Genomic DNA, 56,566 nt, shown 5'->3' with positions numbered 1-56,566 from the left:
GCGACGACGGCGCCCTGGTCAACGACGGCAAGCTGTACGTCTTCACCACCCGCGCCGACACCGTGATGGGCGTGACCTTCTGCGCGGTGGCGCCGGAACACGCGCTGGCCACGCTGGCGGCGAAGAACAATCCCGCGCTGCAGGCCTTCATCGCCGAATGCAAGCAAGGCAGCGTGATCGAAGCAGACATGGCCACGATGGAAAAGAAGGGCATGCCGACTGGCCTGTTCGTCACCCATCCGCTGACCGGCGACAAGGTCGAGGTCTGGGTCGGCAACTACGTGCTGATCACCTACGGCGACGGCGCCGTGATGGGCGTGCCGGCGCACGATGAACGCGACTTCGCGTTTGCCAAGAAATACAATCTGCCGATCAAGCAGGTCATCGCCGTGGAAGGCAAGAGCTACTCCACCGACGCCTGGGAAGAATGGTACGGCGACAAGCAAAGCGGCCGCACCATCGCCTCCGGCAAGTACGACGGTCTGGGTTACCAGGCCGCGGTCGACGCCGTGGCCGCCGACCTGGCCGCCAAGGGCGTGGGCGAAAAGAAAGTCACCTTCCGCCTGCGCGACTGGGGCATCTCGCGCCAGCGTTACTGGGGCACGCCTATCCCCATCATCCACTGCCCGGATTGCGGCGACGTGCCGGTGCCCGAGAAGGACCTGCCGGTGGTGCTGCCGGAAGACTGCGTGCCGGACGGCAGCGGCAACCCGCTGAACAAGCACGAGCAATTCCTGAAGGTCGACTGCCCCAGCTGCGGCAAGCCGGCCCGCCGCGAGACCGACACCATGGACACCTTCGTGGACTCGTCGTGGTACTACATGCGCTATACCTCGCCGCAGAGCAACGACGCCATGGTCGATTCCCGCAACGATTACTGGATGCCGATGGACCAGTACATCGGCGGCATCGAACACGCCGTGCTGCACCTGCTGTACGCGCGCTTCTGGACCAAAGTGATGCGCGACTTCGGCCTGGTCAAGTTCGACGAGCCGTTCACCAACCTGCTCACGCAAGGCATGGTGTTGAACGAAACCTACTACCGCGAAGATCCGTCCGGCAAGAAGACCTGGATCAATCCGGAAGACGTCGAGCTGTCCTTTGATGACAAGGGCCGCCCGGTCTCGGCGATCCTGAAGGCCGACGGCCAGCCGGTGGAAATCGGCGGCACCGAGAAGATGTCCAAGTCCAAGAACAATGGCATCGACCCGCAAGCTCAGATCGACCAGTACGGCGCCGACACCGCGCGCCTGTTCACCATGTTCGCCTCGCCGCCGGAACAGACCCTGGAGTGGTCGGGCGCCGGCGTGGAAGGCGCCAACCGCTTCCTGCGCCGCGTATGGGCCTTCGGTTTCAACAATGCGTCGCGCATCGCCGCCGCCGGCAAGCTGGACGCCGCCGCGCTGGACGACAAGCAGAAGGAACTGCGCCGCGAGGTCTACAAGGTGCTGCAGCAGGCCGACCATGACTTCAAGCGCATCCAGTACAACACCGTGGTCTCGGCCTGCATGAAGATGCTCAACACGCTGGAAGGCGCCAAGCTGGCCGAAGGCGCGAACGCCGACGCAGTGATCGCCGAAGGCTTCTCGATCTTCCTGCGCGTGCTGAACCCGGTGGCGCCGCACATCACCCACGTGCTGTGGCAACAGCTGGGCTACGCCAAGGCCGAGGGCGACATCCTCGACGCCGCATGGCCGCAGGTGGACGCTGCCGCGCTGGAGCAAAGCGAGATCAAGCTGATGGTGCAGGTCAACGGCAAGCTGCGCGGCGACGTGACCGTGCCCAATGAAGCCGACAAGGCCGCCATCGAAGCCGCCGCCCTGGCCAACGAGGACGTGAAGAAATTCCTCACCGGCGAACCGAAGAAAGTGATCGTGGTGCCCGGCAAGCTGGTCAACATCGTGGTCTGACGCACAACACTAACGACGGATATCCATGCACTCCTTCCGACAAAGCAAACGCGCGCTGCAATGGCTGGCGATGCTGGCCGCCTGCCTGATGCTGGCGGCCTGCGGCTTCCACCTGCGCGGCGCGGCCGACCTGCCGTTCAACACCATCTACCTGGGCTTCGGCGCCAATTCGGCGGTGGGCACCGAGCTCAAGCGCAACCTGCAGGCCAGCAATGCCAGGGTCGTCGACAAGCAGGACGAAGCCGAGGCCGTGCTCAAGGTGTTGAACGACACCCGCACGAGCCAGGTGCTGACCCTGAACACCAACGGCCGCGTGCGTGAATACGCGCTGTTCCAGCACTTCACCTTCTCGGTGACCGACGGCAAGGGCAAAGTCATCATCCCGCCCACGGCCATCACGCTGCGCCGCGTGATCACGTACGACGAGAACCAGGCGCTGGCGAAGGAAGCGGAACAGGAACTGCTGTACCGCGACATGCGATCCGACCTGGTGCAGCAGATCCTGCGCCGCCTGTCGGCCTCGAAGTCGGCGATCGCGACCGAAAAGGCCGCGGCCGATGGCGACGAGTAATCGCACGACTTTCTCCTGACCGTTTCGTAACGACGCCATGCAACTGCGGCACGACGCCCTCGACAACCACCTCGTCAAGAACCTGGCGCCGCTCTATGTGATCGCCAGCGACGAGCATCTGCTGGCATTGGAAGCGGCCGACAAGATCCGCCGCGCCGCGCGCGCCAACGGCTATACCGAGCGCGAGGTGCTGGTGGTGGAACGCAGCTTCAAGTGGGGCGAGCTGCTGGCGGCCAACCAGTCGCAATCGCTGTTCGGCGACAAGAAACTGATCGAGTTGCGCATCCCCACCGGCAAGCCCGGCAAGGATGGCGGCGCGGCGCTGCAGGACTACGCCGCCAGCCTCAGTCCCGACAACCTGACCATCATCACCCTGCCCAAGCTGGACTGGGCCACGCAGAAGGCGGCCTGGGTCGGCGCGCTGCAGCAGGCGGCGGTCTACATCGACATCCCGCTGGTGGAGCGCGCCCAGTTGCCGGGCTGGATCGGCAACCGCCTGGCGGCCCAGCAACAGAGCGCGGATCGCCCCTGCCTGGACTTCATCGCCGACCGCGTGGAAGGCAATTTGCTGGCGGCGCACCAGGAGATCCAGAAGCTGGCGCTGCTCTATCCGTCCGGCAAGCTGTCCTTCGAGCAGGTGCAGGATGCGGTGCTGAACGTGGCCCGTTACGACGTCTTCAAGCTCAACGAAGCCATGCTCTCGGGCGACGTGGCGCGCCTGACGCGCATGATGGATGGCTTGAAGGGCGAAGGCGAGGCACTGCCGCTGGTGCTGTGGGCGGTCACCGAAGAGATCCGTACGTTGTTGAAGCTCAAGTCCGGCATGGCGCAAGGCAAGGCGGTCGGCGCGCTGCTCAAGGAATACCGCATCTGGGGCCCGCGCGAAAAGCTGATGGAGCCGGCGCTGCGCCGCATCAGCCTGTCGGCGCTGCAAAGCGCGCTGCAGGAAGCCGCGCTGATCGACCGCATGGTCAAGGGCTTGCGCGCCAAGGCCTTCGCCGGCGATCCGTGGGATGCGCTGTCGCAGCTGGGCCTGAAGCTGGCGCGCGGCCACTGAGGCCGTCCGCGGCCTGAACTGGAATCAAGTAATTCGTCCGCCGGCTGGGTCCGGCGAGACACTCAACAAATGGCCGCACGTCCGTGCCGCCGAGGGAAACGACATCATGGAAAACATCGAGCTCTACATGACCGGCATCGGCAAGCAGGCGCGCGCAGCGTCGCGTGCCATGGCCCGCGCCGACACCGCCGCCAAGAACCAGGCGCTGCAACTGATCGCCGCCGCCATCCGGCGCGATGCCGACATCCTGCGCGCGGCCAACGCCGTCGACCTGGAAGCGGCCCGCGCCAACGGCCTGGCTGACGCCATGCTGGATCGCCTGACGCTGTCCGACAAGGCCATCGCCACCATGGCCGAGGGCCTGGAGCAAATTGCCTCCCTACCCGATCCGATCGGCGAGATCAGCAACATGAAATACCGCCCCACCGGCATCCAGGTCGGCCAGATGCGCGTGCCGCTGGGCGTGATCGGCATCATCTACGAAGCCCGCCCGAACGTGACGGTGGACGCCGCCGGCCTGTGCATCAAGAGCGGCAATGCCACCATCCTGCGCGGCGGCTCGGAAGCCATCCATTGCAACCGGGCGCTGGCCAAGCTGGTCAAGGAAGGCCTGGCCGGCGCCGGCCTGCCGGAGCAGGCGGTGCAGGTGGTCGAGACCACCGACCGCGCCGCGGTGGGCGCGCTGATCACCATGCAGGAGTACGTCGACGTGATCGTGCCGCGCGGCGGCAAGGGCCTGATCGAACGCCTGATCAAGGAAGCCACGGTGCCGATGATCAAGCACCTGGACGGCATCTGCCACGTCTACATCGATGACAAGGCCGACGCCCGCAAGGCACTGGATGTCGCCTTCAACGCCAAGTGCCATCGCTACGGCACCTGCAACACCATGGAAACCCTGCTGGTGGCGCGCGGCGTGGCCGCCGCCATCCTGCCGCCGCTCTCCGAGCTGTACCGCGTCAAGGAGGTGGAGCTGCGCTGCGATCCGGAAGCCGCCGAGATCCTTGCCGGCTATCCCCTGCTCAAGGCCGCCGTGCCGGAAGACTGGGACACCGAATACCTGGCCCCGATCCTGTCGATCAAAGTGGTGGCCGATGTGGATGAGGCGATCGAGCACATTAACACGCACTCCTCGCAGCACACCGAGAGCATCATCACCGAAGACTACACGCGCGCCATGCGCTTTCTGCGCGAGGTGGACTCGGCCTCGGTGATGGTCAACGCGTCGACGCGCTTTGCCGATGGTTTCGAATACGGCCTGGGCGCGGAGATCGGCATCTCCAACGACAAGCTGCACGCGCGCGGCCCGGTCGGGCTGGAAGGCCTGACCTCGCTGAAGTACGTGGTGCTGGGGCAGGGGCAGGTACGCCAGTAAGCGTCAATATGCGTCGATCAGCACTGCGCAAGACCGCACCACGGTACGACGCAACAGCAAGCAAGTAATCAGGCGGACACACGCCGCTGCCATCATGCGGTTCGCGCATGCGCCAGCGGACGCGTCCAACCCATCGTCCTCGTCAAGGAACACCATGCTCTGGATCAAAGCCCTGCACATCGTCTTCATCGCCTCCTGGTTCGCCGGCCTGTTCTACCTGCCGCGCATCTACGTCAACCTGGCGCAGGAAACCGAAGTGGTGGCGCGCGAGCGCCTGCTGGGCATGGCGCAGCGCCTGTATCGCTTCACCGGCATCATGGCGCTGTTGGCGCTGGGCTCGGGGATCTGGGTCCTGCATGCGATGTACACGTTCGCCATCTTCCGCGTCCCGGGCAACGGCTGGCTGCACGCCAAGCTGTTCCTGGTGCTGCTGGTGATCGGTTATCACCACGCCTGCGGTTCGCTGCTCAAGAAGTTCGCGCTGGGCAAGAATGCCCGCAGCCACGTCTGGTATCGCTGGTTCAATGAAGTGCCGGTGCTGTTGCTGCTGGCCATCGTGATCCTGGTGGTGGTCAAGCCGTTCTGAGTTTTTACGCGTTTTCGTTACACTCGTTTCAGGTCGCATTCATCCACTCTCATCAGCCAACCGGAGCCGGTCATGAGCAAAGTCTGTGAATACTTCTTCGCGCCGCATTCGCCGTTCGCCTATCTGGGCCACGAGCGTTTCGTCGCGCTCGCCGAGAAATACAAGGTACAGGTGCTGCCCAAGCCCTTCGACCTGTCCAGGATCTTCGGCGTCTCCGGCGGCCTGCCGCTGGCCAAGCGCGCGCCGCAACGCCAGGCCTATCGCTTGAAGGAGCTGGCGCGCTGGAGCGAATTCCTCGGCAAGCCGATGATCCTGCAGCCGACCTATTTCCCGGTCAACAGCGACACCGCGGCGCGCATGATCATCGCCGCCCAGCTGGCGCACGGCACCGCCGCTTCGTTGAAACTGGCCGGCGCAGTCATGCGCGGCGTGTGGGAAGAACAAAAGAACATCGCCGACAACGACACCCTGGCGGCGATCGCCAATGCGTTGGGCCACGACGGCGCGGCGCTGCTGAAGTCGTCGGAAACCGCCAGCATCCAGGCCGAGTTCGACCGCTTCACCGACGAGGCCAATGCCGCCAGCGTGTTCGGCGCGCCCTGGTTCATCTACGACGGCGAAGGCTACTGGGGCCAGGACCGACTCGACTTCGTCGAGCGCGCGTTCGCCAAGGGCTGAGGCCGGCAGCGGTAAAATGACGCCGGGCTGCGCATTCGCCGCCCGGCGTCTTTATTTTTGACAACAAGTTTCACAACGGACAAAAGGTACCCCCATGCAATCGTTCCAGACCAGCTATTCCTATTTCTGCCCCTGCCCGCGCGGCCTGGAAGCGGCGCTCGCCGAAGAGCTCAACGAGATCGCCCAGCACGCCGGCCCGGCCGCCGCGCTGAAGGTGCACAACCAAGTGCCCGGCGGCGTGCACTGCTCCGGCACCCTGCTGGCGGCCTACCAGCTGAACCTGCATTCGCGCATCGCCAGCCGCGTGCTGCTGCGCATGGCGCACGGCGCCTACAAGAACGAGAACGACATCTACGACCTGACCCTGGCGCAGCCCTGGGAAGACTGGTTCAAGGTCAACCACACCATCCGCGTCGACATGACGGCGGTGAAGTCGCCGCTGCGCAGCCTGGAATTCACCACGCTGAAGATCAAGGACGCCATCTGCGACCGCTTCCTCGACCTAGTGAAACTGCGTCCTTCGGTCAACACCCGCACGCCCGACATGCGCATCGCTGGCTTCGTCGACGCGCACAACTACACGGTCTACCTCGACACCTCCGGCGAGGCGCTGTTCAAGCGCGGCTGGCGTGAAGAAACCGGCGACGCACCGCTGCGCGAGAACCTGGCTGCAGGCCTGCTGCGCACCTCTGGCTGGAAGCCGGGCGTGCCGCTGTTCGACCCGATGTGCGGCTCCGGCACCATCCTGGCCGAGGCGGCGCAGATGATCGCCGGCGTGCCGCCGGGCGCGCGCCGTCGCTTCGCCTTCGAGAAGTTCAGCAACTTCAACGCCGATGCCTGGTTCGCCATCAAGGGCGACTTCAAACCCAATCCCCTGCCGACCACGCCGACGCTGTTCGGCAGCGACATCTCGGGCGACATGGTCGAACTCACGCGCGAGAACCTGCGTCGCGCCGGCATCCAGTTCGAGGTGCCGTTGAAGCAGATCGAGGCGCAAGAGGTCAAGGTGCCGACCGACGCCGAGGGCAAGCCGCTGGTCGGCATCATGCTGTCGAACCCGCCGTACGGCGAGCGTATCGGCGTGCGCGGCGACCGCGCGCTGCCGACCGAAGAGCTGTTCACGCAATTCTTCAGCGCCTTCTCCACCACCTTGAAGCAACGCTTCGCCGGCTGGAGCGTGTTCCTGTTCTCGGCAGACCTCGGCCTGCCCAAGCTGATGCGCCTGAAAGAGTCGCGCAAGACGCCGTTCTTCAACGGCGCCCTGGAATGCCGCCTGTTCCGCTTCGACATGGTGGCCGGCTACAACCGCCGCGAGGAAGCCAAGCCGCAAGTGCGCAACGGCGAAGACTGAACGCCTGCGCCGGCAGCGCCGGGAGCGGGATTGTCAACATGCCTTGGACAATCCATCCCGCCCAGGCCGATTTATCCGCGCCGCATCTTTCCCTACAGTGTCGTCATCGCCGCCGCATCCGTGCGGCGGCATTCATCCACACGATACTGATCCGGGGAAACCATGACTACCGTCACCGTCAACACCAAAGCCGACTACGCCGCCTTCCTGCTGCGCGTCACCATGGGCATCTTCTTCCTGGTCCACGCGGGCCTGAAGATCTTCGTTTTCACCCTCCCCGGCACCGTCGGATTCTTCGCTTCGCTGGGCGTGCCCGGCGTCCTCGCCTATCCGGTGATCGTGCTGGAAGTGGTGGGCGGCATCGCGCTGGTGCTGGGCTTTTACGGCCGCTGGCTGGCGCTGCCGCTGGCGCTGGACCTGTTGGGCGCGATCGTGCTGGTGCACGGCCCGGCCGGTTTCTTCTTCACCAACCCGCATGGTGGCTGGGAATACCTGGCGCTGTGGATTGTCGGCCTGGTCGCCCTGTTCCTGCTGGGTGACGGCGCCTTCGCCCTGAAGCGCGAAGACCGCAAGTAAAAGTTGTACACAGCCACGCACGCCGGGCCATGCGCCCGGCATGCGCATTTGAATGATGTTGGTTTGATGAGATCGGGCCGCGCGCCCCTTGCAACGATGTCGGCAAGCGCGGCAGCCAGAGGAGAATTGCCATGACCGAACTGAACGCCCCCAGCCACCTGCCCTCGCTGTTCGTCTCGCACGGCTCGCCGATGCTGGCCGTGGAGCCCGGGCGCACCGGCCCGCTCCTGGCGGGCATCGGCAGCAGGCTGCCCAAGCCGCGCGCCATCGTGGTGGTCTCCCCGCACTGGGAAACCATGACCGCGCGCGTGGGCAACCAGCTCAAGCAAGCGGTGATCCATGACTTCGGCGGATTCCCGCAGGCGCTCTATCAGCTGGACTACCCCGCCCCCGGCGCACCGGCGCTGGCCGAGCACGTGGCGCGCCTGCTGCGCGACGGCGGCGTCGAGGCCGGCACCGACGGCAGCTGGGGCCTGGACCACGGCACCTGGGTGCCGATGCGCTATCTTTATCCACAGGCCGATGTGCCGGTGATCCAACTCTCGCTGCAATCGCATATGCCGCCCGAGTACCATTTCCGCGTCGGCCAATTGCTGGCGCCGCTGGCCCGGGAAGGCATCCTGCTGGTCGGCTCCGGCAGCTTTACGCACAATCTGCGCGAGCTGCGTCGCAACGATCCTGATGCGCCCGATGCGCCGCACACGGTGGAGTTCCTGCACTGGTTCCTCGACCGCATGCACGCCGGCGACCTTGAAGGCCTGTTCGGCTACCGCACCACCGCGCCGCATGCGGTGCGCACCCATCCCAGCGATGAGCACCTGCTGACGCTGTTCTTCGCCATGGGCGCCGCCGACGACTGGACGCAGTTCGTGCACCTCGACAGCGGTTCGACGTATCATAGCCTCCGCATGGACGCCTTCGCCTTCGGCTCGGCCTCCACACTGCTGGCACAACTACCGGCGGCCGCCTGAGCCCTTCGTCCCCGCGCACCGCGGCACGTCGCTCGCGCGGCGCCGTTCCGCGGATTGCGGGGATCGAGGGGTTAGGGAATTTGAACAAACTGCGGGAAATAGAATGCTTCGTGGCGGTGGCCGACCTAGGCAGCTTCGTGAAGGCCGCCGACGCGCTCGGTATTTCCAAGGCGGCGGTATCGCGCACCGTCCTTGAACTGGAGGCGCGCCTGGGTTCGCGCCTGATGCAACGAACCACGCGCCGGCTCTCGCTGACCGAAGCCGGCACGCTCTACCTGGAGCGCTGCAAGCAAATCGTCGCCGCGCTGGAAGAGGCCGACGACCTGCTCTCCGCCGGCGCCGCCAATCCCACCGGCCTCTTGCGCATCAACGCCCCGCACACCTTCGGCGTGCTGCACCTGGCGCCGCTGTGGCCGATGTTCCTGGAACGCTACCCCGGCGTGGCGCTGGACATCACGCTGTCGGACCGTATCGTCGACATCATCGACGAAGGCTTCGACATGGCCATCCGCATCGCCCGCCTGTCCGACTCCACGCTGATCCACCGCAAGCTCACCACCACCAACCTGCAGGTGTGCGCCTCTCCCGCCTACCTGGAAAAGCACGGTACGCCGCAACACCCGCAGGACCTGACCCAGCACCAGACGATCTGCTACAGCTACAACGCCAGCAAGGACGACTGGCAGTTCAGCGGCCCGGAAGGCCCGGTCACCGTGAAGGTGAACTCGCGCATGCACGTCAACAACGGCGACAGCTGCGTGGCGGCGGCGCTGGGCGGCGTGGGCATCACGCGCCAACCCACCTTCATGATCGACCAGTACCTACGCAGCGGCCAGCTGGTGCCGGTGCTGACCGACTACACCTCGCCCGAGCTGGGCATCTACGCCGTCTACCCCAGCCGCGCGCACTTGCCGGCCAAGGTGCGGGCGATGCTGGACTTCCTCTCGGAGGCCTTCCAGCAGGTGCACTGGAACGGTTGACACCTCTCCCGCCCCAAGAAAAAGGCCATGGATTGCATGGCCTTTTTTATTGCGCTTGACGTCGTTGATTCTCATCCTTTGAGCACGCGCCAAGGGCATCCTGGACTGGTCTCACGACAATGTTTTCCCAGGCGTCAGGACAAACGGCGGCTCTGAAGAAACGTGAATAAAGCTGCGCAGATTTTTCATCGTCGCGCCGCAGCGCATTGGCAATCGGCTGATTTACACTTGCGCGCTTCGCATATTGGTATTACCACTGGACTGGTCGTTGGGATTGTCGGCCGGCGGCGACTTTTCAGGCGTGGCAGAAGAAATTTATGCTCGCATTGAAATTTGACGGAGATGTTTGCGCTTAGCCCCAAGATTTTTGGTTTTGTTCGCCATGCGTTTGATGTCGCTCAAGGCAAAAGACTCGTCTTTTACGCAAAGCATCGCCGCAAAGTCTCCTTGACAGTGCTTTCGTGATCGCTCAAAGTGACCACATTACAGACGATATGTTCATATTATGGACATTGAGGCTAAAAGTCAAACCAATGAGGAGAACCCAATGAGCGCCCCCATGCCCACCGATTCGAAGTTGATGCCCTACCAGTATCCCAATCCCAAGGAAGCGCCGTTGGAGATCGTGGTCAACCCCGCGATTCCCGAAGACGAGCGCATCTGGGTGCCGCAGGCCGAGAACGTCTGGTTCCGTCCGCTGTGCCTGAATGTCTCGCAAGGCTACTGGACCAACCTGCTGCGCGTGCGCAAGTCGGGCGTGCTGTCGCGTCACCGCCACCCGGCGCCGGTGCACGGCATGGTGCTCAAGGGCCGCTGGCACTACCTGGAGCACAACTGGATCGCCGAGCAGGGCAGCTACGTGTTCGAACCGCCGGGCGAAACCCACACCCTGTTCGTGCCGGAAGACGTGGAAGAAATGATCACCTACTTCCACATCACCGGCGTGATGTTCTACTGCGACCCCTGGGGCAAGTACGAAGGCTACGAGGACGTCTACACCAAGCTGGAAATGTGCCGCAAGCACTACGAAGCCGTCGGCCTGGGCGCCGACTACGTGAACCAGTTCGTGCGCTGAGCAAGAGGAGCGAGAGCAGCATGAGCTACGCCAACGCGCAATACGATTTCCAGGGCAACGTGGCCATCGTCACCGGCGGCAACGGCGGCATCGGCATGGCCATCAGCGAGCGCCTGGCCAAGGCCGGCGCGCAGGTGGTGTGCTGGGACCTGAAGGCCAACCCGGCTTCCCCCTATCGCCAATATGAAGTGGACATCGCCGACCCGGCCTCCACCGACGCCGCCGCGAAACAGGTGCTGGCTGATCTCGGCCGCATCGACTTCCTGGTCAACAACGCAGGCTACGCCGGCTCCACCGTGCCGCTGGACGACTACGACGTGGCCGAATGGCATCGCATCGTCAACGTCAACCTGCTGGGCGTGTTCCACGCCTGCCGCAGCGTGGTGCCGGCCATGCGCGCCGCAGCCTCGGGCCGCATCGTCAACATCGCCTCGCTGGCCGGCAAGGAAGGCACGCCCAACGCGTCCGCCTACAGCGCGGCCAAGGCCGGCGTGCTGGCGCTGACCAAATCGCTGGGCAAGGAGCTGGCCAACGCCGGCGTGCTGGTCAACGCGCTGGCCCCGGCCGCGGTGAAGACCACGCTCTTGGAGCAGATGGCGCCGGCGCACGTGCAGAACATGATCAACAAGAGCCCGATGGGCCGCCTCGGTACGGTCGACGAAGTCGCCGAGATGGTGGCCTGGCTGTGTTCGGGTTCCTGCACCTTCAACACCGGCGCGGTGTTCGACCTCTCGGGCGGGCGCGCGACCTACTGAGCCCCTGGGCGCAACCAGGAACGCAGCAGCAGTGACAGCAGCAAACCCGGCGCCGCCTGCGGCGCCGGCAAAGAATGATCCGGGCAAGGGGCGATTGCGGCGCATACCACGGGGGTAGCGCGCCGCACCGGACGGGACGCAGTCCCAGATACACGCACAGGCGGCAATCCACAACGCCGGTGACGAGAGCATCGCCTTGAAAAACGAAAGCTTTCCGCATCAAGCGCCGCGATAAAGACGGCGTCGGGCAGGAAGCGACCAAATGGCTTACTCATTCACTTTGGAGACGTACTTCATGGAAGTTCAAAAAGACGCGGGCGCCAAGCCCGAAAAGAGCCCCCGGCTCAAACGCGTACAGGTCGTCGCACTGACGTTCCTGATGCTGGCGGGTATTGTCAATTACCTCGACCGCAGCACCCTGTCCATCGCCAACCATTCCGTCAGCCAGGAGCTGGGCCTGTCGGCCTCGCAGATGGGCCTGCTGCTGTCGGCCTTCTCGCTGGCCTATGCCTTCTCGCAGCTGCCCATCGGCGCCATGCTCGACAAGTTCGGCGCGCGCGTGATGCTGGGCGCCGGCATGTTCATCTGGTCGGTGGCGCAGCTGGCCGGCGGTTTCGTCAACTCGCTGCAGCAGTTCCTGGTGGCCCGCGTGTTCCTGGGCCTGGGCGAGGCGCCGCAGTTCCCGGCCGGCGCCAAGGTGGTGTCGGAATGGTTTGCCATGCGCGAGCGCGGCGGCCCGACCGGCATCTTCGTGGCGTCCTCCACCATCGGCCCGGCCCTGGCGCCGCCGATCCTGACCATCCTGATGCTGTCCTTCGGCTGGCGCATGATGTTCGTCATCATGGGCGTGCTGGGCATCGCAGTGTCGGTGGGCTGGTACATCTTCTACCGCAACCGCAACGAGGTCGAACTGACCCCGTCCGAAGTGCTGTACCTGGCCGATGACAACGACAACGATCCGAACGCCAACGCCAAGCTGACCTGGTCGGAGTGGAAGAGCCTGTTCAAGTACCGCACCACCTGGGGCATGCTGTTCGGCTTCATGGGCGTGATCTACATGGTCTGGCTGTACCTGACCTGGCTGCCGGCCTATCTGGAGCACGAACGTCACCTGTCGATCGCGCGCACCGGCTGGGTGGTGGTGATCCCCTACATCTTCGGCACGCTGGGCATGCTGTCCTCGGGCTACATCGCCGACGGTTTGATGAAGCGCGGCATGCCCGCCATCCGCAGCCGCAAGTGGCCGATCTGCGCGGGCCTGATCGGCGCCGGCGCCTTCACCATCCCGGCCGCCTACACCCCGAGCACCACCATGGCGATCGTCTACATCTCGCTGGCCATGGCGTTCGTGAACATGGCCTCGGGCGGCGCTTGGGCGCTGGTGTCGGTGGCGATCCCGCGTCGCCTGGTGGCATCGCTGGGCAGCATGCAGAACTTCGGCGGCTACCTGGGCGGCTCGCTGGCCCCGGTGATCACCGGCGTGGTGGTGGACCAGACCCACTCCTTCGTCAACGCACTGCTGATCAGCGCCGCCGTGGCCTTCGCCGCTGCACTGGTCTACATGTTCGTGGTCAACAAGCCGATCGACGCACACGCCTGATGACGACTTCGCTTCCTCCGGGAAGCGCAGGAGCCTGACCCGATGGCATCGCCGGGCACACCGGCGATGCCATCCAGCCAGTCCCCCGCAACACAGATAAGGAAAAAGGAAACCCCATGAGCTTCACTCCCGATCTCTTCAAGGGCAAGACCGCGCTGGTCACCGGCGGCACGCAAGGCATCGGCGGCGCCATCGCGCGCCAGCTGGCCGGCATGGGCGCCAAGGTAATTGCGGCCGGCCTGCCGCCCTTTGCCACCGACGAATTCAAGGGCACCGACGTCTCCCTGATCGAGATGAACGTGGCCTCCGAAGACAGCGTGCGCGCCGCCGTCGCCAAGATCGACAAGCTCGACATCGTGGTCAACTGCGCCGGCATCATCAAGCGCGGCGCCGAGCTGGAGACCGAAGTCTTCGAGCAGGTGATCGCGGTCAACCTGACCGGTACCATGCGCGTCTGCGCCGCCACCCGCGAGTTGTTGAAGCAATCCAAGGGCTGCATCGTCAACACCGCGTCCATGCTGAGCTTCTTCGGCGGCGGCCTGGTACCGGGCTACAGCGCCAGCAAGGGCGGCGTGGCCCAGCTGACCAAGTCGCTGGCGATCGCCTATGCCGCCGACGGCATCCGCGTCAACGCGGTCGCCCCGGGCTGGATCGCCACCCCGCTCACGCAGGCGCTGCAGGACGACCCGGCGCGCTCCGGCCCGATCCTGGCGCGCACCCCGCTGAACCGCTGGGGCACGCCGGAGGACATCGGCAATGTGGTGGCCTTCCTCTGCACCCCGGCCGCCTCCTTCATGACCGGCGCCATCGTGCCGGTCGACGGCGGCTATCTGGTCGCCTGAGTCGCTGAACGCGACGCCGTAACGTTTGCATGCCATTTGCCCGCGTCTGCGCCTCCATGCCGGCGCGGGCTTTTTTAAAATGCGCGCAAACCGCTCCGCTATAATCTGCCGCCACCCGCAACGAACCTAACAGCGTCCCCGCCCATGTCCGCACCTGATAAAGCCTCGGAAGACCAGGCCAAGATCGCCGGCACCGCCGCCTTCTCCAAGTTTGTCGCCGTGCTGCAGATCATCGCCGACCAGGACGCGCCGCTGACCATCGCGCAGCTGGCCGCGCTGTCGGGTTACCCGCGTCCCACCGTGTACCGCATCCTGGCCGCGCTGATGGCCGAGGGCATGGTGGTGGAAAATCCGCGCACCCGGCAGTTCGAAGTCGGCCCGCGCCTGATCAACCTGGCCAGCCGCGCCTGGGACCGCAGCGACATCCGCACCACCGCCATCGACAACCTGCGCGCGCTGCGCGACGCCACGCGCGAGACCGTGCACCTGGCCGTGCCCAGCGACGCCGGCATGGTCTACATCGAGAAGCTGGAAAGCCCGCAGGCGGTGCGCATGACCTCGCGCATCGGCACCCGGGTGACGCTGTATTCCAGCTCGGTGGGCAAGGCCTACCTGGCCGGCCTGGAAGAGGAACGCCGCGAGCGCCTGATGGGCGCGATCCGCATGGAGCGTTTCACCGAGCACACCATCACCGACCTGGCCGCGCTGCGCGCCGAGATCGGCGACACGCAACAGCGCGGCTATGCCGAAGACCGTGAAGAAAACGAAGCGCAGATCTTCTGCTACGGCGCCGCCATCATGGGCCCTGACGGCGTGCCGGCGGCCTGCATCAGCATCAGCATCCCGCTGTTTCGCCGCCAGCAGGACGCGCACGCGACCTATATCCGCCCGTTGCTGGAAACCTGCGCCGCCATCTCGCGCAAGCTGGCCGGCCCGGGTTGAACGCCCGCTGTTCCTCACATCTCGCAGACCGGCATCAATGAAGTGTTACCGGATGCTTCGCGCGCCCACAACGGCGCGCCGCGCTGCTTAAATCTTCGCTTCGCCGACGGCATGTCGCCGCCGGCTTTCCGGATCAAGCGAAGATGACACTCACATTCCCCTCTTGGCGCCAGACGCTGTGCGTCGCCATGTTCAGCCTCGGCATCGCGGCAGCCTTGCCGGCCGCCGCCACGCCGCTGGTCGACCTGCTCGCCGGCGACGTGCTGCCGATGACCGGGCAGCTGAAGAAAGACCTGCAGCTCACGCCCAACCAGCAAACCCTGTGGCGCCAGACCGAGCAAAAGACGCGCGCCATCCTGGGCCAGCGCCAACAGCGCCGCGCCCGCCTGCAGGAAGACACCGAACAACTGATGCGTACCCCCGGCGCCGAATTGCGCGATCTGGCGCGCGGCTACGACGATGACGGCGCGGCGGCCGAACAGGAGGCGCGCCAGCTGCGCGAGATCTGGTTCTCCATGGCCGACGCCCTGGACGACCACCAGCGCAAGCTGGTGCAGGACTACATCGCCGACCGCATGCAGCGCGCCACCGACGGCCCCGGCCGGAGCGAAGGCGGACGCAGCGGCGGACGCGGCAGTCCGCCGTCGGGCGGCATGGGCGCAGGCATGGGAGGAATGGGTGGCATGGGGACAAACCGCAGCAGCTCGGGCAGCTTCGGCAGCGACAGCGGTTTCTGAGCGGGCCGCCTGATTGGACGGCCGCCGCGTCAGGGCCGGCGCAGTGCGTGCCGGCCCTGACAATACTCAGGCCTCCGGCGGCAGCTCCACCTTGTACAGCTCCTTGCCGTCGACGTTATGCAGCGTCACGGTCAGCGCCTTGGTCTGCGCGTCGATCTTGCCGATGCCGAAGAACTGGAACAGATCGGCCGGCGAACGGTTTTGCTTCATGTCCGCCGGGATGCTGACGTAACGCACGTCCGGCCCGAAGGTGCGGTCGATCTCGCCCGGGCCGAAGGTGCCGGCATTGAGCGGGCCGCCGACGAATTCCCAGAACGGCTTGAAGTCGGTGAACTGCGCGCGCTCCGGCGTGTAGTAGGTGGCCGAGGCGTAGTGCACGTCAGCCGTCACCCACACCACGTTCTTGATGTCGTGACGCTTGATGAAGCGCAGCAGCTCGGCCACCTCCAGCTCGCGCCCGGACGGCTTGCCGTTGTCATTGTTGGCCCACGCCTCGAAGGTGCCCTTGGGCACGTCGGGGTTGAGGTCGGGCACCACGATGGAGATCGGCATGTCGCTGGCGATCACCTTCCAGGTCGAGCGCGAGCGCAGCAGCGCCTGCTTGATCCAGCGCATCTGCTGCGGGCCGAGGAAGTCGGCGTCGCGTCCGCCTTTCTGGCGGTTGGGCGAGTTGGCGCCGCGATAGCTGCGCTCGTCGAGCATGAACACGTCCAGCAAGGGGCCGTGGTTGAAGGCGCGATAGATGCGGAACGGGTCGGCGCTGTCGATGCGCATCGGGTTGTGCTCGAACATGGCCTGGCGCGCGCGCACCGCCAGCACGTCCAGATGACGCTCGCTGTAGCGCGTCTCTTCCTTGCCGATCACCTGGCCCGGATACCAGTTGTTGCGCACCTCGTGATCGTCCCACTGCAACAGGAACGGCACCTCGGCGCAGAAGCGGCGCTTGTTGGCGTCCAGCATGTTGTAGGCGAAGTTGCCGCGATAGTCGTCCAGCGTCTGCGCCACCTTGGACTTGGCCTCGGTGACGATGTTGCGCCACAGGCTGCCGTCGTCCAGTTTCACCTCGGCCTGGATCGGGCCGTCGGCATAGATCTGGTCGCCCGAGTGGATGAAGAAATCCGGACGGAAGCGGCGCATGCTTTCATAGATGCGGTAACCGCCCCAGCCTTCGTTGATGCCCCAGCCCTGGCCGGCCTCGTCGCCGGAGAAGGCGAAGGTGATGTCCTTGGCCGCCTTCGCCTGCGCGCCGGCCGGCACCATCAGGCTGCCCGTCAGCGGCTCGCTCACGGCCGATTCATGCACCAGATCCTGGAAACGCACGCGGTAATACACGCGCTGCCCGGCCGGCAGGCCGCGCAGGTCGACGCGCGCGGTGTAGTCATTGCGCGCCAGCGCCAGCGGTCCCTGGATGCGGGTGGCGTCGGCGAAATTCTCGTGGGTCGAATACTCCAGCAGCATGCGCGCATTGCGGTCAGTGCGGCTCCACACGATGGCCGAATCGCGCGTGACGTCGCCGCTCATCACGCCGCCCGGCAGCTGCGGACGCAGGCGATCGGACGTGACGATGGCGGCGGACTGGCCCTGCGCCTGCGCCGACGATGCGCCAGCAAGCAGCGCGCCGGCGCCCACGGTGGCGGCGGCGCTGTCGCGCAGGAAGCGGCGGCGGTTGCGGTCGGCTGGATCCTTGTGGTCTGGCATGACAACTCCTGTGGGAGCAATGAGGGGAGTTGCAATTTAGCAAGCGCGTATGACGCTTCGATGAAACCGGCGCCCTTGCGGTGATATTCATTTGTGTGGGCAAGGTTCGGCGCAAACAACCACCGCACCAAAATGCCGCTCGCCGGCCTTGTCGCCGCGTGCCATGCACGGACTTCGTGCATTTTTGATCTTTCCCCCGAGGAAATTCCCGGAAAGAACGTTTTAAAATCAAGGCACTGCGCAAAATTCACCAAAATGGAACGGAAATTGCTTTAATCCGGTCTTTCGATTCTTCAATTGCACAATTTTTGGGAGATTTTCAGGTGGACGATCACAAAAACGGCGCAGACGCGCTGTTCATCCTGCTGGGGGCCATCATGATTCTGGCCATGCACGCCGGCTTTGCCTTCCTGGAGCTGGGCACCGTGCGCAAGAAAAACCAGGTCAATGCCCTGGTCAAGATCCTGGCCGACTTCGCCGTCTCGACCATCGTCTACTTCTTCATCGGCTACTACGTGGCCTACGGCGTCTCCTTCTTTGCCGGCGCCGAAACGCTGGCGCAAAGGAGCGGCTTCGAGCTGGTGAAGTTCTTCTTCCTGCTGACCTTCGCCGCCGCCATTCCCGCCATCATCTCGGGCGGCATCGCCGAGCGCTCCAAATTCAACCCGCAGCTGGTGGCCACCGCCGTGCTGGTCGGTCTCGTCTACCCCTTCTTCGAAGGCATCGCGTGGAACCAGCACTTCGGTGTGCAGGCCTGGCTGGCCGCCACCTTCGGCGCCGAGTTCCATGACTTCGCCGGCTCCATCGTGGTCCACGCCGTGGGCGGCTGGATCGCGCTGCCCGCGGTGCTGCTGCTGGGCGCGCGCCGCGGTCGCTACAGCAAGGAAGGTGCAGTCGCCGCCCACCCGCCGTCGAACATTCCCTTCCTGGCGCTGGGCGCCTGGATCCTGACGGTGGGCTGGTTCGGCTTCAACGTGATGAGCGCGCAGACGCTGGACAAGATGAACGGCCTGGTCGCCATGAACTCGCTCATGGCGATGGCCGGCGGCACGCTGGTGGCATTGCTGATGGGACGCAACGACCCCGGCTTCGCCTACAACGGCCCGCTGGCCGGCCTGGTGGCGGTATGCGCCGGCTCCGACCTGATGCACCCGCTGGGCGCGCTGGCCACCGGTGGCATCGCCGGCGCCATCTTCGTGTGGATGTTCACCCGCACCCAGAACAAGTGGAAGATCGACGACGTGCTGGGCGTATGGCCGCTGCACGGCCTGTGCGGCCTGTGGGGCGGCCTGGCCGCCGGCATCTTCGGCCTGCAGGCGCTGGGCGGCCGCGGCGGCGTGTCGTTCATGTCGCAACTGATCGGCAGCCTGATGGGCATCGCCATCGCCGCACTGGGCGGCTGGATCGTCTACGGCGCGCTGAAGAAAGCCGTCGGCATCCGCCTCGACCCGGAACAGGAATTCGAAGGCGCCGACCTGGCGATCCACAAGATCTCATCGACGGCCGAGCGGGAGACCAGCTGGTGACGATCAGTAGCGCCAGCCTGATTCCTTGATACGGCGCTGAACGCACGATCGCACAGGACAAGCTCCGACGGAAAGGCCGCCACCAAGGGAAGAGCGGCCTTTTCAATGCCGGCAATGAGATTGCTGCAAATGCCCGCCACTGGCAGCAGATATGTCACAAGGAGAAGGCCGACGAACGGCATACGACCGTAGCCCACGATGGGTGTGATCGCGATTCCAAGGAAAATAAAAAAGCCCCTGACTAAGGGGCTTTTTCATGACCGGACGGATCAAACCTCGTATCCGTCAGTTCTTGTGCAAGTCGCTGTTCAAGATATCTTCACCGTCTTCCAATTTCTTGGCGAAGTCGATATTGCGACCGGTACGAATCACTTCGAGGACGCCCGTCACGTCATTGCGGCGGAAAGTCGCTGCATTGATACCCACTAGCTCCGCTGCCTTCACGACCTTCCCGTTCAGCGGGTGACCGTCAATTTGCACCGAGACACGGGACGATGCCATGACGGCCGTCTCCGCAGCCACGATAACGGCATCGCCCACGGGAATGCCCAAGGCGGAGTTCACTTCCAGCAGGCAGTTGCGGCCCAGGGAAATGAACACGTTGTTGCCGCCGGACAGGACGCCCAGGGTGGAGGCGCCACCGCCGATGTCGGTACCTGCGCCGACGAACACGGAGGAGCTGATGCGGCCTTCCACCATGGAAGCGCCTTCGGTGCCGGCGTTGAAATTGATGTAGCTGGCGCCAGGCATCAGCGTGGTACCCTCACCCAGGTAGGCGCCCAGACGCACCTTGTGCTGGTCGGTGATGCGCACGCCCATCTTCAGGGAGTTGATGCGGTGTACATAGAGCGGGAACTTGTCGACCATGTGCGGTGCGAAGTTTCCATCACCAAAGGCCGCGGACAACAGCGACTGCTCAACCTCATCGGCGTCCATCGGCGTGTCGCCAACCCAGGCGACATTGGGCAGCTTGGTGAAGACCTTGGTCAGATTCAGCTGGTTCGGCTTGAAGCAGCGATGGCTCAGGCCATACAGCTTCAGGGTGCTGTCTTCCACGCCTTGGGGATCGATGTCATCAAAGATGAAAGTGATGACAATGCGATTGGCCGGGCCGGACTTGCAAGCCTCCAGCGCTTGTTCAAGCGCGATGACGTTGCCATGATATTTCCCGTCATTCTTGAACGGGGCGAAATAGGCCAGGATCTCCGTCAGTTGCGCTGCGGACACAGAGATATTCTGCACGCCGGCAGGGGTGACGCCCAGCACCTTCATCCAGATAGCCGCGCTTGCCGTGTTCTGGCCCGGGCCGTTCACGACAGGATAGCGCACGGAGGCGAGCGTACCGTTGCCAGTAAAGACGCGGCTGCCTACGGCGAACAGCAGCGGCTCCTTGTAGCCGGCGCTGGCCTTGAAGTCTGAGACCACCTGCTTGAAGGCATCGATATTGGCGGGATAGGGGGATTGTGCTTGGTTCATTGATCTATGCGAAGAGTTGTTTCTCGGATAAGGGGGCGTATCAACCGACATTTTAACGTTGCTTCGGATCCAGCACGACTATGTCGATTTGACCAGGATAGGATGCTTGTCGGCCGGGCCGCCAAACCAGGCAGAAAAACATTCGCCGCGTTGGGTCGAAAAGTGCCGTCGGCAACCGCACCAGGCTTGCGGCGCGGCTAACGCAGCTTGGCAAGTCCGTTCTGGAGACGAATGATGTCGATCAGCTTGCGCAATGCCGGATGCGCATGGCGCCTGCTGCTGTAGTACATATGGAAAGGCTCGCTGGGCGCGGCGAATTCCGGCAAGATGACCTCCAGCAATCCCTCCCTGATTTCCTTCCTGATTCTTGCCTCCAGCAGATAAGCAATCCCGACTCCGGCCGTTGCAGCCGCGATGGTCGCGGCCGTGTTGTTGATTGTCACCAGACCCGGCACCCGGATTTTCTGCTTGCGCCGACCTTTGCCGAACTCCCATTTGTAGCTGGAGTTGTCGCCCAGGAGCAGCTGGAGGCAATTGTGGCGCGCCAGGTCTTCCGGCTGAACGGGGCGGCCATGCCGCTCGAGATAGAGCGGGGAGGCGGCAGCCACCCATTGATGGGCGCGTGTCAGCGGCGCGGTCACCATGCCTTCCGGCACATAGTGACCGTAGCGTATGCCCGCGTCATAGCCTTCGCTGACGATATCGATCGGCTTGTCGTCGACCACGACAGTCAGCTTGACGCTGGGACATTGGCGCACGAACTCGGGCAGAGCGGGCTCCACCAGCAAGTGAGCTGCGTCGGCGAAGACATTGATGCGCAACTCGCCGAGACTGCCGGCCGCGGACGTTTCGATCTTGCCCAACGCGGCGCCTATTTTTTCAAACCCCTCCTCCAATTGCGCGGCCAGCTCGGCGCCTGCCGCCGTTGGCGAGATCGCACGGCTTGAGCGGTACAGCAGCCGGGTCGAAAGCTTCTCTTCCAGGCGCTTCATGGCGTGACTGGCGGCCGATGGGGTCAGACCCAACTGAATCGCAGCCGCCTTGAAGCTGCCGGCGCGCAAAATCGTGACGAATACGCGCAGGTCGGAGAAATCGACGTGGTCCAACATGGACATGAATGAATTCCAATCACTTCATGAATTAACTGCATTCATGTTAAACCATCAGCGCAGTCCCCGGGCGCGGGGTATAAATGCAGTCTGGCCGCCAAGACCGGCGGTAGCGCCGTGCATGGCTTAACGCAAAGGAAGCAGCAAGATGAAATACAGAACTTTCGGCAGTACCGGCGTCGACGTGTCAGAGGTCGGATTCGGCGCCTGGGCCATCGGCGGCGCTTGGGGCGACGTCTCCAGCCAGGATGCCAAGGCGGCGTTGAACGCCGCGCTCGATACGGGAGTGTCATTCATCGACACAGCCGACGTCTACGGCGACGGCCGCTCCGAGCAACTCATCGCGGACGTCCTCAGGCAACGCGGCGGTCCGAGGCCCTTCGTGGCAACCAAGGCCGGCCGCAGGTTGTCGCCGCACATCGCGAGCGGATACACCAGGGAGAACCTGGCTGCGTTCGTCGAACGTTCACTGGTCAACCTGAACGTGGATTGCCTGGACCTGGTGCAATTGCATTGCCCGCCGCCGGAGATCTATTATCAACAGGAAGTCTTCGGCTATATGGACGATCTGGTCGCCGCCGGCAAGATCCGACACTACGGCGTCTCGGTCGAGAAGGTGGAGGAGGCGCTCAAGGCTCTCGAGTACCCGAATGTGAAATCCATCCAGATCATCTTCAACCTATTCAGGCAGCGCCCCGCAAAGCTCTTCCTCGACGAAGCGAAACGCCGCGGCGTCGCGGTCATTGCGCGGGTGCCGCTGGCGTCCGGCCTGCTGACCGGAAAGATGTCGGCCGACACCACCTTCTCGGTCGACGACCACCGCCACTTCAACCGCCATGGAGAAGCCTTCGACGTCGGCGAGACCTTCTCGGGCGTTCCCTATGAAGTGGCGTTAGGCGCGGTGGAAAAGATACGCAAACTGGTTCCGGAGGGTGTGCCGATGGCGCAGTTCGCGCTGCGCTGGATCCTGATGGAGAGCGGCGTGACGACGGTCATTCCCGGGGCGAAGAACGCGCAGCAAGCCGGTGCCAACAGCGCGGCAAGCAGCTTGCCGGCCATCCCGGCGCCGGTGATGCACGAGCTTGCGCAGATTTATCTGCAGGACATCGCGCCTTACGTTCATCAACGCTGGTAATGCAATCGCAAATACAACCAGACCAAAGGGAGACCATGAAAGCATTGAAAATTGCCATCGCCGGCGTTGGAAAAATCGTCTACGACCAGCATCTTCCGGCGATCGTCGCCAACCCGGATTTCGAGCTGGTGGCCACGGCCAGCCGCAACCACACCATCGACGGCATTGCGGCCTTCAGGAACATCGAGGAAATGCTCGCGGCGCGTACAGATATCGACGCCGTCTCCTTGTGCATGCCGCCCCAGTATCGCTACGAGGCAGCTCGCCTGGCGATACGCGCGGGGAAAAGCGTCTTCCTGGAAAAGCCGCCTGGCGCCACGCTGTCCGAGGTCGAGTCGCTGAGGGAGCTGGCGGCCAGCCATGCGGTCACGCTGTTTGCCAGCTGGCATTCGCGGCATGCCCCGGGCGTGCAGGTGTTGAAAAACTATCTGCTTGAGCATCCGCCCCGCCAAGTGAAGGTGATCTGGCGGGAAGACGTGCGTCATTGGCATCCGGATCAGGAGTGGATCTGGCAGCCGGGCGGCCTGGGCGTTTTCGATCCGGGCATCAATGCGCTTTCGATCGTCACCGAGATCCTTCCCGAGCAGATTTTCCTGCAACAGGCTGCCCTGGAATTCCCGGCCAACCGCCAGACTCCGATCGCGGCGCAATTGTCGTTCACCGATAGCGCGGGAACGAAGGTGCATGCAGACTTCGATTGGCGGCAGACCGGGGAGCAGACATGGGACATCCTGATTGACACAGACGATGCCCATCTCCATCTCAAGAAGGGCGGCCACGAGCTCTGGATCAACCAATCCCGGCAGGAACTGCCCGAGGAGGGGGAATACCCGTCGCTCTACCGGCACTTTTCGGGCCTGATCCGACACAGGGCTTGCGACGTCGACGTGGCGCCGCTGCGCCATGTTGCCGATGCCTTCATGCTGGGGCAGCACATCGTCACGGATCCGTTCGTCTGAGGCGCTCAGATCGCGCCGACAGAGATGATCCGCAGAGCGCCTTGATGCGCTGCTGAAACACCATCGCAGCTGACTCAGCGCCAACGAAAAGGCCACCTCCTGGGTGGCCTTTTCAACTTCAGCGCACGGTCGGCGTGACTGTGCGCAGGATGTCCGCAATCCGGTCAGAACGCCCAGCGCAGATTTGCCGATGCGGTCTGGTTGATGAAGCTCTCGCGGAATTCGGCGTCATAGCGACCAGTGATTTCCAGTCCGTTCTTCAATCGATACACCATGCCGAAGCCGCCGCGCGACACCCACGGGGTGGTCGACATTCCATAGGTGGTAAATGCCGCGCCGGCCGCGCCGGCATAGGCTGCGGTGATCGAATCCTGCTTGCTGAGCGCGTCGTAGCCGATGCCCAGGTTCGCAATCAAGGTGGTCTGGTCGTTGAGCTGATGGGAGACTTTTCCGTCGACGCCGAGAATCAGGCTTTGTGCGGTGCGACTGTTGACGTTCAGGTTAAACACGCCGGCGCCGGTTTCGCTGTAGGCTTTGTCCCTGATCCAGGTGTAGTCGACGCGCACAGAGGGCGTGAAGATGCTGGCCTCGGAGAGGGCGTAGCGTCGCTCCAGGCTGCTGCCGACGTGCGCAGTCAGGCTGTTGTAGCTGGAAGCGGCGGCGGTGGAGGTAAAGGGCAGCTGGCGATTGCCCTTGTTCTTGTTCAGGCCCGCATCTGCCTGGAAGTTGACGGCGCTGCGCTCATCCAGCGCATAGCTGCCATAGCCGATCAGCTGGTAGATGTCGACGCTGTTGCTCTGGGGCGCGACGGTCGAGTTGCCGTTGATGTTGCTGGTCGCATAAGCGAAGGCGCCGCCGGCGCGCAACTTGGGCGACACCATGCCATCGACGCCGCCGACCATGCCGTAGGTCTCCGCTTTGTATCCGGCGACGCCGTCACGGTTGCCCTGATTGGCGTGGGAGCCGAATGGCTTGATCCAGACGTACTGGTCGCCCAGGAAGCTATCACCCGAAGCACGGCCGGTCACAGCGCCGATACGCGCCTGAACGATGTTGCCGATGCTGTTCATCGTCCCGCGCACGACCGCAGTCGAGCCGCCGGTCAGCAACGGCAAGGTTTGCGCAGTCGCGTTCGCCGTCGCCTGTTGATTGCCGTTGAACTGCTGGAAATAGTTCAGCAGATTCTGGTTGGCATCGATCACCTGGGCTGCACCCAGGGCGTAGCCGTTGCCGGTGGCCGTGTTGGAATTCGCCACATAGCGCGCGCACATGTTGACGGTGCCCAGGCTGATACAGCCGGGGCCGATAATTCTCAAGGTGGAAAGTTCGCCGGCAGCGCCGCCGATGTTGTAGGCCAACAGGAATGTGTATTGCTGCCCGGCCGTCAATGCGATGTTCGAGAACGAGCCGGAGTACGGCCCGCTGCCGCTCGCCAGGACGGCGCCGACGAAATTGCCCAACGGCGTCGCCGGCGCCGTGTTAGACGGACTGAACAAGCCCCTCAGCAGGAAATTGGTATTCAAGACCGATGCCGTGGTTGCCGTGGCAGAGTAATTGCCCGACGTGCCAACGTAAAACGTGTACAGCACATAGTGGTACGGGCCCGATGTATATCCGGTGAAACTGGTCTGCAGCGCGTTTGCCGGACCATTGATGTTGGGCGTCCTGGTTGCGGTCTGACCGACATCCCATGTCCCTGAGGTGAAGACGGTATCGGCCCGGGACAGCGAAGGCACGGAAGCCAGCAGCAATGACACCGCGCTCGCGCGGGCCAGCAGCATGGCAATGGGCTTTTTCTTCAGGTTAACGGCATAAGTCATCGGTGCATCCCCCCCGGGAAATATCAAGTTTTCAAGCGGCAAGTTTCAACGTCCCGGGCAGTGACCGATACTGTTTCCCGATACCATCCGGTTCTCGGAGGCCCCTTTCAGGAACAATCGCGGCGCGGGAGACTTGTTATTGACTCGCCTTTGCAAACGTAAGGATATGTTAAAAAATAGTTAACCATCCATATTCAAATAACAACAAATTTGATAATTAATCTGAAAAAATTTCTTGCTGCGGGGTGGCGGCTATGATGGATAAATGCAAACAAAAAACACGAACAACAGAAGTTGGCTGAGGGCATGAAGAGAAGACTCCAATCAATCGCCGTTCTTGTGATTGCCGCGATGCTGTCAGGCTGCGCGACTCGCGACCTGGAATTGCGCAGAAGCCGTTCTGCACAGCCGGCGCTGGATGCGGGCTGGACCCGCTCCGTGCTGGATGCAGGAAAATTTTCGCTGATCGCGTTCACGCCGCGCAGCATGATCCCGAGCGCGAGCTTGAGCATCTACATTGAAGGCGACGGCCTGGCTTGGCTGGATGCGTCGACGCCCTCGTTCGATCCGACGCCGCTGAATCCACTGGCGCTGCGCCTGGCCTTGCGCGACCCGAGTACGGCCGTGGCCTATCTGGCCCGTCCCTGCCAGTACACGCGCGAAGAAGAAAGGCGCAACTGCAGCGTGCGCTACTGGACTTCTGATCGCTTTTCCAAGGAGGTGATTGATGCCGCCGACCTGGCCGTCGGGCAATTGAAGGCGCGAGCAGGCGCGACAAACATCCGCCTGATCGGCTACTCCGGCGGCGCAGCGGTTGCCGCGCTTGTCGCCGCCCACCGCAAGGACGTCAGCATGTTGGTCAGTGTCGCCGGCAATCTGGATACCGCCGAGTGGACGCGAAGGCAGCGCATTTCGCCGCTGTCGGGGTCATTGAATCCGGCGGATTTTTCGCCGGCGCTGCAGGCAATTGCGCAGCAACACTATGTCGGAGGTGACGACGACAATATCGATGCCTCCATCGCCAGATCGTATGCCGCAAGATTCCAGGCGCCGCAACCGTCCGTCACCGTCATCCCGCGCTTCACGCACCTTTGTTGCTGGGAGGATATTTGGCCTGAGTTGTCGGGCCAGAATTTTGGACTTCCTGGCTCCGCACCACCCTAGTCCTTGTTGTCCGGGTGTCCAGTCCTGATCGTCGCGCAGCCGCTCGCGGGCTCGCTTGAGCATAATCGGAACACGCCCCGGAGAATGGCCCAGGCCCGCCGGATCAATGCGCCAACTGCCGCCCGGAACGGAGCAGCAACAGCACCATGCCGGCGCAGGCGCACAGCGTCATCACGATCGCCATGCCCGTCAATTGATTACCCGCGATCAGCCCCACCAATGCGCCGGCGCCGGCGCCGGAGAGGAACTGCAGCGAACGTTGCAGCGCCGACGCGCTGCCGGCGATATGGCCCACCGAGTGCAAGGCCTGGTGGGTCGCATTGGGCATCACGATGCCGTTGAAGAAATTGCTGCCGAAGACGCATGCCGTGATCAGCACCGGCGAGCGCGTGCCCAGCAGCGCGCAGGCCAGCAGCAACACGTTGACCGCAAAGCCGCCACACACGCCGCTGCGCAGCAGCTTGTCCTCACCCAGCACCTTGACCAGACGACCGTTGGAGGCGGCGCCGCAGATGGTGCCGGCCGCGGTGACCGCGAAGATCCCGCCGTAGATCGTGTTGGGCAAGCCCAGCATGTCGATGAACACCGCCGAGGAACCGGTGATGTAGGCGAACATGGTGCCGAAGGTGGTCGCCAGGAGGCCGGCGTTGAGCAGGTAGTGCCGGTTACCGAGCAAGCTGGCATAGGCCGATCCGGCGGCCTTGAGCACGTTGCCGGATTGGCTTTGTGTTGCCGCCAGCTCCTTAGTTTCCTCGTAGCCGAACAAGGCCAGGAAGAACAAGGCGCTTCCCAGGAGGCCGAGGGATTCGTAGATCAGCTTCCAGTCTCCCGCCTGCAGCAACGCTGCGCCCATCAGCGGCGCCACCAGCGGCGCCACGCCGGTGACCAGCGCCACATAGGACTGGCGCGACAACGCCTCACGGCCGGTGAACACATCCCGCACGATCGCAGCAGGCAGCGCGGCAGCGGCGCCGGCGGCGATCCCCTGGGCAAAGCGCACCGCCAGCAATTGGTCGATGGTCGACGCAAACGCGCAGGCGAACGCCGCGATCGAGAACAGCCCGACGCCGAACAGGAGAATCGGCTTGCGGCCGTAACGATCGGACAGCGGCCCGAACAGCACAGGGCCAATCGAAAAGCCCAGCAGGAAAACCGTCAGCGTCTGCGTGGCCTGCCCGATGCTGACGCCGAAGCTGGCCTGCAGATTGGGAATGGCCGGCAAGCCGATATCGATGGCCAGCGGCGGCAATGCGGCAAGCACGCCGAGCATGACGACGAACAAGGGCGAAGTGATGGAAATGGCAAGACGTTTCATAAGAGATGTACCACGATGCGATACAGATACTGTACCACAATACGGTACAATCCATGCAAACCCCATCGGAGACAAGCATGGAAGGCATACAGGTCATCTCACGCGCGGCGGCGCTCCTGCGCGAAGTGTCGGCCAATCCGGACGGCCTGAGCCTGGGCCAACTGGCGACGGCAACCGGGCTGGCACGCTCCACGGTGCAGCGCATCGTCAATGCATTGGAGTCGGAACATTTGGTGCAGGCGGGCGCCGGCGGCGTACGGCCCGGCTGGGGATTGCGCCGTCTGGCCGAACTGCCCGGCCCCAACATCGCGCGCGAATTGCGCGCGGAGATGTACGGCTTGTTTGAAGCGACGCACGAGACCATCGACCTCTCGACGCTGGTCAACGGCGAGGTCCTGTTCATGGATCGCTTCCTCTCGGACCAGCCGGTCCGCGCCGTGCCGGCGCTGGGCGCGGACTATCCGGCCTATTCGATGGCGAACGGAAAAGCCCTGCTGTCGCTGTGCACCGATGCCGAGATCCACGCCCTCTACGGCGACCGCGAACTGCGCCGCCTCACCCCCAACACCCTGGGCTCGGCGGAGCTGCTGCAAAAGCAAATTGACGCCATCCGCCGCGGCGGCGTTGCCTGCGACCTCGAAGAACATGCGATGGGAACCTGTGCGGTCGGCCTGCCGGTAGGGCATTTCCGCGGCATGAAGCTGGCGATTTCCGTTGTGCTGCCGGTCGCGCGCTTCGCCGCGAAACGGGCCGCGACCGAAAAGGCGGTGGCCGAGTGCGCCCGGCGCTGTCAGCAGCGCTTGCAGGAGCTGGCGGGTTAAGCTGGATGGGGCGTTGCCTGTTGACGCCGGCAGGCATCACGCGCCCGGGACATGCTGCGCGCGCCGGGCCGGCAAGGGCCGGCCAAATTGACCTGATCAGATCAGGCCGAGCGTCAGGCCCTTCAGGGTGGCCGCCGCGCGCGTGGAGCATCCCAGCTTGCGGAAGATGCTCTCCATGTGCGTGCGCACGGTGGACGGGCTGATCTGCATCACGCGCGCCGCTTCCTTGTTGCTTTCTCCCAGGCTGATACGACGCAGCACCTCGACCTCGCGCTCCGACAGCAGGCCCTTGCGGGCAGGCGCCATGCCTGCCTCGCCCTCGCCGCCCCCGGCGGCGATCACGAACCCGGCTGCGGTGGCGTCCAGGCGACCGGCCCGGCCCTCCTCTTCCAGCACCTGCGCCGCCTCCTGTGGCTGCAGCGCCGCGCGCCAGGGGCGTGGCGCGCACAGCGCGGCGTAGGCGCCGGCCGCGGCCAGCAAGCGCTGCGGCAAGTCCAGCGCGTCGCGCTCAAGGCTGCGGAAATACCCGCTGCCGTCCACACGTTCGTACATGTGCGAAGCCAGCGCGGCCTCCTCCCGCAGCTCCGGCACCAGCGCGCCGGCGCGCGCGGTCCAGTAGGGCGCCAGGCGGATCTTTTCCCAATCGGCGCTGCCGGGCTTGCCGGTGCGCTCCCAGATCGTGTTGGCGACCGAGGCGCGTCCCACGCCATGCACCAGCGCGGCGCGCGCCAGCCGTTTCTGCTGCTCCAGCGGCAATCCGGCCAGCGCTGCGGCGCGCCCGGCCAGTTCGGCCACGCGTCGGGAATAGCCGGCCAGCCACGGCAGCTTCAGTTCCACCAGGTCGGCGACGATGGACAACGCGACCTGATGCGCCGGCAAGGCGCCGTCTTCATCCGGCCCGTCCAGCGTCGCCAGCAGCGCGTCGGCATGTTCTGCCGCCAGGGCCGCCAGCGCCGCCGGATACTTGGCGCCGCCCCAGGACTGGATCATTTGCATGGCCGTCGGCGCGTCGTAGGTGCGCGCCAGGATCTCCAGGTCGCCGGCCAGGCTGGTGTAGTAGACCACCGCCGGGATCGCCGGCGCGCGCAACTGCTGCGGCGCGCCGCCGCCGTCGTAGTGTTCCCACACGTGGCGCAGGCCGGCCTCGACCTCGGCGGGCAAGGCCAGCATGCCGGCGAGGTCGCCCGCCACCTCGCAATGGATGCGCGCCAGCGGCTCGACGTTGGCGAAGGTGAGCGGATGCCCGGCCGGCAAGGCATTCCTCAGCATGGCGTCGCGCCCCGCGACGTCATCGCCTAGCAGGACGGCGAACCCGGCTGCGTTGGCCGTGCAGCCCGACCAGCGCAGCAACGCCACCAGGCGCGCATGCATGGCGACCTCAGCGCCAGCCCCGTCCAGGAGCGCCAATTGACCCGCCAGCCGCGCCGAACGCGCCGACTGGTCGGTTGGCTGGCCCATGCTGAGGTCGCCGGCCATGGCCAGCAAGCGCACGGCGGCGTGAGCGGAGACGGTAGTGGAAAGGATGTTGTCGGATGGCATGCCGGCACTCTAGCGGCAATGGTGGAAGTGGGCAAGACGATGCAAACAACCGGGTCGGTCAATTGACCGATACCGGCGCGGACGGGACTTTTCTAGACTTGCCTCACCGATTCAGCAAGACCCACCAAACCACCACCCCTACCAAGGAGCAAGTCATGAAAGCAATGTTCAACCTGAAGACCGGCCTCACCCTCCTCGCGGCCGCAGCCGCCTTCTCGGGCGCCAATGCCATGGCCGCCGGCCCCGCCGAGCAGCCCTCGGTCGTGATCGTGCACGGCGCCTTCGCCGACGGCTCCGATTGGGCCAAGGTGATCCCGCTGCTGCAGGCCAAGGGCATCAAGGTCACCGCCGTGCAAAACCCGTTGACCTCGCTGGCCGACGACGTTGCCGCCGCCAAGCGCGCCATCGACAACCAGCCCGGCAAGGTGGTGCTGGTGGGCCACTCCTGGGGCGGCACCGTGATCACCGAAGCCGGCAACGATGACAAGGTGGCCAGCCTGGTCTACGTGGCGGCCTTCGCACCGGACGCCGGCCAGGCTACCGGCGACCTGGGCAAGGACCTGCCGCCGCCTCCGGGCATCACCAAGCTGGCCGTGGACAAGGCCGGCTTCGCCAGCCTGCCGGCTGCCGCCGTGGCCGCCGATTTCGCCCAGGATGTGCCGGCCAAGCAAGCCGCCGTGATGGCCGCAACCCAGGGCCCGATCGCCCTCAAGGCGTTTGGCGAGAAGGTCGGCACCGCCGCCTGGAAGACCCGTCCGAGCTGGTACATCGTCAGCAAGAACGACCGCATGATCCAGCCGGATCTGGAACGCGCCTTCGCCAAGCAGATCAACGCCAAGACCACCGAGCTGCCGACCAGCCACGTTCCGCAGCAGTCGCGCCCGGCAGATGTGGCCAAGGTGATCCTGGAGGCGGTGGCCGCCAGCAAGTAAGCCACGCCCTGCGCGTTACATCGCCGTCCCGCATGCGCGGGCGGCGCATTGTCCCGCCTGGCGCCGCCGCACAAGGAAGAAGCCCGGTTCGCATCCGCTGAACCGGGCTTCTCTTTTTGGGCGGCGCTATCTGCGCAACGGCCTTGCGGTCAAAAGGCGCTCTTGACGACGCCACCGTCGACCGGCTGGTCACACGTGACAATGCTAGGTCGCTTCGAACTTGTTCATCGGCCTTGCGTTGCCCGCCCGGAGTACCAGCCCGTACCAGATGATCAGTGCCAATAGCGCAAAGACCGTCAGCATCAGAAATGCCATCCCGTATCCATGACGCTGGGCCATCATGCCGGCAAGCGCCGGGCTCAGCGCCGCGCCCACGGACTGTACGGCGGTGACGGCGCCCAGTCCCACGTTGATATGACCGCTGCCCTGGAGCAGCTGGGCCACCAGCCCCGGCAGAGCAACGCCAAGGATCCCGGCGCCGATGCCATCGAGGATTTGCACCGGCAACAGGCACCACGGCGAATCCCAGTAACCCGCAACCAGCCCGCGCAGCGGCAATGCCGCCAACGCGACGGTCACCAGCATGACGTAGCCGTACCGCGTTGCCAAACGCCCCGCCGCCAGCGCGACGGGAACCATGACGATTTGCGCCACGATGATGGTCAGCGCGGTGTACAGCCCCGGCGATACTGCGCCTTGCGCGGTCGCCGACTGCCCCAGCAACGGCAGCATGGCGGCATTGCCAAGATGGAACAGCATCATCGCAATCGCCAGCGCCAGCAACACGCGTGATCGCAGCAACAGGCGCAGCGGCGATATGCGCACACCGTCGGCTTGCGACGAGGCGGCGCCGCGCGCCGCCTCGTGGTCGATGTGCGCCGGGTCTATGCGCGCCAGGCACGCGAGCGAGGCAAGCGCCATCAGCGCCATCAGGACGAACACCGCCGTGATTCCCCAGTAATAGCTCACCGCGCCGGCCAGCGCCGCGGAAGCAACGTTGCCCGCATGATTCCAGGCTTCATTGCGGCCTAGTTGGGAAGCCAGCCGGCGCTGCCCCACCATGCCCAGCGTGAGGCCGGCGATGGCCGGACCGATGACCGCGCCAACGATGCCGATGCCGACCTGCGAAGCCGCAACCGGCGCGAAGGAGGTCGACAGGATCAGCACCAGCGAGCCGGCCACCACGAGGATCGCGCCCACCGCGACCAGCATGCGCTTGTGCCGGGTGGCGTCGATCAGCGCACCGGCCGGCGTGGTGGCCAGCATTCCGGCGATGCCGCCGATGGTCATCACGTAACCGATATCGTCGGCGCGCCACCCGTGGCCCATCAGGAAGATGCCCAAGAAAGGCCCCAGTCCGTCGCGCACATCGGCGAGAAAAAAATTGAGCCGGGAGAGCCAGGTAATGGATCGCTCTTCGCCGGACATACGGGCCGTCATGTTATCGGCCCCTTGAAGATGAAGAAGGCGCCGGCGCAGATGAACACAAAGCCGACCAGGTGATTGACGGTGAATTGTTCCCCCAGATACAGCACCGAGAACACGGAGAACACCACCAGCGTGATGACCTCCTGCATGGTCTTCAATTCGGCGGCGTTATAGACGCTGTGCCCGATGCGGTTGGCCGGCACGGCGAAGCAGTACTCGGCCAGCGCGATCAGCCAGCTCACGAAGATCACCAGATACAACGGCTTGCCTTCGAACTTGAGGTGTCCGTACCACGCAAATGTCATGAACACATTGGAGATGAGCAGGAATACGATGGGTAGAATTTTTGGCGACACGATTTTTGGTCTTTTCTTGGAAGGGTTGAAGAAGGCGGGCTCGTCAGGCCCGCTGTACGCGATCAGGCCGGATCAGCGCATGCGCCCGTAGAGCGGCTGCAGTTCGGTAGAACCGCCCCCGGCACTGACCGCTTCGATTGCAGTGCCGTAACTGTTACGCGTACCCATGCCGGTGGCGGCAAAAGGCATCCCGGGATCGGGGCGGAAGGGCAAGCTGTCAGGCGCGAAGCGCACGATGCTGCCGTCGTCGAGCAGCACGCCGTTAGCTTCGCCGCGCGGGCCGGTCAGCACCAGCGAGATCTTGCCGCGCACGCTCAGCTGGCTGAGCTGCGCTGCGCGCAGGTGCGGCGGCAGCGGAGCATCGCTGTCCAGCGCCGGAGGAACATCGAGCACGCCCTGGCCGGTGGCTGTGTTGACGATGGCGTCAGCCTTGATCACCTGCGGCGCTTCTGCGACGCCGAATATCCGGACTAGCTGCTGCGGCGCCACCGCCTCGGTCAGGCGGCGCGACAAATGCGGAGGAAATTTCACGACCACGCGCTTATCGAGCAACAACCCGTCGACCTCTCCGTAAGGGTTGATCAGCATGCGCGTCACACGCCCGGTGACCACGGGGACCTGCATGGCTCCGGCGGAATCAGGACTGAAGCGAGCAGCGGGTGGAGGTGGGGGCGGCGGCGCGTCGGGCAGCGGAGAAACGGCGGCGGCATGACCGGCGGTGACGGCGCACGATAGCAAGAACAGGATACGAACGGGACGCGAGAGGCGTCCCCGGCGGTGGAAAGTCATGGCAGCTCCTTGGGGGTTGGCGATGCATCATGACTTCAGCAAACCGCGTGCCTGCCGTGAAATCCTTTCAGATCAAGCACTTGCGAATGCGGGCATCCGGCAGGCTGTCCGCTTTATTGACAGGAGCTGTCCGCTCGCGGACACATTGAGGCGCGACAAGCGGCGACCGGGCTTGTCACGCCGACGACGACAAGCCGAGCTCATCAAGCTTGCGGTAGAGCTGTTGCCGCGAGATTCCCAGGCTGCGTGCAGCCTCAGCGCGATTGCCGTCGGCCACGCGCAACGCCCGCTCTATCATTGCGCGCTCCACCGCGCCAACCGCCTGCGCCAGCGTGCCGCTCCAGTCGATGCCCGGCATTCCCGGCCGACCTGCGTCAGCAGGCAAGCCAACATCGTCGGCATCAATGTAGCGGCCACGGCTCAGGATCGCGGCGCGCTCCATGGTGTTGCGCAATTCGCGCACGTTTCCCGGCCAGGAGTGCGCCAGCAGCAGCCGCGCCGCCGCCGGCGACATGCGCTTGGGCGCCGCCGCATCGAGCAGGCGCAGAAAATGTTCGGCGATGGGAAGGATGTCTCCCAACCGTTCCCGCAACGCGGGCACCCGGATCGGCAGCACCTGCAGCCGGTACCAGAGATCCTCCCTGAATCGACCTTCGCGCATGTCTTCCTGCAGATCGCGATGAGTGGCCGCAACGATACGCACATCCACGCGCACCGGGCGGCTGCCGCCCACCGGCGTGATCTCGCGCTCCTGCAGCGCCCGCAGTATCTTGGCCTGCGTGGTCAATGCCATGTCGCCGATCTCGTCCAGAAAGAGCGTGCCCCCGTCCGCCTCTCTGAAGCATCCCAGACGTTCCCCGACGGCGCCGCTGAATGCGCCTTTGACATGGCCGAAGAGTTCGCTCTCGATGAGCTCGGCAGGGATGGCCGCGCAATTGACGGCAACGAACGGCCGGGGAGCGCGGCGACCGTTGCGATGCAAGGCGCGCGCCACCAGCTCCTTGCCGGTGCCGGTCTCGCCCGTGACGAGCACGGTGGCGTCGCTGTCGGCAGCGCGACCGATCGTCTTGAAGACCTCGCGCATGGCCTCGCTGTCACCGACCAGCTGATGACGATCATGACTGCCCTGCTCCAACGCGTCGTCCGCCTGCCCTTGCGGCGCCTGCCGCAGTCCGCGCGCCAGCATTTCGACCAGCGTGGCGCGCGCCACCGGCTTGGTCAGGTGATCGAAGGCGCCCAGCCGGATGGCCTCGATCGTGTTGTCGCTGCTGGCATAGGCAGTCAGCATCACGCAGGGCGCAGATGACAGGGCCGACGCGCGCCGCAGGAAGACAAGTCCATCTTCGTCCGGCATGTTCAGATCGACAATGACCAAATCCGCGCGGGCGTGGGCCAACAGCGTCAAACCGGCGCCGGTGCTGCCCGCTTCCAGCGCCTCATGACCGAGGTCTTGCAGCATTTCCGCAAGGCTTTGCCGGAACGCCGCGTCATCGTCAACAATCAGGATGCGCGCCATGGCAACTCCATTTCAAAACGGGCGCCGCGCGTCGTGGGCGCCAATACGATGCTGCCGCCGTGGGCATGCACGATTTCGCGAACCAGCGACAAACCCAGGCCGGTTCCTCCGGGGCGATGGCCGATGAAGGGATCGAACAAGCTGTCGCGCAGTTCGACGGGAACGCCCTCGCCGTCATCGGCGACCCACAGTAGCAGCCGCTGGGGCTGCGGCGTGCGCGCCCCCACTTCGATCACACCGCCGCGCGCGCAATGCGCCAGTGCATTGCGCAGCAGATTGTCCAGGGCACGCGCCATCTGGACAGTATCCAGCGCGCCGCACTCGGCGGAGAAACGCTCGCGATCGATGGCCAGCCGCAGCGTTATCCCCAGTTCATCAGCCGCCTCGCTGTGGACATGCAGCTGCTCGCCCAGCCACTGGAACAAATCGACCGCCTGGCGCCGCACGCTGAACGGCTGGGCCAACGCCAGCAGGCTCGACACCAGCGCGTCCAATCGTTCGGTCTGCGCCAGCACTGCCTCCAGCGCGCCGGCCACTCGCGCTTCACGTACGGCGGGCGCCGCCGCCAAGGCATTCTCCGCTTTCAGGCGCATGGTGCCGATGGGATTGCGTATCTCGTGCGCCATGCCGGCGGCGACCCGGCCCAGCGTGGCGAGCCGCTCCGCGTGCGCGAGTTGCGCCGCCAGTTCAGCGTTGTGTCGGCGCCAGCGCGACAGCGTCCAACCGAGCCAGATACCGGAGAGCACCACAAAGGCCAGCAGCAGACTGGTTGAAAGCAGCAACTGGTTGAGCACCGTCGCACTCATGAGCGGCACCCGCTTGAGGGTCCAGGCCGCCGTCGCGTCCGACGCCTGGCTGGCGGGACAGGCGGCGAATACGACCGACTCCCTCAAGCCGGGGCGCACATCGGTGACCGTGCCGGCGGCATCGAGCGCGCGCTGCGCGGTGGCGGCAATGCGTTCCAGCTCCGCACTCGGCGCGTCGCGCTTGACGCCGCTGCCGTCGTAAGTGGGAAAGGCGTATGCCACCACACCGTCCGAGGATCGCCAAAAGCCCCCCTCCACGCCGGATTGGTCCCGCAACGCCAGGTCGATGGCGGCCTGCAATACCGCCGGCCGCAATGGCGCGCCTGCTGGCGCTGTCCCATGCCCGACCTGCGCGCCGGAACGTATGGCTTCGCAACTCAACGCCACCTGCCGGGTCGCTGCCGAAATCTGCGCCGATGCGCCTTGCCGGCTCAACTGAAAAAGCAATGACGCCAGCACCAGCGCAATGAGCGCGATAAAAACCCACAAGATGATGAGGTCGCGCTTGATGGTGTGTGTCGTTCGCAGACATCCTCCTCGCCAAAAGCCGGATCAGTGGAAGTGCGGCAGGTCGCAAGGACATGCCATGATTGAATCAGCACGCATTCTAATGCTTCTCAATACCAATGTTGTAGTCGCATCACGTTTCCGTCTATCAATATGGCTCGCATATTTTTTTCATGAGTTAATAGCGCCTGCAGGGATTTGGGGGAAAGAAAATTAAGCAGTTGAAGAGGCATTTGGCCCTGGTGATGGGCACATCGGCGTTGATGGTACTTGCAATCTGCGGCAGCATGCTCTACCAGAGCTACCGCCAGACCAGCCTTGCCGCGGTGGACAACGCGAAGAATGTCACCCTGGTTGCACAGCGTGCGATCTCTCGCAATTTCGAGATTCTCTCGCTGGCGCTCGATTCGTTGGCCTATCGCTATCAGCATCCCATTTCATCCCATGCTCTCCCGACCGCGGAGCGCTATCTCTATTTGTTCGGCAACGCCGCCACGTTGAAGCATGTCTCCGTCATGGCGGTCCTCGACGCCCACGGCAAGGTGTTGGCGAGTTCGCTCCGGCAGTCGGGGCAGGCCATGGCCAACTACGCGGATCGCGCATACTTCACCGTCCATCGGGATGCGCCCGACGCAGGCCTGTACGTCTCGCGGCCGATATCGGCCCGGCTGGGCCGGGACCTGAAGGTGATCGTCCTCTCCAAACGCCTTAATCGCGCCGATGGCAGCTTTGACGGCGTAGTGGTCATGGCGCTGGATCTGACCTACTTCCGTGATCTCTTCGAGGGGCTGGCGCTGGGGACGGACGGCATCATCTCGCTCTACTCCGAGGACGGCATAGCCTACATGCGCATTCCGTACCAGGAGTCGGTCATCGGCGCAGACCTGAGCGCGAGCGCCAACTATCAACGCGTCAAGACCATCCTGAAAGACAACGAAGGCAGCTTCTTTTCCTATTCGCGCAACGACAGCATCAAGCGCCTGTACACCTTCCGGCGGGTGCCACAATCTCCGCTCTTGGTGTTCGTCGGACATGCCGAGTCGGCCATTTTCAAAGACTGGTATGACTCTTTGTATGCGGTCATGCTGGCGCTCTGCGCTTTCGTCTTCATTTCCGCGACGCTGCTCTCAAGCATTCGACAGGAATTCCGAAAACGCGTTGCGGCGGAAATGCAACTCAAGGAAATGACCCGCACCGACGGCCTTACCGGCCTGCTCAACCGCAGAGCGTTGGACCAGGCCTTGGAAGCGACTTGGGAGCATAGCCAAAGGAATGCATCAATACGGTTCTCGCTGCTGTTCGTCGATGTCGACTACTTCAAGTTCTATAACGACACCTACGGCCACAAATTGGGAGATGAGGTGCTACAGGAAGTCGCCCGGATCATCAGGGAGAATCTGCCGCGCAGCACGGATTGCGCCGCTCGCTACGGCGGAGAAGAGTTCGTCGTCCTGCTGACGGAGACCCCGGAGGAAGGCGCCATGGTGGTGGCGCAGCGTCTGTGCGACGCCGTTCGCGCACGGGGCATCGTCCATGCGACGAGCTCTTTGGGTACGCTGACCGTCAGCATCGGCGTGGCCGATTTCAGCGCTGCGCAACATCGCCGCATAGAAGATGTGCTCCAAGCGGCCGACGAAGCGCTTTACCGGGCCAAGCGCGCCGGACGCAATCGTGCACAGTGCGCAAGCCAAAACACGTCAGAGGATGCGTGACATCGGCCCAAGCTCAGCAATGGGCGGACGGCCTCGGCCCGATAAGTGAGGATGACAGCACCGGGCATACAGGCCTTCAAAAGTCATCAATTAAATCTGACCTCCGCAGTGGACAATGTCCGATATTTTTTTGACACGCCTGGCCTTAGCCTTCACGGGTCGACATGCAGCCTGAAGGGATGGAGATGAAAAAGATGGCATCCAGTATTTGCTATCGGGGATATGAGGTTCGCGTGCGTTGCACGGAAGAAAAGTATCACTGGGCCATTGTCGAAGTGGTGGTGACCAAAGAGGACGTACAGACCCGCGCGACCGAATTCAACCTGCGCCCCCGCTATGTGAGCGGTGAAGCTGCACTGGAAAGCGGCCAAACCGAAGGACGTCGCATGATCGACGAGCAACTCGACAACGGCGGTGATCAAAGGACTCGGTGACCGTCCGACGCAAAGGCTGGATGGAGCAATGTGCGCCCTCATCTCGCACCGCCGCTGACAACTGACACAACCGCCGGCCAATCTCGCGCACGCTTTGCGGCTTGCAGGAACGATTCAACCCTCCGGCCGCCGATGCGCGCTGTCAGGCTAGCACGATGTCGACCAGGTAGCGTTGCAGCTCATCAATAGACAAAGGCTTGGTGAGGTAATGATGAAAACCTGCCGTTGCCGCTTGCGCCTTGTCACCGGCAAGTCCATACCCCGACAAGGCAATCAGGTGCAAGGGCGCTGCTCCGGCTGATTTCTTCAGCGCAATCGCCAGTTCATAACCGCTCATGTCCGGCAAGCCTATATCAATCAGCGCAACCTGCGGCAGATGTTGCGCGGCGATCGCTAGCGCCTGCGCGCCATTGGCCGCGGATCGGATCTGGAGACCCAGCTCCTCAAGAATAGCCTGCGTCATCTCGCGCAAATCGTCTTGATCTTCCACCAGCAATAAGGTGATGCCCTGGAGCGAGTGGCCAACGCCAGGCGCGGCCGCTGCCGGCGCGGCGGCGCCGTTGTCCAGCAACGGTAACCACACATCGAAGGTGCTGCCTTTCGCAGGTCCCGCAGAATACGCGGCGACGCTGCCGCCATGCAGTGCGACGAGCTTCTGGATCAGGCTCAATCCTATGCCCAGGCCGCCTTTGGTTCGCGCCAGGGTATTGTCGCCCTGGACAAATACGTCGAACACATAAGGCAGCAGCTCCGCGCCGATGCCGACGCCGGTATCTCGCACACGCAGCCTGGCCATCCCGTTCTCGGCCGATAGCGAGACCTCGATGCGTCCTCCTTCGTCGGTGTACTTGACGGCATTGTCGAGCAGGTTGTTGAAGATCTGCTCCATGCGCGTACGATCGGCATTCACCATCAGCGGTTCGGCATGCAATGACACGGCGTGTCGGGAAAGTTTGGCGGTATCCATCATGGTCTTGATGGAGCCTGTCACCAGTGCGCCCAGATCGGTCGGCTGCATGTCCAGCTGCACCTTGCCGTAAATCACGCGACTGAGATCGAGCAGGTCATTGAGCAGGGAGCGCAGATGATCGCTTTGGCGGTGGATGATGTCGACCGGCCGCTTCAATGCGGGATCGTCGCCGATCCTGAGGCGCAGCAAGGCGATGCCGCTGGTGATCGCCGACAGGGGATTTCTCAGCTCATGTCCCAGCATCGCAAGGAATTCATCCTTGCGCCTGTTTTCAATTTCCGCCGCCTCGCGGGCCGCGCGCTCCGACTCCAGCAGCTCCACATTGCGCGCTTCGGCGGCCTTCAACTTGTCCGCCGCGCGGGCGATGGCATCCTGCAGATTATCAATCTCCCGCGTGCCGGAAGGCCGCATGGCGGGAAGATCTTCGCTTTTCCCCAGCATCTCGGACGCCGTCGCGGCCGTTTCTATCGAGCTGGCCAGCTGCCGTCCGACAATGCCCGCGCCTGCCAGCGCCGCCGCCACCGCCAACAACAGCCCGCCGGCCGCCATGTAGGCAGCCTCGCGGACCTGGCCGTCGATCTCCTCCACCGGTACGCCGACCGCCACCGCCCAGCCCGACAGGGCGGAATGGGTAATGACGTCATAAACCTCAATGCCTCCGCGCACAGTGTGCCTGCGCAGAGTGTCCTGGTTCGAGCGTATGGCGGCAATCGTGTCAGCATTGGCCGGCTTGCCGACGAAATCCTCGCCTCTCACGCTGCGCCCTATCGTCACCCCGTCCTTGTCAAAGATGCCAACCACCCAGCTCGATGGAATGTTCATTTCCTCATAGGCCCGGGCGAAGTGGTCGGAATACACGGCTTGCGACAAGACGTACTGCCTTCCGCTCCTGGTGGTGACAGGGACGTCGATGAAGATAATGTGCTTCTTCAACGCGCGCGACCACACCATGCCCGAGATGTGGATATCACGCCCGGAGATGATGGGCGTCAGTTCGTCCGGCGACGGCCGGATCAGCAACGGGGCGCCGTAGGGTACGCGGGTATTGAGCACCTGCGAGCCGTCGGGAGAATAGAGGATCACCCACCCGCTCTCTCCGAATGCAGTGGATTTCGCCTGGTCGTAGAACTGCGCGAATCTCTCCTCGGCAAGCAACGGCGACTTTGACAACACCAGCACCGCCGACAACGAACCTTGCAGTTCGCGGTCGATGATCAGCGCGGTGGCGTTGGCGGTTTCCTGCATGGCCCTGATCGCGTTCTGGCGCGTGCCGTCGCTCAGCCTTTTTGCGGCAAGCGCCGAAAATATCAGCAAAGGAACCAAGGCGAGCAATGCCATCAACGCCAGACGCGAGCGCAGTTTCATGGAGGGGGTCTTTGATTCGAACATAACCCGTCAGTTTATCCGGTCGAGCCGTCTTCGCATGCGAATCCAGGCGCCTGCACACGATCCGCGTCGCATTTCATTGCAAAAATTGCATCACTGTGCGGCTCTCGCCTCTGAAAATGAGGCCGTTCATCCCCGGGCAGAGATGCGCCCGGCTCTTTGCCTGGCAGAACTTATACCGGATCGCCCGGCCTAACTGCCTCTTAGGGCCTGTTCACCTTAAATCTGCGAGATGCGTTGCCCTCCGGGAGCGGCCAGCAAGCGTCGCTTGCCGTTGTTGCAGCTGCTTGCCGTAGCACCGCTACGTCGCGTCGCTGCGCCTAGGCAGGCAACGCTTGCTGGTCACTCGCACTCGTAGCTTTAAGGTGAACAGGCCCTAGTGTTCTTCGCCCATGGACAACGATCCCCGATGCGCCTTGCTCTCCATACTGATTTCTCTCTTCGAGTCATGATGTTCCTGGCGTCGATGGAAGCCGAAGAACGCGCCACGACCCGCGCGCTGGCCGAGAAATTCAAGGTCTCCGAGAATCATCTTCACAAGGTGGTGCAGTCGCTTGCCCGGCTGGGGGTGATTCAATCCACTGCGGGCCGCAACGGCGGCATCAGGCTTGCTCATCCCGCCAAGGCAATCAGCGTGGGCTGGCTCATCCGTGAGCTGGAAGGGATCGGCAAATTGGTGGACTGCACCATCGGCCCCTGCCCCCTCAATCCCGCCTGCGTGCTCAAGGGCGCGCTGGCGCGCGCGGAAGCAGCTTTCTTTGGCGCCTTGGATCCGGTCACGCTGGCCGACGTCGTGTCTGAGCGCCGCACAACCTCCATTCTGCAGTTCATGCGGCAACCCTGACGCTCAACGTAAAAAGGCACCGAGCCGCGCCGAGTACGCAGGCCGGTGCCGAAACCAGATCGCTCTGGAATGAATCGCCGGTGCCCCTTGTGTGCGATCCGTCACCGGCGCTTCGCAGGAATAGATCGTCCGCCGCGTGAAAAGTGGCATGAAAAATACCAGTTTTTTTATCCTGTCGAGCTTGTTTGCATCGCATGTCCTGCTAACCTGACGATCCGGCGGCAACGCACCTGGCACCGGACCTCGGCCATTACAGGACGCCGCTGCATGTCAGCGGCTTTTTTTTCGAGGCAGATGCGGCCCTTCTGCGGCGAGCAATAAGGAAGAGAAATGGAGCAATACATCCGCAGCGAGCAATACAAGGAATATGAGCTCCGCATCACCTGCCTGCACGACGCGAATGGCTGGATAGTCGACAAGCTGACGGTCACACGCGCTTGCGCGACGATGTTTGCGCACATCGCGACGCCGTATCGCTTTTACAAAACCGCTCAGGACGCCGGGAACGCCGGTCTCGACGACGCCAGGCACTACGTCGACGGCGTCTGGTCCGGAAGTGCGGGAAATGCATGAGGCATGGGAACGAACATTTCCCCAGCTCGCAAGACCAAGGCCTGGAAGGGAAAATCGGATCGACCGTCTGGCAGACGTGGACTATGCACTGCCCTATTTCAACCACGAGAGACAAGCTCCCGTCGCTTGTTCGGCACGCAGGACTACATCCATCGCTGGGCGCTGCGCGCCGTCGAAGTCAGCGCGCTCACTTCGCACTGTCGGGCTGGGAGGAATTCTCCGCAGGCGTGCCCGGAGAATGAGGAGTAGGCGCACTGTCCGTCGCTCTCTTCGCTGCGCCTTTTGCCGGTGCTTCTTCGCGCCTCGGCGTCTTCTGCCGGGCGGCGGCCTTGGCGTCTTTCTCCGGCGGCTGCTGGGTGCCGGGATTACCTGTCGCCGCCCGGTTGTCGCCGGTCGGCCCACGTTGATCAAACGGCTGGCCCGAGGCTGACGCAACAGTCAGCGCCAAGACGGAAAAAAAAGCGACCTGTCGAGGTGTCATCATCATTGTCTTCCTTTAGGTTGATCGGCAAGTATGCAATCCGGCACGCCGCCGCGCCTCCCGGCGACGCGGCGTGCACCATCGGCATCGACGACTTCCCGCCGGACATTTCCGTATCATCTGCCCCCGTGGCCATGCATGCCCACTTGGGGAATGACGCTCAACCGAGGCCTCTGTCAGACCAAGGCCTCGCGACCGAGCTCCCGTTGCCCTGCCAGCGCTTCAACGAATTGCTGCAACAACTCGGGCATCTGACCGGCTTCACCCACGACCAGCGAAAAGTCGTCATCGCCGTTGGGAAGCACATCGGGCAGCTCGGCCTTGTCGATCACGGTAGTGGCGCTGCCGGCGACGAGCAATGGCTTGCAATGACGATACTGATCGCGCACGAACTCGGCCACCAGCGGGTCTGCCGCCAGAACCGTCGTGGCTTGCTCACCATCGGGAATGACGACCGCGTCGTACAACGCAGATGGCGCGGCCGACAACGTAATCTCTACCTGGAACGGCTTGCCTGCCGAGCAGGTGACGGCCCCCAGCTTCTGGCCCACCAGCCGCGGCACGGCGCCCTGCTGCAGCAGATGCTCATAGACATGCGTGAGCATGGCGCCGTCGACGCCGTCGGCCACCAGCAGCGCCACGCGACGGGTGGCGATGCCGGTCTCGCCCGGATACGCGCTCAGCGATAGCGCCGGCGAGGCGGGATATTGCGACTGCTCCGCCACCAGCACGGGCGCCGCCTCCGGCACGTCGAATCCAAGCCCGTCGGCCACCTGTTGCGCCAGCATGGGGTCGACATTGACCAGCAGCGACACCACGCGCTGGCGTACGGCCGGCGTCTGCACGCGGGTCAGCTCAAAGCGGAAGGCATTGACGATATGCAGCTGCTCGGCCAGTGTCTGACTTTGCCAAAACAGGCGCGCTTGGGAATAGTGATCGGCGAACTTCTCCGGCTTGGCGCGGATCTTGTCACCCTCGACCGGCTGCGGGAAGCTCTTGAAGCCCGCGGCTCCGGCCTGGAACGGACAGCCGCCGCCCAGCGAATTGGGCTCATAGGCTACGCGGCCGCGATTGAGGGTCTGGCGATGCATGCCGTCGCGCTGGTTGTTGTGCACGGCGCGCAGCGGCGAATTGATCGGCAGCTCGTGAAAGTTGACCCCGCCGAGCCGGCTGATCTGGGTATCCAGATAGGAATGGATGCGCCCCTGCAGCAGCGGGTCGTTGGTAAAGTCGATCCCCGGGACGATGTGCGCGGTGCAGAACGCCACCTGCTCGGTCTCGGCGAAGAAGTTGTCGGGGTTGCGGTTGAGCACCATGCGGCCCACCGGTATCAGCGGCACCAGCTCCTCGGGAACGATCTTGGTCGGATCCAGAATATCGAAGGGCATGCCGTCGGCCTCGTCTTCCGAAAAGACCTGCAGACTCAGCTCCCATTCGGGCGCAGCGCCGGCCTCGATGGCTTCCCACAGGTCGCGCCGGTGATAGTCGGGATCGGCGCCGCCGATCTTGACTGCCTCATCCCAGATCAACGAATGCGTACCGGCCTTGGGCGTCCAGTGGAATTTGCAGAACACCGACGCGCCGTCGGCATTGACCAGCCGGAAGGTGTGCACGCCGAAACCCTGCATCATGCGATAGCTGCGCGGAATGGCGCGGTCCGACATTTGCCACAGCAGCATGTGGGTGGACTCGGGCATCAGGGAGACGAAGTCCCAAAAGGTGTCGTGCGCGCTGGAAGCCTGCGGCATGCCAAAGTGCGGCTCCGGTTTCAGCGCATGCACCAGGTCGGGAAACTTCATCGCATCCTGGATGAAGAACACGGGAATGTTGTTGCCCACCAGATCCCAGTTGCCCTCATCGGTGTAGAACTTGACGGCGAAACCGCGCACATCGCGCACGGTGTCGGCCGAGCCGGCGCCGCCGGCCACCGTCGAGAAGCGCGCGAACACCGGTGTGCGCTTGCCGTCGTGGGCGAAAGGCGCCGCGCAGGTGAGCTCGGTCAGCGCCTTGTAGCACTCGAAGTAACCGTGCGCGGCCGATCCGCGCGCATGCACCACGCGCTCGGGAATGCGCTCGTGGTCGAAGTGGGTAATCTTCTCGCGCAGGAGAAAATCCTCCATCGCAGTGGGGCCGCGCAGCCCGGCCTTGAGCGAATTCTGGTTGTCCGAGATAGGCACGCCCTGGTTGCTGGTCAGCGCCTGGTCGCTATCATCGGCGCGCACGCGATCAAGCGAACCGGCCAGCGCATTGGCGCCCGGCACCGGCTGTGCGGCGCCGGTCTTGGCCGAACCATGGGCTTCGCTGACGGTGCTGGCATGCGCCACCGGGTCGGGCGCCTCGACGGTCGCGCCGACCGGCGCGGTGCGCCCCTGAACGCCGATCTCACCCGGCTTGGCGGGATTGTCCGGCATGCTTGCCGAGACGGCGTTAGCGCCGGCGATCTTGCGCAGCAAGGCCGTCGGCGACTGCTCGCCGGCCGCAAACGCCGGCAGGCCGTCGGCGGGGCCCGACATGGTGGAGAGCAGCGAACCAGAACCAGGCTGGCCGGACTTGGAGGAAGAGGAGGTCGATTTTGCGGCAGGGGATTTCTTGGTCGGCATGGCGGACTCTCGTTTCAAATGCTGCGTTGGTGAGGCTGGCTGGAAGAATGCGCGGGGCGCGCATGAAGAGCTGCCAGCATAGGCAGGCGGTGCAGGTCAGGCCATAAGACGGCGCCGCCATCGGTGGTCAGACAGCCTGAAGAAGAGTTGGCGAGCGCCATGCCTTTTCTGGTTGCCAGAACCGGTCAAGCCATCGCCGCCATGGCCTCGCAACTTTCTGCACAGCGCCGACACACGTACTCGCACTCCTCCATGTTCATCTTGCCGGCGCAGCGGCTCTCGCATTCGCGGCAGAGCTGTGCGCACACGGCGCAGATCTGGCGGCAATACTGCGAGCCCGACAATTGCCAATTGGCCGACAACTGGCACAGCTCGGCGCATTCGAACAATAGTCGGACATCGTCCAGACGCATTCCCTGCCCCGCCCCCGCGCTCACGTCGAAGGCGATCTTGCGACAGACCTCATGGCAATGCAGACAGGCCTGCTGGCAGGAATCGACCTCGCCGGCCAGAGCGCCGATGAAATGACGAGCTTCGCGCTTGCCCTCGGCTTCTCGCTCCGGCAGCGGTTCATTGGGGCTGACCATGGTGTTTTCTCCTAACCGTTGATGATTTCACCGCCGTTGGGGTGCAATACCTGGCCGGTCATGTAGGACGCGCCTTCGCTGGCGAGAAAGACGTAGGCCGGAGCCACCTCATCGGGCTGACCGGGGCGGCCAAGCGGCACGTTCTTGCCGAATTGTTCAACTTCTTCGGCGGTGAAGCTGGAAGGAATCAGCGGCGTCCAGATCGGGCCCGGCGCGACGGCATTGACGTGAATGCCGGCTTGCGCCAGCTGCTGCGACAGCGAGCGCGTGAACGAGACGATCGCTCCCTTGGTGGCCGAATAGTCAAGCAGATGCTTGCTGCCGCGATAGGCGGTGACCGAGGCTGTGTTGATGATGCGCGCGCCGCGCGTCAGGTAAGGCAGCGCCTCCTTGACCATGTAAAACATCGAAAAGACGTTGGTGCGGAAGGTGTGCTCCAGCTGATCGGTGGAGATTTCCTCAATGCTGGCCGCGGGGTACTGCTGGGCAGCATTGTTGACCAGCACATCGAGGCGGCCGTAGGCATCGGTGGTGGACTGGACGGCTTGGCGGCAAAAAGCGGGCGATGTCACGTCGCCCGGCAGCAGCAGGCATGAAGCGCCCAGCGCCTGAACATCGTCACGCGTGCGCTGAGCGTCCTCGTGCTCATCCAGATAGACGATGGCCACCTGCGCACCCTCTTGTGCAAACGCCAACGCCACCGCACGTCCGATGCCGCTATCGCCGCCCGAGATCAGCGCGACCTTGCCGGCCAGGCGCTGCGCCGGGCGCGCCGAGGGCCCGGATGCCGGCTGCGGATCCATCTGCTGCTCACTGCCGGGTTGACGCTGCTGATGTTGAGCTGGAATGGATACTGCGTCATGAATGCTCATGGTCGATCTCCCTGCGTGGCTGACAATGCATGGTAAGCAGCGGCGCGACAGAGGTATGTCGGAAATCGGCCTGAATTGCGCCAGCGAATGCCCTCAATGCCCATGGCAATTCAATGAAGATGAGTTGTTTCTGGCGGCCGCCGGTCGCCGGCGGTGGAACCCTCCTCCTTGAAATCAGGCGGTATTCCTACGGTGTTGCGCGCCGTCTGCCGACATGCAGGCAAGCAGGCTTTGGCGATACTGCAACCTGGTTCAGTCTTGTCCCATCCTCTTTCGGCAATCAGAAATCCATGGCCACTACCGACGCCTCCACCATCGCTTGCGCGCTCAACGAACTGATCGCCGGACGCATCGACCAGTGTCCTCAGGAGGCACTGCCGTCACTGGTCGGTGATCTGTTGTGCGAGATCGTCGACAACCGTCTTGACAACCTTCCCCTGCCTGGCGGCGGCGCCACATTGGAGCGTTGGCGGGTGCTGGCGGCCGTCGCCGCGCACGACCTGAGCTTGCTGAAACTGTATGAAGCCCATACCGATGCACTGGCCATCCTGGGCGAAGCCGGCGTCACGGACATCCCGCCGCTATCGGTGTGGGGCGTGTGGTGCGCAGAACCGCCGGGCGCGGTGCTGCGTGCGCGCCGTCTCGCGGCCGAAGGCGCATTGGCGCTCGACGGAGAAAAGCGCTGGTGTTCCGGTGCGAGGTTCGCCACGCATGCCCTGATCAGTTATCGCGACGAACAGAGGCGATCCTGCCTGGCCGCGGTGGATCTCGGGCAAGACGGCATCGTGGTGGAAGACGATGCATGGAAGGCGATTGGCATGGCCGCCACACGCACCGCCACCCTCCGCTTCACCGGCGTGCATGCGACGCCGGTCGGCGCGCCGGGTTTCTACCTGGAGCGACCTGGATTCTGGCATGGCGCCATCGGCATCGCCGCCGGATGGTTTGGCGCCGCCGCCGCGTTGGCGGAAAAGTTACGCCAAGCCTTGCACAACAGGAATGACCCGCATGGGTTGGCCCATCTGGGCGAGATCGACTGCCAGTTGAGCGGCGCGCTGAACCAGCTGCGCGAAGCGGCGCGCTTTATTGATACCCATCCTGCCACCATCACTGCCCGGCTCGCGCTCTCCAGCCGTTTGCAGGCAGAGGTCGCCGCTCAGGCGGTGCTTGCCCATGTCGGCCGCGCCTTGGGGCCTGCGCCGTATTGCCTGGATCGGCACAGCGCGCGCATCCTGGCCGACCTTCCCGTGTTCCTGCGTCAAAGCCATGCTGAGCGGGACCTGGCGCAACTCGGCGCCCTATCCATGGAAAGCGAGGAGTCGCCATGGCAACTCTGACTGCCGATGCCGTCGACGCCCGCTCGCGCCACATCGACATTGACGCCGGGACGCCGGAACATGCCTGGCAAGCCTGTGACAAGCTCGCCACGCTGCCGCAAGTCGAGCTCTGCGCGCTGGTGCCCGCGCGATCCCGCGCCGTCATCCTGGCGCCCCATCCCGACGATGAGGCATTGGGCTGCGGCGGCCTGATCGGCATGCTGACCACCCTGGGCCGGCAGGTCTCCGTGGTGGCGGTCAGCGACGGCGAAGGCAGCCATCCACCGCAATCACAACTGCATGCCAAACTGCCTGAACTGCGTGCCGGCGAAAGCCTCGCCGCGTTGCGCCGTCTGGGCCTTCATGACGCAGCGATCCGGCGCGTGCGCATCCGCGACGGCGCGGTGACGGCGCATCTGCCCGAGCTCCTGAAGTGGTTGCATGCCTATTTGCAACCGACCGACATCCTGTTCGCCCCTTGGCGGCTTGACGGCCATCCTGACCACGAAGCCGTCGGTCAGGCGGCGGCCCGGATGGAACAAGACATCGGCTGCAAGCTTGTCGAGGTGCCCATCTGGACCTGGCACTGGGCGCGCCCCGACGATGCGCGCCTTCCCTGGGGGCGTGCCAGGCGTCTGCATTTGACGCCGGCCGCAGAGCAGAACAAGCGCCTGGCGCTGCAATGCTACCGAAGCCAGATCGGCCAGGATGAGGGCCGCATGCCGGTTCTGCCGGCCCACGTTCTGGCGCACTTTGTCCGCCCATTCGAGGTGTTCTTCCTATGACTGCACTTGCGACGACCGCCGAGCACTTCCGCTCCTTGTATGCCGGAAGTGCTGATCCCTGGCACACAATCGACAGCTGGTACGAACAACGCAAGCGGGCGATCCTGCTTGCGGCACTGCCCAAGCCGCGCTTTTCCAGCGTCTATGAACCCGGTTGCGGCAATGGTGCGCTCACCGTCGCGCTGGCCGCGCGCTGCGATCGCCTGCTGGCCTCGGATTTCTGCGACGAGGCTGTGCGCCTGACGCGTGAGCGCGTCAACGCACACCGTCATGTACAGGTCTCCCGGGAAAGCCTGCCGGAACAATGGCCGGCCAGCGGGGGCGCGGCATTCGATCTCATCGTACTGTCTGAACTCGGCTATTACCTGGACGACGAACAGTTGCGCGCAACCGTCTCGCTGTGCGTCGCCAGCCTCCTTCCCGCGGGCCACCTGCTGGCCTGCCACTGGAAACGCCCCTTTGACGACAGGCAGCAGCCCACCGCCACCGTCCATGCTTTGTTCGCAGAACACGACGCACTGCAAGGCAGCGCGTGGTACGAAGATGAAGAATTCCGACTCGACCTGTGGCAAAGACGAAGCGGGGAAAACGCATCATGATCGGCATCGTCATCCCCGCCCACAATGAAGAAGCACTGCTGGACAGCTGCCTCACTGCCGCACGCACGGCGGCGACTCATCCGGCGCTGCTTGCCGAACCGGTCCGCATCATGGTGGTGCTCGACGCCTGCACGGACGATTCAGCCGCCATTGCCGGGCGCCATCGCGTGGACACCGCGCAGGTGGACGCCATGAATGTCGGCCATGCGCGCGCGCATGGGGCGCAACGCATGCTGGCAGCCGGAGCGCGCTGGCTGGCGTTCACCGATGCGGATACGCTGGTTGCCCCCGATTGGCTAGCGGCTCAACTGGGCGTGCGCGCCGATGTTGTCTGCGGCACGGTTGACGTGACGGACTGGCGCGAACATCCTCGACATGTATGGGAGAAATTCCGCTCTGAATATTGCGACCGCGACGGCCACGGCCATATTCATGGCGCCAACTTCGGCATCTCAGCCGAGGCCTATCTGCGCTGCGGCGGGTTCAAGCCGCTCGCTTGTCACGAAGATGTCGATCTTGTGCGTGCGCTGCAAGCCACCGATGCCACCATTGCCTGGAGCGCGGCGCCGCGCGTGACCACCAGTGCACGCCTGGCCAGCAAGTCGCGCGGCGGCTTCGGCGACACCTTGCGCAGCTGGGCGCAGCCCGCGATCCTGCCGCCGGGCGCTTGACGTCAGGAGAGTTGGCCGCACAACACCGCGCAGCGCTCCCTCATCCCTTCTCACCATCTCGACGCCGGTTCCGCAGGAACAGCACCTGTCCCACCAGCGCGGTGATCAGCAGCATGACGTTGGATGCCACGAAGACCCAGTCCCCCTGCAGCACGGAGTAGATGACGAAGCCGGTCGAGGCCGCCAGCTGCCCGACAAACAGCCAGTGCGAAACGCCGCGCACCGAGCGTGTTCGCCATTGTTCGTAGACTTGTGAAGACACGGTCAACAAGAGGATCAGCGTGGCGCACCAGCCGATCAGGTTGGTCAAAGTGTCGGACATGGATGACTCCTCAAACCGAGCCGCCCGGATGGCCGCTCGTCCAAGGATGATGCCGCGGCGCCTCTTCGCCGGACATCGGCAGATCGCGTGAGCCGCTGTAGGAAGATGCCTGCCTCCGATGCAAGCCGAGAGGGCAACGCTCCGGATTGTCGAGGCGGCTATCCGGGCCTTGCGCTGATGCGGCCAGGTCCTCCCGGATGGTGAATGACCCGATGCGGAGCGAGGGCAGGTCAGGATTTTCCCGATTGCCGGACGGCATGTAAGGAGGGAGCATGACGGTCGAGCTGAACCATTCGCTTGCGGCGTGTGTTCAGGATCCCAACGTCATGAAAGTCTCACGTGCGCTGCCTCGTCACCTACCAACTCGAATGTGAAGATCATCCCTACATATTCGACTTCATCGATGAATCCCCGAACCTGGAGAAAGTCCTGCTCGAGGTAACGCAATTCCTTCATCCTGAAGTCGCCTACGAATTTCTGACGGCCGAGAAGGATGGCACGGAAACCGTATTTCTGCTCCGCCAACGCATCGCGGATGCCCGGGTCTTCCTGAAACGCTACTGCGGCCTGAAGACGCTGTGCTATCGCGTCATCAGCGAAACCGCGTCCCGAGCAGCCGCGACGGTGCGCGACAAATCTCAGCTGATCAACTCGCCGCATCGCGAGGCGGTAGCGCGCGACGCCTTCGTCATTCTTTGATCCCTCTTTTTGTGTACCGGCGCCACTCGACCCGGATCCCCGTGGCCGCCGGCCGCCGCACCACACCGGGACCTGCGACACGGCCCTTTGCGCGCATGCCTTATTTCCCAAACAACTGATCGTGAGCGATCTTCTGCAAGGCGACTGCCTGGTTCTTTGAGAAACCCAGATCCTCGGCGACGCTCTCGTTTTCACCCAACGAGAGTGGATCGGTCCCGGTGATTTTCCCGAACAGCATCAGGGCTTCCAGATAGTAGCCGTAGTCGCTCGGATGAAAGTTGTCCCAGGACCAGAGGTTGATCTGCGAGGACGGCATGCCCAGATACGGATTGCCGCCCGCGACCTTGGTGGCGATGGCGCGGTTCCACGCCAGCCCGATCTCCACCACGCCGCTGGCGTTGGCATGCTTGGCGGCGGCGTTGTAGGCGAGCGAAATGTCGGCGCCCATCTTGTCGATCGGCGTGCCGTACCATGGCGCATCTTCCGGATAGATCTTGTCGGGACGACTCCACACGGCAGTCATCCAGACTTCCCCTTGCGGGTTCCTGGCGCGAAACATGTCCACCAGCTGCTTGCTGGAAGATGTCAGCAGCTCTGCATTGCCGGGGAGTTTTCCTTCGAGCGTGGAGAGCCCCTGCAGCGCCACGACATCCCAGTGCTGATCCAGCGCATGCCGTTTCTCTGCATAGTGATAATCCAGGCCGCTGCCGCCCACCGTTTCGACCGAGACCGCGTAATCAAGCCCCGCCTGCACCGTGAACGCCTTAAAGATGGCCGGCACGCCGCCGGTCGTGCGACCCGTCGCGCCGGGGCCGTTCAGGTCGGTCACGGTGTCGGTCTTGTAATAGCGCACCGAGGCATTCTGTCCGTAGGTATAACTGTTGCCCACGAAGACGATGGTGCGCGCCTGTGCCGCACCGGCGAGCGCGCCGGCCGCGCAGGTGGCGATCAGTAACCTGGCAAGTATGGGAACGGCGATCTTCAATGGGGACTTCGGGTGCATGGCGCTTCTCGTGCTGCGAACTGTTGTGGATGAACACTTGGCCGAACGACATGTTCCAGGCGCGCGCAGCGAGCCGCAAACGAGCCGCGCCAGAGCGGTGACGCCGCCGGCACGCAATTCGGATCAAGGGGAAGTGAAGAGCGTGGGCCACATGCGATCGCCCGCGCGGACGATCGGCATGCTGCGCCGGATCCATCACCGGTACGGATCCTAAGGCATGCGCTGAGGCCGGCCCATCGGGATATTCCCGAGCAAACGGGCGCGCAATAAAAAAGCCCGCGTGCGCGGGCTTATTGATGAGCGAACAAGCGGATCAGAAGATCACCACCGCCGCCGAATCGACTCTCTGGATCACGGCGATCTGGGTGCCCAACACCTGGGTGGAAAAATCGGCGCCGTTGGTGCAGATGCTGTTGGCGACCGAGGGATGGTCGTGGTCTTGCGTCAGGCGGCAGGCCGTCGTGACGACCGCTGACACGGTCAGGTTCTTGGAGGAGGCCGCCGCATCAGCCTGCTGCGAGACACCGCAGAGGGTGAGTGCTGCAAGGCCGGCGATCAAGAATGTTTGCAAGGATTTCATGCGGCACCATCGGGGATTTCCTGAATTTCCTGAGTGAATTTTATTGCCCCGGACAAACCTTATGCATCAGGATTTTTCCGATTGTGCGACGCGCCGTTTGGTGGCAAGCGCCGGCGCGGCAAGCTCTGCTATAGTCAGCGCTCGATCGCCGTCAACTGCGGCGCATCCGTTCAGCCAGACCAACAATATCGGGGACTGCATCGTGCGACATCTCTTCGCCTTGCGGCGCATTGCGCCTGTCACGGCATCGCTTGCGCTGACGTCGCTGCTCGCCGCGCCGGCGGCGATCGCCGCGAGCGACGGGCAGCAGCTTGGCTGGGTCGGGAATTTCGTCAGGGCCCACGACGGCAAGGCCTTCTGCATCCCGCCGGGCAAGCAGTTGCAGGACTATGTCGACCTGCTGGCGCAATACAAGCAAGCGCATCCGGAGCTGGAGGGCGTGCTGGGCGGGCAGAGCGTGCTGTCTGCGTTCAGGGAAGCCTATCCTTGTCCGACGGAGCCGGCGGCCGCGCCCGCCGCAACTGTTGAGCCCGCCGCCGAATCCGCAAAGATTGCTGAATCTTTCGATCCCGCCAGGGCAGCCGAAGCGGCGCCGACGCCAAGCAGCTCCGCTCCTGCGACGCCGCGGCAAGAGTCCTCCGCCGCCGTCGACACCGCCCGCATCGTAGCGACGCTCGCCGCCACCATCGGCCACGAGAACGACCAGCTGGTCGCGGAGATCGAAGGTCAGCCCGGCAACTATCCGCCGCCGGTGCTGTTTGCGCTGACCAATCTGCTCTACCTGCAAGGCCGCACCGACGACGCCATCTTCTGGCTCAGCGCGGCGCGCCTGCGGGCCAACTTCGATGTACTGCGCAGCGCCGACGCCACGGCCGCGCTGGAAGTCGGCGAGCTGATGAAGGTCATTCCGCTGGCCTTGCGGCGGGCGCAGTTCGACGACCTCGCCAAGCTGCGCACGATCGTCAGCCGCGCCGTGCAATGGGATGAGCGCACGCCCTGCAACTACGATTACCGCTGGATCAATCACTACCGCACCGGTGCGGCCGATGCCGGCGCGCCGCGTGAGCAATGGCCGGCGCTGGCCGCCAGGACACGGGCCGACTACGTCGCCAGCCTGGACGCGGCGATCACACAGATCGAAGCGCGTCGCTGACGCCCCTCAAGTCCGGCCGCACGACGCGCCCGGCTTGCTGCCGTTGATGCCCCCATGAATCGCGCGCCGTGTTCGGCTTGTGCAGCACGTTATCGCTCATTCAGCGCGGATGAGTTGGGATGCCCGCAACGCTGCCGATACAGCGCGCGGATAACAAAGGCATTGCGTCGAAATGGCCTTAGGGAATATACTCCCCACCAGTATATTCATCCCGCAATGGAATCGTCCCCAGATGCCTCATTCGCCTGAAGAGAAAAAGCGCGTCCTCACTCGTGTGCGTCGTATCCGCGGGCAGTGCGACGCGCTGGAGCGCGCACTGGAGGAAGGCGCCGACTGCGCCCCGGTGCTGCAGCAGATCGCCGCTATCCGCGGCGCCATCAACGGCCTGATGTCGGAGGTGCTCGAATCGCATATCCGGGAAGACTTCGGCCATCCGGCGGAGTCCGAAAACCAGCACGACACGCGCGTCCAGGATCTGCTGAGCCTGGTGCGCACTTACCTCAAATGAATTTCGCCGCGCCAGCCTGACTGGAAGCGGCGCCGTCTCCCCCACCTGTTTTCAAGGAGTGCATGTCATGAAATCTCGCGCAGCCGTAGCCTTCGCCGCCGGCCAACCTCTCCAGATCGTCGAGATCGACGTCGCGCCGCCGAAGAAGGGCGAAGTCCTGGTCAAGATCACCCACACCGGCGTGTGCCACACCGACGCCTTCACCCTCTCGGGCGACGATCCGGAAGGCCTGTTCCCGGTGGTACTGGGCCATGAAGGCGCCGGCGTCGTGGTGGAAGTGGGCGAAGGCGTGACCAGCGTGGTCCCGGGCGACCACGTGATCCCGCTGTACACCGCCGAGTGCGGCGAATGCCTGTTCTGCACATCCGGCAAGACCAACCTCTGCACCTCGGTGCGCGCCACCCAGGGTAAAGGCGTGATGCCGGACGGCACCACCCGCTTTTCCTACAACGGCCAGCCGATCTACCACTACATGGGCTGTTCCACCTTCAGCGAATACACGGTCGTGGCCGAGGTCTCGCTGGCAAAAATCAACCCGGAAGCCAACCATGAGCACGTCTGCCTGTTGGGCTGCGGCGTGACCACCGGCATCGGCGCGGTGCACAACACCGCCAAGGTGCAGGAGGGCGACTCGGTCGCCGTGTTCGGCCTGGGCGGCATCGGCCTGGCGGTGATCCAGGGTGCGCGCCAGGCCAAGGCCGGCCGCATCATCGCGGTAGACACCAATGCCTCCAAGTTCGACCTGGCGCGCGAGTTCGGCGCCACCGACTGCATCAACCCCAAGGACCATGAAAAGCCGATCCAGCAAGTGATCGTGGAAATGACCGGCTGGGGCGTGGACCACTCCTTCGAGTGCATCGGCAACGTCAACGTGATGCGCGCCGCGCTGGAGTGCGCCCACCGCGGCTGGGGCCAGTCGGTGATCATCGGCGTGGCCGGCGCCGGCCAGGAGATTTCCACGCGTCCGTTCCAGCTGGTGACCGGCCGCAAGTGGATGGGCACCGCCTTCGGCGGCGTCAAGGGCCGCTCGCAACTGCCGGGCATGGTGGAAGATGCGATGAAGGGCGACATCAAGCTCAAGCCCTTCGTCACCCACACCCGCAACCTGGATGCGATCAACGAAGCCTTTGACCTGATGCACGAAGGCAAATCGATCCGCACGGTGATTCATTACTGATCCGTTACTGATCCATTTCTGCCCGCCGGCCAGGTCCGGCAGGCATGAAGACGCCGGTGCCTGCCGGCGTTTTTTTCGTCCCGACCTTGCATCGATGTCATCGCCCTGTCACGCCCGGGCACTACCATCGCAGCCCGAAGTGATGCTTCTGAATAATCGGACACACCTACCGGAGCCGGCGGTCGGGAAACATACCGGCACCATATTCCCCCACGCGCCTCGTCATCGATAACGGCCGGATGGCCGTTGCGATCCGCGCGACAGCACTCTCCATCGTTCCTCCCGGGAAATAGGGAATCCCCTGAGCCCATGGCAGAGGTTCTCAGGATCCCCCCGATACTTGGTGGATCAACAAAAAACTAAAGTGTCTCCATACCCGCTGCACACAGAAG

53 protein-coding genes (1 of these 53 cut by a window edge) are annotated in these 56,566 nt (G+C 64.0%); 34 read left to right on the top strand and 19 right to left on the bottom strand.

Annotation, left to right across the window (positions count from 1 at the left end; all coding sequences use genetic code 11):
- From leuS to J8I26_RS21355, 16 genes are all read left to right on the top strand, one after another.
- Positions 1–1,910: the 3' portion of a leucine--tRNA ligase gene (leuS, locus tag J8I26_RS21430; protein WP_209609147.1), read on the top strand. Its footprint begins 739 nt before the window's first position; only the last 1,910 of its 2,649 coding nucleotides appear in the window; its start codon lies off the left edge, out of view; it ends in the stop codon at positions 1,908–1,910.
- A gap of 25 nt (positions 1,911–1,935) precedes the next feature.
- Positions 1,936–2,481 (top strand): LPS assembly lipoprotein LptE, encoded by a 546-nt coding sequence (lptE, locus tag J8I26_RS21425; RefSeq protein ID WP_209609146.1) that lies wholly within the window; start codon positions 1,936–1,938, stop codon positions 2,479–2,481.
- A 37-nt stretch (positions 2,482–2,518) separates the two neighbouring features.
- On the top strand, positions 2,519–3,538 hold the full coding sequence (holA, locus tag J8I26_RS21420; RefSeq protein ID WP_209609145.1) for a DNA polymerase III subunit delta: 1,020 nt from the start codon (positions 2,519–2,521) through the stop codon (positions 3,536–3,538).
- Positions 3,539–3,644: 106 nt separating this feature from the next.
- Positions 3,645–4,913, top strand: a complete 1,269-nt coding sequence (locus J8I26_RS21415; protein WP_209609144.1) for a glutamate-5-semialdehyde dehydrogenase — start codon at positions 3,645–3,647, stop codon at positions 4,911–4,913.
- A 154-nt stretch (positions 4,914–5,067) separates the two neighbouring features.
- Entirely contained in the window at positions 5,068–5,499 is a 432-nt protein-coding gene (locus J8I26_RS21410) for a CopD family protein (RefSeq protein WP_209609143.1), read from the top strand.
- A 72-nt stretch (positions 5,500–5,571) separates the two neighbouring features.
- Positions 5,572–6,177 carry a 2-hydroxychromene-2-carboxylate isomerase gene (locus J8I26_RS21405; RefSeq protein WP_209609142.1) on the top strand — a complete coding sequence of 202 codons (606 nt, stop codon included), beginning with the start codon at positions 5,572–5,574 and terminating at the stop codon, positions 6,175–6,177.
- 94 nt (positions 6,178–6,271) lie between these two features.
- Complete coding sequence (locus tag J8I26_RS21400) at positions 6,272–7,528, top strand: class I SAM-dependent RNA methyltransferase (RefSeq protein WP_209609141.1); 1,257 nt, start codon at positions 6,272–6,274, stop codon at positions 7,526–7,528.
- A gap of 162 nt (positions 7,529–7,690) precedes the next feature.
- Positions 7,691–8,104 carry a DoxX family protein gene (locus tag J8I26_RS21395; protein ID WP_209609140.1) on the top strand — a complete coding sequence of 138 codons (414 nt, stop codon included), beginning with the start codon at positions 7,691–7,693 and terminating at the stop codon, positions 8,102–8,104.
- 131 nt (positions 8,105–8,235) lie between these two features.
- Positions 8,236–9,075 (top strand): class III extradiol ring-cleavage dioxygenase, encoded by an 840-nt coding sequence (locus J8I26_RS21390; protein ID WP_209609139.1) that lies wholly within the window; start codon positions 8,236–8,238, stop codon positions 9,073–9,075.
- Positions 9,076–9,155: 80 nt separating this feature from the next.
- Positions 9,156–10,055, top strand: coding sequence for a LysR family transcriptional regulator (locus J8I26_RS21385; RefSeq protein ID WP_209609138.1), 900 nt, complete (start codon positions 9,156–9,158; stop codon positions 10,053–10,055).
- Positions 10,056–10,602: 547 nt separating this feature from the next.
- Positions 10,603–11,130, top strand: coding sequence for a 2,4'-dihydroxyacetophenone dioxygenase family protein (locus J8I26_RS21380; protein WP_209609137.1), 528 nt, complete (start codon positions 10,603–10,605; stop codon positions 11,128–11,130).
- 20 nt (positions 11,131–11,150) lie between these two features.
- The gene (locus J8I26_RS21375) at positions 11,151–11,885 is read left to right on the top strand and encodes an SDR family NAD(P)-dependent oxidoreductase (RefSeq protein WP_209609136.1); all 735 of its coding nucleotides are present in this window, start codon (positions 11,151–11,153) and stop codon (positions 11,883–11,885) included.
- Positions 11,886–12,180: 295 nt separating this feature from the next.
- The gene (locus J8I26_RS21370) at positions 12,181–13,485 is read left to right on the top strand and encodes an MFS transporter (RefSeq protein WP_209609135.1); all 1,305 of its coding nucleotides are present in this window, start codon (positions 12,181–12,183) and stop codon (positions 13,483–13,485) included.
- 116 nt (positions 13,486–13,601) lie between these two features.
- The gene (locus tag J8I26_RS21365; protein WP_209609134.1) at positions 13,602–14,327 is read left to right on the top strand and encodes an SDR family oxidoreductase; all 726 of its coding nucleotides are present in this window, start codon (positions 13,602–13,604) and stop codon (positions 14,325–14,327) included.
- Positions 14,328–14,471: 144 nt separating this feature from the next.
- Entirely contained in the window at positions 14,472–15,269 is a 798-nt protein-coding gene (locus J8I26_RS21360) for an IclR family transcriptional regulator (protein WP_209609133.1), read from the top strand.
- A gap of 143 nt (positions 15,270–15,412) precedes the next feature.
- Positions 15,413–16,006: a hypothetical protein gene (locus J8I26_RS21355; RefSeq protein ID WP_209609132.1), complete on the top strand. Its 594-nt coding sequence runs from the start codon at positions 15,413–15,415 to the stop codon at positions 16,004–16,006.
- Between the two features lie 66 nt (positions 16,007–16,072).
- Here J8I26_RS21355 and J8I26_RS21350 read toward each other — a convergent pair whose 3' ends face one another.
- Positions 16,073–17,704 (bottom strand): alkaline phosphatase D family protein, encoded by a 1,632-nt coding sequence (locus J8I26_RS21350; RefSeq protein WP_209609131.1) that lies wholly within the window; start codon positions 17,702–17,704, stop codon positions 16,073–16,075.
- A gap of 323 nt (positions 17,705–18,027) precedes the next feature.
- On the opposite strand from J8I26_RS21350, the gene J8I26_RS21345 reads away from it, so the two are divergent.
- On the top strand, positions 18,028–19,230 hold the full coding sequence (locus tag J8I26_RS21345) for an ammonium transporter (protein WP_209609130.1): 1,203 nt from the start codon (positions 18,028–18,030) through the stop codon (positions 19,228–19,230).
- A gap of 285 nt (positions 19,231–19,515) precedes the next feature.
- Here J8I26_RS21345 and J8I26_RS21340 read toward each other — a convergent pair whose 3' ends face one another.
- Positions 19,516–20,706: a tetrahydrodipicolinate N-succinyltransferase N-terminal domain-containing protein gene (locus J8I26_RS21340; protein ID WP_209609129.1), complete on the bottom strand. Its 1,191-nt coding sequence runs from the start codon at positions 20,704–20,706 to the stop codon at positions 19,516–19,518.
- Positions 20,707–20,903: 197 nt separating this feature from the next.
- Positions 20,904–21,821 (bottom strand): LysR family transcriptional regulator, encoded by a 918-nt coding sequence (locus J8I26_RS21335; protein WP_209609128.1) that lies wholly within the window; start codon positions 21,819–21,821, stop codon positions 20,904–20,906.
- Positions 21,822–21,963: 142 nt separating this feature from the next.
- Here J8I26_RS21335 and J8I26_RS21330 point away from each other — a divergent pair, with 142 nt between their 5' ends.
- Both J8I26_RS21330 and J8I26_RS21325 read left to right on the top strand, forming a co-directional pair.
- Positions 21,964–22,950, top strand: coding sequence for an aldo/keto reductase (locus J8I26_RS21330; RefSeq protein WP_209609127.1), 987 nt, complete (start codon positions 21,964–21,966; stop codon positions 22,948–22,950).
- Between the two features lie 35 nt (positions 22,951–22,985).
- On the top strand, positions 22,986–23,909 hold the full coding sequence (locus J8I26_RS21325; protein ID WP_209609126.1) for a Gfo/Idh/MocA family oxidoreductase: 924 nt from the start codon (positions 22,986–22,988) through the stop codon (positions 23,907–23,909).
- A gap of 164 nt (positions 23,910–24,073) precedes the next feature.
- Here J8I26_RS21325 and J8I26_RS21320 read toward each other — a convergent pair whose 3' ends face one another.
- A complete protein-coding gene (locus tag J8I26_RS21320; protein ID WP_209609125.1) occupies positions 24,074–25,729 on the bottom strand; it encodes an autotransporter outer membrane beta-barrel domain-containing protein in 1,656 nt (551 codons plus the stop codon).
- 306 nt (positions 25,730–26,035) lie between these two features.
- On the opposite strand from J8I26_RS21320, the gene J8I26_RS21315 reads away from it, so the two are divergent.
- Positions 26,036–26,893 carry an alpha/beta hydrolase gene (locus tag J8I26_RS21315; RefSeq protein WP_209609124.1) on the top strand — a complete coding sequence of 286 codons (858 nt, stop codon included), beginning with the start codon at positions 26,036–26,038 and terminating at the stop codon, positions 26,891–26,893.
- A 103-nt stretch (positions 26,894–26,996) separates the two neighbouring features.
- Here the strand turns inward: J8I26_RS21315 and J8I26_RS21310 are convergent, their stop codons facing one another.
- Positions 26,997–28,208, bottom strand: coding sequence for a multidrug effflux MFS transporter (locus J8I26_RS21310; RefSeq protein WP_209609123.1), 1,212 nt, complete (start codon positions 28,206–28,208; stop codon positions 26,997–26,999).
- 77 nt (positions 28,209–28,285) lie between these two features.
- Between J8I26_RS21310 and J8I26_RS21305 the strand changes: the two genes are divergently transcribed.
- Complete coding sequence (locus J8I26_RS21305; RefSeq protein ID WP_209609122.1) at positions 28,286–29,029, top strand: IclR family transcriptional regulator; 744 nt, start codon at positions 28,286–28,288, stop codon at positions 29,027–29,029.
- A 96-nt stretch (positions 29,030–29,125) separates the two neighbouring features.
- On the opposite strand, the gene J8I26_RS21300 is transcribed toward J8I26_RS21305, so the two are convergent.
- Positions 29,126–30,568, bottom strand: a complete 1,443-nt coding sequence (locus tag J8I26_RS21300) for an HD domain-containing phosphohydrolase (protein WP_209609121.1) — start codon at positions 30,566–30,568, stop codon at positions 29,126–29,128.
- A gap of 155 nt (positions 30,569–30,723) precedes the next feature.
- On the opposite strand from J8I26_RS21300, the gene J8I26_RS21295 reads away from it, so the two are divergent.
- The gene (locus J8I26_RS21295; RefSeq protein WP_209609120.1) at positions 30,724–31,500 is read left to right on the top strand and encodes an alpha/beta hydrolase; all 777 of its coding nucleotides are present in this window, start codon (positions 30,724–30,726) and stop codon (positions 31,498–31,500) included.
- A 204-nt stretch (positions 31,501–31,704) separates the two neighbouring features.
- Here J8I26_RS21295 and J8I26_RS21290 read toward each other — a convergent pair whose 3' ends face one another.
- From J8I26_RS21290 to J8I26_RS21270, 5 genes are all read right to left on the bottom strand, one after another.
- Positions 31,705–32,928, bottom strand: a complete 1,224-nt coding sequence (locus J8I26_RS21290) for an MFS transporter (RefSeq protein ID WP_209609152.1) — start codon at positions 32,926–32,928, stop codon at positions 31,705–31,707.
- 8 nt (positions 32,929–32,936) lie between these two features.
- A complete protein-coding gene (locus J8I26_RS21285; protein ID WP_209609119.1) occupies positions 32,937–33,284 on the bottom strand; it encodes a DMT family protein in 348 nt (115 codons plus the stop codon).
- A 72-nt stretch (positions 33,285–33,356) separates the two neighbouring features.
- Entirely contained in the window at positions 33,357–34,073 is a 717-nt protein-coding gene (locus tag J8I26_RS21280; protein ID WP_245200451.1) for a hypothetical protein, read from the bottom strand.
- Between the two features lie 175 nt (positions 34,074–34,248).
- On the bottom strand, positions 34,249–35,589 hold the full coding sequence (locus J8I26_RS21275) for a sigma-54 dependent transcriptional regulator (RefSeq protein WP_209609118.1): 1,341 nt from the start codon (positions 35,587–35,589) through the stop codon (positions 34,249–34,251).
- The gene (locus J8I26_RS21270) at positions 35,574–36,884 is read right to left on the bottom strand and encodes an ATP-binding protein (protein ID WP_245200450.1); all 1,311 of its coding nucleotides are present in this window, start codon (positions 36,882–36,884) and stop codon (positions 35,574–35,576) included. Before J8I26_RS21270 ends, J8I26_RS21275 begins: the two co-directional genes overlap by 16 nt.
- 260 nt (positions 36,885–37,144) lie before the next feature.
- Here J8I26_RS21270 and J8I26_RS21265 point away from each other — a divergent pair, with 260 nt between their 5' ends.
- Both J8I26_RS21265 and J8I26_RS21260 read left to right on the top strand, forming a co-directional pair.
- Positions 37,145–38,614 carry a diguanylate cyclase gene (locus tag J8I26_RS21265; protein ID WP_348635353.1) on the top strand — a complete coding sequence of 490 codons (1,470 nt, stop codon included), beginning with the start codon at positions 37,145–37,147 and terminating at the stop codon, positions 38,612–38,614.
- 185 nt (positions 38,615–38,799) lie between these two features.
- A complete protein-coding gene (locus J8I26_RS21260) occupies positions 38,800–39,048 on the top strand; it encodes a hypothetical protein (protein ID WP_209609117.1) in 249 nt (82 codons plus the stop codon).
- A 142-nt stretch (positions 39,049–39,190) separates the two neighbouring features.
- On the opposite strand, the gene J8I26_RS21255 is transcribed toward J8I26_RS21260, so the two are convergent.
- Positions 39,191–41,383 carry an ATP-binding protein gene (locus tag J8I26_RS21255; RefSeq protein WP_209609116.1) on the bottom strand — a complete coding sequence of 731 codons (2,193 nt, stop codon included), beginning with the start codon at positions 41,381–41,383 and terminating at the stop codon, positions 39,191–39,193.
- Positions 41,384–41,813: 430 nt separating this feature from the next.
- Between J8I26_RS21255 and J8I26_RS21250 the strand changes: the two genes are divergently transcribed.
- Positions 41,814–42,248 carry an Rrf2 family transcriptional regulator gene (locus J8I26_RS21250; RefSeq protein WP_209609115.1) on the top strand — a complete coding sequence of 145 codons (435 nt, stop codon included), beginning with the start codon at positions 41,814–41,816 and terminating at the stop codon, positions 42,246–42,248.
- A gap of 330 nt (positions 42,249–42,578) precedes the next feature.
- The gene (locus J8I26_RS21245) at positions 42,579–42,821 is read left to right on the top strand and encodes a hypothetical protein (protein WP_209609114.1); all 243 of its coding nucleotides are present in this window, start codon (positions 42,579–42,581) and stop codon (positions 42,819–42,821) included.
- A 187-nt stretch (positions 42,822–43,008) separates the two neighbouring features.
- On the opposite strand, the gene J8I26_RS21240 is transcribed toward J8I26_RS21245, so the two are convergent.
- The 4 genes from J8I26_RS21240 to J8I26_RS21225 form a co-directional block, all read right to left on the bottom strand.
- Positions 43,009–43,308, bottom strand: coding sequence for a hypothetical protein (locus tag J8I26_RS21240; RefSeq protein WP_209609113.1), 300 nt, complete (start codon positions 43,306–43,308; stop codon positions 43,009–43,011).
- Positions 43,309–43,478: 170 nt separating this feature from the next.
- Complete coding sequence (locus J8I26_RS21235) at positions 43,479–45,902, bottom strand: catalase (RefSeq protein ID WP_209609112.1); 2,424 nt, start codon at positions 45,900–45,902, stop codon at positions 43,479–43,481.
- Positions 45,903–46,087: 185 nt separating this feature from the next.
- A complete protein-coding gene (locus tag J8I26_RS21230; protein ID WP_209609111.1) occupies positions 46,088–46,489 on the bottom strand; it encodes a hypothetical protein in 402 nt (133 codons plus the stop codon).
- Between the two features lie 11 nt (positions 46,490–46,500).
- Positions 46,501–47,361, bottom strand: a complete 861-nt coding sequence (locus J8I26_RS21225) for an SDR family oxidoreductase (RefSeq protein WP_209609110.1) — start codon at positions 47,359–47,361, stop codon at positions 46,501–46,503.
- Positions 47,362–47,651: 290 nt separating this feature from the next.
- Between J8I26_RS21225 and J8I26_RS21220 the strand changes: the two genes are divergently transcribed.
- From J8I26_RS21220 to J8I26_RS21205, 4 genes are read left to right on the top strand one after another with little or no spacing between them, the layout of a single operon-like run.
- Positions 47,652–48,698, top strand: a complete 1,047-nt coding sequence (locus tag J8I26_RS21220) for an acyl-CoA dehydrogenase (RefSeq protein ID WP_245200449.1) — start codon at positions 47,652–47,654, stop codon at positions 48,696–48,698.
- On the top strand, positions 48,686–49,462 hold the full coding sequence (locus tag J8I26_RS21215) for a PIG-L family deacetylase (protein ID WP_209609109.1): 777 nt from the start codon (positions 48,686–48,688) through the stop codon (positions 49,460–49,462). The genes J8I26_RS21220 and J8I26_RS21215 overlap by 13 nt, the downstream gene beginning before the upstream one ends.
- Positions 49,459–50,061: an SAM-dependent methyltransferase gene (locus J8I26_RS21210; RefSeq protein WP_209609108.1), complete on the top strand. Its 603-nt coding sequence runs from the start codon at positions 49,459–49,461 to the stop codon at positions 50,059–50,061. The genes J8I26_RS21215 and J8I26_RS21210 overlap by 4 nt, the downstream gene beginning before the upstream one ends.
- A complete protein-coding gene (locus J8I26_RS21205) occupies positions 50,058–50,732 on the top strand; it encodes a glycosyltransferase family A protein (protein WP_209609107.1) in 675 nt (224 codons plus the stop codon). The genes J8I26_RS21210 and J8I26_RS21205 overlap by 4 nt, the downstream gene beginning before the upstream one ends.
- A gap of 40 nt (positions 50,733–50,772) precedes the next feature.
- Here J8I26_RS21205 and J8I26_RS21200 read toward each other — a convergent pair whose 3' ends face one another.
- Positions 50,773–51,054 carry a PQ-loop repeat-containing protein gene (locus J8I26_RS21200; RefSeq protein ID WP_209609106.1) on the bottom strand — a complete coding sequence of 94 codons (282 nt, stop codon included), beginning with the start codon at positions 51,052–51,054 and terminating at the stop codon, positions 50,773–50,775.
- Positions 51,055–51,393: 339 nt separating this feature from the next.
- Here J8I26_RS21200 and J8I26_RS21195 point away from each other — a divergent pair, with 339 nt between their 5' ends.
- Positions 51,394–51,753 carry a hypothetical protein gene (locus J8I26_RS21195; RefSeq protein WP_209609105.1) on the top strand — a complete coding sequence of 120 codons (360 nt, stop codon included), beginning with the start codon at positions 51,394–51,396 and terminating at the stop codon, positions 51,751–51,753.
- A 100-nt stretch (positions 51,754–51,853) separates the two neighbouring features.
- Here the strand turns inward: J8I26_RS21195 and J8I26_RS21190 are convergent, their stop codons facing one another.
- Positions 51,854–52,756, bottom strand: coding sequence for a DUF4886 domain-containing protein (locus J8I26_RS21190; protein WP_209609104.1), 903 nt, complete (start codon positions 52,754–52,756; stop codon positions 51,854–51,856).
- Positions 52,757–53,069: 313 nt separating this feature from the next.
- Positions 53,070–53,327, bottom strand: a complete 258-nt coding sequence (locus J8I26_RS21185) for a hypothetical protein (protein ID WP_209609103.1) — start codon at positions 53,325–53,327, stop codon at positions 53,070–53,072.
- Between the two features lie 70 nt (positions 53,328–53,397).
- On the opposite strand from J8I26_RS21185, the gene J8I26_RS21180 reads away from it, so the two are divergent.
- The 3 genes from J8I26_RS21180 to J8I26_RS21170 all read left to right on the top strand — a co-directional run bounded on the left by J8I26_RS21180 (position 53,398) and on the right by J8I26_RS21170 (position 56,174).
- The gene (locus J8I26_RS21180; RefSeq protein WP_209609102.1) at positions 53,398–54,489 is read left to right on the top strand and encodes a Rap1a/Tai family immunity protein; all 1,092 of its coding nucleotides are present in this window, start codon (positions 53,398–53,400) and stop codon (positions 54,487–54,489) included.
- 232 nt (positions 54,490–54,721) lie between these two features.
- Positions 54,722–54,997, top strand: a complete 276-nt coding sequence (gene frmR / locus J8I26_RS21175; RefSeq protein ID WP_209609101.1) for a formaldehyde-responsive transcriptional repressor FrmR — start codon at positions 54,722–54,724, stop codon at positions 54,995–54,997.
- Between the two features lie 67 nt (positions 54,998–55,064).
- Positions 55,065–56,174, top strand: a complete 1,110-nt coding sequence (locus J8I26_RS21170; protein WP_209609100.1) for an S-(hydroxymethyl)glutathione dehydrogenase/class III alcohol dehydrogenase — start codon at positions 55,065–55,067, stop codon at positions 56,172–56,174.
- Positions 56,175–56,566: the final 392 nt, after the last annotated feature.

This window comes from Herbaspirillum sp. LeCh32-8, assembly GCF_017814915.1.
GTDB lineage: Bacteria > Pseudomonadota > Gammaproteobacteria > Burkholderiales > Burkholderiaceae_D > Herbaspirillum.
This window is presented reverse-complemented; position numbering and strand designations above follow the sequence as displayed.

Excerpts from the sequence above, each read along its gene's own strand:
- J8I26_RS21180 (WP_209609102.1), top strand. The coding sequence starts at position 53,398 with ATGCATCAGGATTTTTCCGATTGTGCGACGCGCCGTTTGGTGGCAAGC.
- lptE (WP_209609146.1), top strand. The coding sequence starts at position 1,936 with ATGCACTCCTTCCGACAAAGCAAACGCGCGCTGCAATGGCTGGCGATG.
- holA (WP_209609145.1), top strand. The coding sequence starts at position 2,519 with ATGCAACTGCGGCACGACGCCCTCGACAACCACCTCGTCAAGAACCTG.
- J8I26_RS21205 (WP_209609107.1), top strand. The coding sequence starts at position 50,058 with ATGATCGGCATCGTCATCCCCGCCCACAATGAAGAAGCACTGCTGGAC.
- J8I26_RS21210 (WP_209609108.1), top strand. The coding sequence starts at position 49,459 with ATGACTGCACTTGCGACGACCGCCGAGCACTTCCGCTCCTTGTATGCC.
- J8I26_RS21230 (WP_209609111.1), bottom strand. The coding sequence starts at position 46,489 with ATGGTCAGCCCCAATGAACCGCTGCCGGAGCGAGAAGCCGAGGGCAAG.
- J8I26_RS21320 (WP_209609125.1), bottom strand. The coding sequence starts at position 25,729 with ATGACTTATGCCGTTAACCTGAAGAAAAAGCCCATTGCCATGCTGCTG.
- J8I26_RS21190 (WP_209609104.1), bottom strand. The coding sequence starts at position 52,756 with ATGCACCCGAAGTCCCCATTGAAGATCGCCGTTCCCATACTTGCCAGG.
- J8I26_RS21365 (WP_209609134.1), top strand. The coding sequence starts at position 13,602 with ATGAGCTTCACTCCCGATCTCTTCAAGGGCAAGACCGCGCTGGTCACC.
- J8I26_RS21325 (WP_209609126.1), top strand. The coding sequence starts at position 22,986 with ATGAAAGCATTGAAAATTGCCATCGCCGGCGTTGGAAAAATCGTCTAC.
- J8I26_RS21215 (WP_209609109.1), top strand. The coding sequence starts at position 48,686 with ATGGCAACTCTGACTGCCGATGCCGTCGACGCCCGCTCGCGCCACATC.
- J8I26_RS21395 (WP_209609140.1), top strand. The coding sequence starts at position 7,691 with ATGACTACCGTCACCGTCAACACCAAAGCCGACTACGCCGCCTTCCTG.
- J8I26_RS21375 (WP_209609136.1), top strand. The coding sequence starts at position 11,151 with ATGAGCTACGCCAACGCGCAATACGATTTCCAGGGCAACGTGGCCATC.
- frmR (WP_209609101.1), top strand. The coding sequence starts at position 54,722 with ATGCCTCATTCGCCTGAAGAGAAAAAGCGCGTCCTCACTCGTGTGCGT.
- J8I26_RS21335 (WP_209609128.1), bottom strand. The coding sequence starts at position 21,821 with ATGTCCATGTTGGACCACGTCGATTTCTCCGACCTGCGCGTATTCGTC.
- J8I26_RS21275 (WP_209609118.1), bottom strand. The coding sequence starts at position 35,589 with ATGGCGCGCATCCTGATTGTTGACGATGACGCGGCGTTCCGGCAAAGC.
- J8I26_RS21250 (WP_209609115.1), top strand. The coding sequence starts at position 41,814 with ATGCGCCTTGCTCTCCATACTGATTTCTCTCTTCGAGTCATGATGTTC.
- J8I26_RS21295 (WP_209609120.1), top strand. The coding sequence starts at position 30,724 with ATGAAAGCAATGTTCAACCTGAAGACCGGCCTCACCCTCCTCGCGGCC.
- J8I26_RS21415 (WP_209609144.1), top strand. The coding sequence starts at position 3,645 with ATGGAAAACATCGAGCTCTACATGACCGGCATCGGCAAGCAGGCGCGC.
- J8I26_RS21380 (WP_209609137.1), top strand. The coding sequence starts at position 10,603 with ATGAGCGCCCCCATGCCCACCGATTCGAAGTTGATGCCCTACCAGTAT.
- J8I26_RS21405 (WP_209609142.1), top strand. The coding sequence starts at position 5,572 with ATGAGCAAAGTCTGTGAATACTTCTTCGCGCCGCATTCGCCGTTCGCC.
- J8I26_RS21260 (WP_209609117.1), top strand. The coding sequence starts at position 38,800 with ATGAAAAAGATGGCATCCAGTATTTGCTATCGGGGATATGAGGTTCGC.
- J8I26_RS21355 (WP_209609132.1), top strand. The coding sequence starts at position 15,413 with ATGACACTCACATTCCCCTCTTGGCGCCAGACGCTGTGCGTCGCCATG.
- J8I26_RS21235 (WP_209609112.1), bottom strand. The coding sequence starts at position 45,902 with ATGCCGACCAAGAAATCCCCTGCCGCAAAATCGACCTCCTCTTCCTCC.
- J8I26_RS21245 (WP_209609114.1), top strand. The coding sequence starts at position 42,579 with ATGGAGCAATACATCCGCAGCGAGCAATACAAGGAATATGAGCTCCGC.
- J8I26_RS21225 (WP_209609110.1), bottom strand. The coding sequence starts at position 47,361 with ATGAGCATTCATGACGCAGTATCCATTCCAGCTCAACATCAGCAGCGT.
- J8I26_RS21410 (WP_209609143.1), top strand. The coding sequence starts at position 5,068 with ATGCTCTGGATCAAAGCCCTGCACATCGTCTTCATCGCCTCCTGGTTC.
- J8I26_RS21200 (WP_209609106.1), bottom strand. The coding sequence starts at position 51,054 with ATGTCCGACACTTTGACCAACCTGATCGGCTGGTGCGCCACGCTGATC.
- J8I26_RS21370 (WP_209609135.1), top strand. The coding sequence starts at position 12,181 with ATGGAAGTTCAAAAAGACGCGGGCGCCAAGCCCGAAAAGAGCCCCCGG.
- J8I26_RS21330 (WP_209609127.1), top strand. The coding sequence starts at position 21,964 with ATGAAATACAGAACTTTCGGCAGTACCGGCGTCGACGTGTCAGAGGTC.
- J8I26_RS21400 (WP_209609141.1), top strand. The coding sequence starts at position 6,272 with ATGCAATCGTTCCAGACCAGCTATTCCTATTTCTGCCCCTGCCCGCGC.
- J8I26_RS21310 (WP_209609123.1), bottom strand. The coding sequence starts at position 28,208 with ATGAAACGTCTTGCCATTTCCATCACTTCGCCCTTGTTCGTCGTCATG.
- J8I26_RS21315 (WP_209609124.1), top strand. The coding sequence starts at position 26,036 with ATGAAGAGAAGACTCCAATCAATCGCCGTTCTTGTGATTGCCGCGATG.
- J8I26_RS21220 (WP_245200449.1), top strand. The coding sequence starts at position 47,652 with ATGGCCACTACCGACGCCTCCACCATCGCTTGCGCGCTCAACGAACTG.
- J8I26_RS21255 (WP_209609116.1), bottom strand. The coding sequence starts at position 41,383 with ATGAAACTGCGCTCGCGTCTGGCGTTGATGGCATTGCTCGCCTTGGTT.
- J8I26_RS21290 (WP_209609152.1), bottom strand. The coding sequence starts at position 32,928 with ATGTCCGGCGAAGAGCGATCCATTACCTGGCTCTCCCGGCTCAATTTT.
- J8I26_RS21360 (WP_209609133.1), top strand. The coding sequence starts at position 14,472 with ATGTCCGCACCTGATAAAGCCTCGGAAGACCAGGCCAAGATCGCCGGC.
- J8I26_RS21305 (WP_209609122.1), top strand. The coding sequence starts at position 28,286 with ATGGAAGGCATACAGGTCATCTCACGCGCGGCGGCGCTCCTGCGCGAA.
- J8I26_RS21240 (WP_209609113.1), bottom strand. The coding sequence starts at position 43,308 with ATGATGATGACACCTCGACAGGTCGCTTTTTTTTCCGTCTTGGCGCTG.
- J8I26_RS21280 (WP_245200451.1), bottom strand. The coding sequence starts at position 34,073 with ATGACTTTCCACCGCCGGGGACGCCTCTCGCGTCCCGTTCGTATCCTG.
- J8I26_RS21170 (WP_209609100.1), top strand. The coding sequence starts at position 55,065 with ATGAAATCTCGCGCAGCCGTAGCCTTCGCCGCCGGCCAACCTCTCCAG.
- J8I26_RS21300 (WP_209609121.1), bottom strand. The coding sequence starts at position 30,568 with ATGCCATCCGACAACATCCTTTCCACTACCGTCTCCGCTCACGCCGCC.
- J8I26_RS21390 (WP_209609139.1), top strand. The coding sequence starts at position 8,236 with ATGACCGAACTGAACGCCCCCAGCCACCTGCCCTCGCTGTTCGTCTCG.
- J8I26_RS21350 (WP_209609131.1), bottom strand. The coding sequence starts at position 17,704 with ATGCCAGACCACAAGGATCCAGCCGACCGCAACCGCCGCCGCTTCCTG.
- J8I26_RS21340 (WP_209609129.1), bottom strand. The coding sequence starts at position 20,706 with ATGAACCAAGCACAATCCCCCTATCCCGCCAATATCGATGCCTTCAAG.